Origin of the sequence: Dyella terrae, from assembly GCF_004322705.1 — a bacterium.
Lineage (GTDB): Bacteria > Pseudomonadota > Gammaproteobacteria > Xanthomonadales > Rhodanobacteraceae > Dyella_D > Dyella_D terrae.
The window spans coordinates 2,284,626-2,337,336 of sequence record NZ_SIZZ01000001.1 but is presented as its reverse complement, the minus strand read 5'-3'; the positions used below and the strand labels follow the sequence as shown (position 1 = coordinate 2,337,336).

Annotated in this window: 69 protein-coding genes (2 of these 69 only partly in view); 48 read left to right on the top strand and 21 right to left on the bottom strand. The window is 63.4% G+C overall.

Going from position 1 to position 52,711, the window contains the following annotated elements; translation table 11 throughout:
• The 4 genes from EYV96_RS10565 to EYV96_RS10550 form a co-directional block, all read left to right on the top strand.
• A protein-coding gene (locus EYV96_RS10565; protein WP_240732408.1) for a LysR family transcriptional regulator crosses the window boundary here: on the top strand, positions 1–627 show its 3' portion. The gene continues 255 nt to the left of window position 1, outside the view; only the last 627 of its 882 coding nucleotides appear in the window; its start codon lies off the left edge, out of view; its stop codon occupies positions 625–627.
• A gap of 223 nt (positions 628–850) precedes the next feature.
• Positions 851–1,207: a DUF1428 domain-containing protein gene (locus EYV96_RS10560; RefSeq protein WP_131151369.1), complete on the top strand. Its 357-nt coding sequence runs from the start codon at positions 851–853 to the stop codon at positions 1,205–1,207.
• A gap of 147 nt (positions 1,208–1,354) precedes the next feature.
• Positions 1,355–1,681 (top strand): nucleoside triphosphate pyrophosphohydrolase family protein, encoded by a 327-nt coding sequence (locus EYV96_RS10555; RefSeq protein WP_131151368.1) that lies wholly within the window; start codon positions 1,355–1,357, stop codon positions 1,679–1,681.
• Between the two features lie 83 nt (positions 1,682–1,764).
• Positions 1,765–2,193, top strand: coding sequence for a DUF1801 domain-containing protein (locus tag EYV96_RS10550; protein WP_131151367.1), 429 nt, complete (start codon positions 1,765–1,767; stop codon positions 2,191–2,193).
• A gap of 195 nt (positions 2,194–2,388) precedes the next feature.
• Here EYV96_RS10550 and EYV96_RS10545 read toward each other — a convergent pair whose 3' ends face one another.
• Positions 2,389–2,994: a pentapeptide repeat-containing protein gene (locus tag EYV96_RS10545; protein WP_131151366.1), complete on the bottom strand. Its 606-nt coding sequence runs from the start codon at positions 2,992–2,994 to the stop codon at positions 2,389–2,391.
• A 718-nt stretch (positions 2,995–3,712) separates the two neighbouring features.
• Between EYV96_RS10545 and EYV96_RS10535 the strand changes: the two genes are divergently transcribed.
• The 4 genes from EYV96_RS10535 to EYV96_RS10520 are packed head-to-tail and all read left to right on the top strand — an operon-like array spanning position 3,713 to position 5,739.
• Entirely contained in the window at positions 3,713–4,186 is a 474-nt protein-coding gene (locus EYV96_RS10535) for a hypothetical protein (RefSeq protein WP_131151364.1), read from the top strand.
• A gap of 59 nt (positions 4,187–4,245) precedes the next feature.
• Positions 4,246–4,740, top strand: a complete 495-nt coding sequence (locus tag EYV96_RS10530; RefSeq protein WP_131151363.1) for a DUF4440 domain-containing protein — start codon at positions 4,246–4,248, stop codon at positions 4,738–4,740.
• A 49-nt stretch (positions 4,741–4,789) separates the two neighbouring features.
• Entirely contained in the window at positions 4,790–5,164 is a 375-nt protein-coding gene (locus EYV96_RS10525) for a hypothetical protein (protein ID WP_131151362.1), read from the top strand.
• The gene (locus EYV96_RS10520) at positions 5,161–5,739 is read left to right on the top strand and encodes a sugar O-acetyltransferase (RefSeq protein ID WP_131151361.1); all 579 of its coding nucleotides are present in this window, start codon (positions 5,161–5,163) and stop codon (positions 5,737–5,739) included. Before EYV96_RS10525 ends, EYV96_RS10520 begins: the two co-directional genes overlap by 4 nt.
• Before the next feature lie 8 nt (positions 5,740–5,747).
• On the opposite strand, the gene EYV96_RS10515 is transcribed toward EYV96_RS10520, so the two are convergent.
• Positions 5,748–6,653 carry a LysR substrate-binding domain-containing protein gene (locus EYV96_RS10515; RefSeq protein WP_131151360.1) on the bottom strand — a complete coding sequence of 302 codons (906 nt, stop codon included), beginning with the start codon at positions 6,651–6,653 and terminating at the stop codon, positions 5,748–5,750.
• A 99-nt stretch (positions 6,654–6,752) separates the two neighbouring features.
• Here EYV96_RS10515 and EYV96_RS10510 point away from each other — a divergent pair, with 99 nt between their 5' ends.
• Positions 6,753–7,424, top strand: coding sequence for a DUF4865 family protein (locus EYV96_RS10510; RefSeq protein WP_131151359.1), 672 nt, complete (start codon positions 6,753–6,755; stop codon positions 7,422–7,424).
• Positions 7,340–7,720 carry a tautomerase family protein gene (locus EYV96_RS10505; RefSeq protein ID WP_131151358.1) on the top strand — a complete coding sequence of 127 codons (381 nt, stop codon included), beginning with the start codon at positions 7,340–7,342 and terminating at the stop codon, positions 7,718–7,720. Before EYV96_RS10510 ends, EYV96_RS10505 begins: the two co-directional genes overlap by 85 nt.
• 4 nt (positions 7,721–7,724) lie before the next feature.
• On the opposite strand, the gene EYV96_RS10500 is transcribed toward EYV96_RS10505, so the two are convergent.
• Positions 7,725–8,345: a dihydrofolate reductase family protein gene (locus tag EYV96_RS10500; RefSeq protein ID WP_131151357.1), complete on the bottom strand. Its 621-nt coding sequence runs from the start codon at positions 8,343–8,345 to the stop codon at positions 7,725–7,727.
• A gap of 202 nt (positions 8,346–8,547) precedes the next feature.
• Here EYV96_RS10500 and EYV96_RS19080 point away from each other — a divergent pair, with 202 nt between their 5' ends.
• From EYV96_RS19080 to EYV96_RS10445, 11 genes are all read left to right on the top strand, one after another.
• Positions 8,548–8,856, top strand: coding sequence for a ribonuclease E inhibitor RraB (locus tag EYV96_RS19080; protein ID WP_131151356.1), 309 nt, complete (start codon positions 8,548–8,550; stop codon positions 8,854–8,856).
• A 197-nt stretch (positions 8,857–9,053) separates the two neighbouring features.
• Positions 9,054–9,368 (top strand): hypothetical protein, encoded by a 315-nt coding sequence (locus EYV96_RS10490; protein WP_131151355.1) that lies wholly within the window; start codon positions 9,054–9,056, stop codon positions 9,366–9,368.
• Positions 9,369–9,380: 12 nt separating this feature from the next.
• Positions 9,381–10,154, top strand: coding sequence for a DUF2310 family Zn-ribbon-containing protein (locus tag EYV96_RS10485; protein WP_131151354.1), 774 nt, complete (start codon positions 9,381–9,383; stop codon positions 10,152–10,154).
• 39 nt (positions 10,155–10,193) lie between these two features.
• Positions 10,194–10,727, top strand: a complete 534-nt coding sequence (locus tag EYV96_RS10480) for a hypothetical protein (protein ID WP_131151353.1) — start codon at positions 10,194–10,196, stop codon at positions 10,725–10,727.
• A 72-nt stretch (positions 10,728–10,799) separates the two neighbouring features.
• Positions 10,800–11,492 carry a hypothetical protein gene (locus EYV96_RS10475; protein WP_131151352.1) on the top strand — a complete coding sequence of 231 codons (693 nt, stop codon included), beginning with the start codon at positions 10,800–10,802 and terminating at the stop codon, positions 11,490–11,492.
• Positions 11,493–11,576: 84 nt separating this feature from the next.
• On the top strand, positions 11,577–12,014 hold the full coding sequence (locus EYV96_RS10470; protein ID WP_165488654.1) for a hypothetical protein: 438 nt from the start codon (positions 11,577–11,579) through the stop codon (positions 12,012–12,014).
• Positions 12,015–12,665: 651 nt separating this feature from the next.
• Positions 12,666–12,935, top strand: a complete 270-nt coding sequence (locus EYV96_RS10465; RefSeq protein WP_131151350.1) for a hypothetical protein — start codon at positions 12,666–12,668, stop codon at positions 12,933–12,935.
• Positions 12,932–13,510 (top strand): hypothetical protein, encoded by a 579-nt coding sequence (locus EYV96_RS10460; RefSeq protein WP_131151349.1) that lies wholly within the window; start codon positions 12,932–12,934, stop codon positions 13,508–13,510. The genes EYV96_RS10465 and EYV96_RS10460 overlap by 4 nt, the downstream gene beginning before the upstream one ends.
• A 139-nt stretch (positions 13,511–13,649) precedes the next feature.
• The gene (locus EYV96_RS10455; protein ID WP_131151348.1) at positions 13,650–14,099 is read left to right on the top strand and encodes a hypothetical protein; all 450 of its coding nucleotides are present in this window, start codon (positions 13,650–13,652) and stop codon (positions 14,097–14,099) included.
• 138 nt (positions 14,100–14,237) lie between these two features.
• Positions 14,238–14,723, top strand: coding sequence for a hypothetical protein (locus EYV96_RS10450; protein ID WP_131151347.1), 486 nt, complete (start codon positions 14,238–14,240; stop codon positions 14,721–14,723).
• A 99-nt stretch (positions 14,724–14,822) separates the two neighbouring features.
• The gene (locus tag EYV96_RS10445; RefSeq protein ID WP_131151346.1) at positions 14,823–15,269 is read left to right on the top strand and encodes a hypothetical protein; all 447 of its coding nucleotides are present in this window, start codon (positions 14,823–14,825) and stop codon (positions 15,267–15,269) included.
• A 129-nt stretch (positions 15,270–15,398) separates the two neighbouring features.
• Here the strand turns inward: EYV96_RS10445 and EYV96_RS10440 are convergent, their stop codons facing one another.
• Together EYV96_RS10440 and EYV96_RS10435 are read right to left on the bottom strand one after the other, a co-directional pair.
• A complete protein-coding gene (locus EYV96_RS10440) occupies positions 15,399–17,276 on the bottom strand; it encodes a M3 family metallopeptidase (protein WP_131151345.1) in 1,878 nt (625 codons plus the stop codon).
• A gap of 43 nt (positions 17,277–17,319) precedes the next feature.
• A complete protein-coding gene (locus EYV96_RS10435) occupies positions 17,320–18,078 on the bottom strand; it encodes an AraC family transcriptional regulator (RefSeq protein WP_131151344.1) in 759 nt (252 codons plus the stop codon).
• 203 nt (positions 18,079–18,281) lie between these two features.
• On the opposite strand from EYV96_RS10435, the gene EYV96_RS10430 reads away from it, so the two are divergent.
• The 3 genes from EYV96_RS10430 (at position 18,282) to EYV96_RS10425 (ending at position 20,516) form a co-directional block, all read left to right on the top strand.
• Complete coding sequence (locus tag EYV96_RS10430) at positions 18,282–19,379, top strand: TolB family protein (protein ID WP_240732407.1); 1,098 nt, start codon at positions 18,282–18,284, stop codon at positions 19,377–19,379.
• Between the two features lie 43 nt (positions 19,380–19,422).
• Positions 19,423–19,575 carry a hypothetical protein gene (locus EYV96_RS18780; protein WP_165488653.1) on the top strand — a complete coding sequence of 51 codons (153 nt, stop codon included), beginning with the start codon at positions 19,423–19,425 and terminating at the stop codon, positions 19,573–19,575.
• A gap of 239 nt (positions 19,576–19,814) precedes the next feature.
• Entirely contained in the window at positions 19,815–20,516 is a 702-nt protein-coding gene (locus EYV96_RS10425) for an energy transducer TonB (RefSeq protein ID WP_165488652.1), read from the top strand.
• On the opposite strand, the gene EYV96_RS10420 is transcribed toward EYV96_RS10425, so the two are convergent.
• Entirely contained in the window at positions 20,464–21,789 is a 1,326-nt protein-coding gene (locus tag EYV96_RS10420) for an aspartyl protease family protein (RefSeq protein ID WP_131151341.1), read from the bottom strand. The genes EYV96_RS10425 and EYV96_RS10420 overlap by 53 nt on opposite strands.
• Before the next feature lie 77 nt (positions 21,790–21,866).
• Here EYV96_RS10420 and EYV96_RS10415 point away from each other — a divergent pair, with 77 nt between their 5' ends.
• Both EYV96_RS10415 and EYV96_RS10410 read left to right on the top strand, forming a co-directional pair.
• On the top strand, positions 21,867–22,346 hold the full coding sequence (locus EYV96_RS10415; RefSeq protein ID WP_131151340.1) for a DUF2975 domain-containing protein: 480 nt from the start codon (positions 21,867–21,869) through the stop codon (positions 22,344–22,346).
• A gap of 7 nt (positions 22,347–22,353) precedes the next feature.
• Positions 22,354–22,578: a helix-turn-helix domain-containing protein gene (locus EYV96_RS10410; RefSeq protein WP_131151339.1), complete on the top strand. Its 225-nt coding sequence runs from the start codon at positions 22,354–22,356 to the stop codon at positions 22,576–22,578.
• A 30-nt stretch (positions 22,579–22,608) separates the two neighbouring features.
• Here EYV96_RS10410 and EYV96_RS10405 read toward each other — a convergent pair whose 3' ends face one another.
• Together EYV96_RS10405 and EYV96_RS10400 are read right to left on the bottom strand one after the other, a co-directional pair.
• Entirely contained in the window at positions 22,609–23,799 is a 1,191-nt protein-coding gene (locus tag EYV96_RS10405) for an acyltransferase family protein (RefSeq protein WP_131151338.1), read from the bottom strand.
• A 113-nt stretch (positions 23,800–23,912) separates the two neighbouring features.
• On the bottom strand, positions 23,913–24,806 hold the full coding sequence (locus EYV96_RS10400; RefSeq protein ID WP_131151337.1) for a LysR family transcriptional regulator: 894 nt from the start codon (positions 24,804–24,806) through the stop codon (positions 23,913–23,915).
• Between the two features lie 151 nt (positions 24,807–24,957).
• Between EYV96_RS10400 and EYV96_RS10395 the strand changes: the two genes are divergently transcribed.
• From EYV96_RS10395 to EYV96_RS10385, 3 genes are all read left to right on the top strand, one after another.
• Positions 24,958–25,281, top strand: coding sequence for a carboxymuconolactone decarboxylase family protein (locus tag EYV96_RS10395; protein WP_131151336.1), 324 nt, complete (start codon positions 24,958–24,960; stop codon positions 25,279–25,281).
• A gap of 48 nt (positions 25,282–25,329) precedes the next feature.
• Complete coding sequence (locus EYV96_RS10390) at positions 25,330–26,325, top strand: aldo/keto reductase (RefSeq protein WP_131151335.1); 996 nt, start codon at positions 25,330–25,332, stop codon at positions 26,323–26,325.
• Between the two features lie 137 nt (positions 26,326–26,462).
• Positions 26,463–27,689 (top strand): OprO/OprP family phosphate-selective porin, encoded by a 1,227-nt coding sequence (locus EYV96_RS10385; protein ID WP_131151334.1) that lies wholly within the window; start codon positions 26,463–26,465, stop codon positions 27,687–27,689.
• Positions 27,690–27,692: 3 nt separating this feature from the next.
• On the opposite strand, the gene EYV96_RS10380 is transcribed toward EYV96_RS10385, so the two are convergent.
• The gene (locus tag EYV96_RS10380) at positions 27,693–28,226 is read right to left on the bottom strand and encodes a dihydrofolate reductase family protein (RefSeq protein WP_131151333.1); all 534 of its coding nucleotides are present in this window, start codon (positions 28,224–28,226) and stop codon (positions 27,693–27,695) included.
• 379 nt (positions 28,227–28,605) lie between these two features.
• On the opposite strand from EYV96_RS10380, the gene EYV96_RS18775 reads away from it, so the two are divergent.
• The 3 genes from EYV96_RS18775 (at position 28,606) to EYV96_RS18770 (ending at position 29,524) form a co-directional block, all read left to right on the top strand.
• The gene (locus EYV96_RS18775) at positions 28,606–28,908 is read left to right on the top strand and encodes a hypothetical protein (protein ID WP_131406463.1); all 303 of its coding nucleotides are present in this window, start codon (positions 28,606–28,608) and stop codon (positions 28,906–28,908) included.
• A gap of 70 nt (positions 28,909–28,978) precedes the next feature.
• Positions 28,979–29,314 (top strand): YkgJ family cysteine cluster protein, encoded by a 336-nt coding sequence (locus tag EYV96_RS10370; RefSeq protein WP_131151331.1) that lies wholly within the window; start codon positions 28,979–28,981, stop codon positions 29,312–29,314.
• Between the two features lie 63 nt (positions 29,315–29,377).
• Positions 29,378–29,524, top strand: coding sequence for a hypothetical protein (locus EYV96_RS18770; RefSeq protein ID WP_165488651.1), 147 nt, complete (start codon positions 29,378–29,380; stop codon positions 29,522–29,524).
• A 102-nt stretch (positions 29,525–29,626) separates the two neighbouring features.
• Here the strand turns inward: EYV96_RS18770 and EYV96_RS10365 are convergent, their stop codons facing one another.
• The gene (locus EYV96_RS10365; RefSeq protein ID WP_131151330.1) at positions 29,627–30,073 is read right to left on the bottom strand and encodes a winged helix-turn-helix transcriptional regulator; all 447 of its coding nucleotides are present in this window, start codon (positions 30,071–30,073) and stop codon (positions 29,627–29,629) included.
• 92 nt (positions 30,074–30,165) lie between these two features.
• Between EYV96_RS10365 and EYV96_RS10360 the strand changes: the two genes are divergently transcribed.
• Positions 30,166–31,413 carry an MFS transporter gene (locus tag EYV96_RS10360; RefSeq protein ID WP_131151329.1) on the top strand — a complete coding sequence of 416 codons (1,248 nt, stop codon included), beginning with the start codon at positions 30,166–30,168 and terminating at the stop codon, positions 31,411–31,413.
• Positions 31,414–31,433: 20 nt separating this feature from the next.
• Here the strand turns inward: EYV96_RS10360 and EYV96_RS10355 are convergent, their stop codons facing one another.
• From EYV96_RS10355 to EYV96_RS10345, 3 genes are read right to left on the bottom strand one after another with little or no spacing between them, the layout of a single operon-like run.
• Complete coding sequence (locus EYV96_RS10355; protein ID WP_240732406.1) at positions 31,434–32,738, bottom strand: hypothetical protein; 1,305 nt, start codon at positions 32,736–32,738, stop codon at positions 31,434–31,436.
• A gap of 37 nt (positions 32,739–32,775) precedes the next feature.
• Positions 32,776–33,162: an arsenate reductase ArsC gene (locus tag EYV96_RS10350; RefSeq protein ID WP_131151327.1), complete on the bottom strand. Its 387-nt coding sequence runs from the start codon at positions 33,160–33,162 to the stop codon at positions 32,776–32,778.
• Between the two features lie 49 nt (positions 33,163–33,211).
• Entirely contained in the window at positions 33,212–33,544 is a 333-nt protein-coding gene (locus tag EYV96_RS10345; RefSeq protein WP_240732405.1) for an ArsR/SmtB family transcription factor, read from the bottom strand.
• A 127-nt stretch (positions 33,545–33,671) separates the two neighbouring features.
• On the opposite strand from EYV96_RS10345, the gene EYV96_RS10340 reads away from it, so the two are divergent.
• Positions 33,672–34,094 (top strand): YciI family protein, encoded by a 423-nt coding sequence (locus EYV96_RS10340; RefSeq protein WP_131151326.1) that lies wholly within the window; start codon positions 33,672–33,674, stop codon positions 34,092–34,094.
• Between the two features lie 136 nt (positions 34,095–34,230).
• The gene (locus tag EYV96_RS10335) at positions 34,231–35,490 is read left to right on the top strand and encodes a serine hydrolase domain-containing protein (protein WP_131151325.1); all 1,260 of its coding nucleotides are present in this window, start codon (positions 34,231–34,233) and stop codon (positions 35,488–35,490) included.
• Positions 35,491–35,600: 110 nt separating this feature from the next.
• Here the strand turns inward: EYV96_RS10335 and EYV96_RS10330 are convergent, their stop codons facing one another.
• Entirely contained in the window at positions 35,601–36,323 is a 723-nt protein-coding gene (locus tag EYV96_RS10330) for a DUF6438 domain-containing protein (protein WP_276320314.1), read from the bottom strand.
• Positions 36,324–36,509: 186 nt separating this feature from the next.
• Here EYV96_RS10330 and EYV96_RS10325 point away from each other — a divergent pair, with 186 nt between their 5' ends.
• From EYV96_RS10325 to EYV96_RS10295, 7 genes are all read left to right on the top strand, one after another.
• Complete coding sequence (locus EYV96_RS10325) at positions 36,510–36,800, top strand: hypothetical protein (RefSeq protein WP_165488650.1); 291 nt, start codon at positions 36,510–36,512, stop codon at positions 36,798–36,800.
• A 301-nt stretch (positions 36,801–37,101) separates the two neighbouring features.
• Entirely contained in the window at positions 37,102–37,986 is an 885-nt protein-coding gene (locus tag EYV96_RS10320; RefSeq protein ID WP_205746127.1) for a transporter, read from the top strand.
• Between the two features lie 47 nt (positions 37,987–38,033).
• Entirely contained in the window at positions 38,034–38,546 is a 513-nt protein-coding gene (locus EYV96_RS10315; protein ID WP_131151322.1) for a DUF1697 domain-containing protein, read from the top strand.
• A 125-nt stretch (positions 38,547–38,671) separates the two neighbouring features.
• The gene (locus EYV96_RS10310; protein WP_205746126.1) at positions 38,672–39,925 is read left to right on the top strand and encodes a sensor histidine kinase; all 1,254 of its coding nucleotides are present in this window, start codon (positions 38,672–38,674) and stop codon (positions 39,923–39,925) included.
• Positions 39,922–40,692: a LytR/AlgR family response regulator transcription factor gene (locus EYV96_RS10305; protein ID WP_131151321.1), complete on the top strand. Its 771-nt coding sequence runs from the start codon at positions 39,922–39,924 to the stop codon at positions 40,690–40,692. Before EYV96_RS10310 ends, EYV96_RS10305 begins: the two co-directional genes overlap by 4 nt.
• Positions 40,693–40,718: 26 nt before the next feature.
• The gene (locus EYV96_RS10300) at positions 40,719–41,063 is read left to right on the top strand and encodes a hypothetical protein (protein WP_131151320.1); all 345 of its coding nucleotides are present in this window, start codon (positions 40,719–40,721) and stop codon (positions 41,061–41,063) included.
• 102 nt (positions 41,064–41,165) lie between these two features.
• The gene (locus EYV96_RS10295) at positions 41,166–41,552 is read left to right on the top strand and encodes a YciI family protein (protein WP_131151319.1); all 387 of its coding nucleotides are present in this window, start codon (positions 41,166–41,168) and stop codon (positions 41,550–41,552) included.
• Between the two features lie 132 nt (positions 41,553–41,684).
• Here EYV96_RS10295 and EYV96_RS10290 read toward each other — a convergent pair whose 3' ends face one another.
• On the bottom strand, positions 41,685–42,530 hold the full coding sequence (locus EYV96_RS10290; protein ID WP_131151318.1) for an META and DUF4377 domain-containing protein: 846 nt from the start codon (positions 42,528–42,530) through the stop codon (positions 41,685–41,687).
• A gap of 191 nt (positions 42,531–42,721) precedes the next feature.
• On the opposite strand from EYV96_RS10290, the gene EYV96_RS10285 reads away from it, so the two are divergent.
• A complete protein-coding gene (locus tag EYV96_RS10285) occupies positions 42,722–43,426 on the top strand; it encodes an alpha/beta hydrolase (protein WP_131151317.1) in 705 nt (234 codons plus the stop codon).
• Here EYV96_RS10285 and EYV96_RS10280 read toward each other — a convergent pair.
• Entirely contained in the window at positions 43,407–44,315 is a 909-nt protein-coding gene (locus EYV96_RS10280) for a sulfotransferase family protein (protein ID WP_131151316.1), read from the bottom strand. The two genes, EYV96_RS10285 and EYV96_RS10280, sit on opposite strands and share 20 nt — an antisense overlap.
• Positions 44,316–44,443: 128 nt before the next feature.
• Positions 44,444–45,079 (bottom strand): DUF6348 family protein, encoded by a 636-nt coding sequence (locus tag EYV96_RS10275; RefSeq protein ID WP_131151315.1) that lies wholly within the window; start codon positions 45,077–45,079, stop codon positions 44,444–44,446.
• A 91-nt stretch (positions 45,080–45,170) separates the two neighbouring features.
• Between EYV96_RS10275 and EYV96_RS10270 the strand changes: the two genes are divergently transcribed.
• Complete coding sequence (locus EYV96_RS10270; protein WP_131151314.1) at positions 45,171–45,653, top strand: putative toxin-antitoxin system toxin component, PIN family; 483 nt, start codon at positions 45,171–45,173, stop codon at positions 45,651–45,653.
• Positions 45,654–45,662: 9 nt separating this feature from the next.
• Here the strand turns inward: EYV96_RS10270 and EYV96_RS10265 are convergent, their stop codons facing one another.
• Positions 45,663–46,370 carry a murein L,D-transpeptidase catalytic domain family protein gene (locus EYV96_RS10265; protein WP_131151313.1) on the bottom strand — a complete coding sequence of 236 codons (708 nt, stop codon included), beginning with the start codon at positions 46,368–46,370 and terminating at the stop codon, positions 45,663–45,665.
• 206 nt (positions 46,371–46,576) lie between these two features.
• Between EYV96_RS10265 and EYV96_RS10260 the strand changes: the two genes are divergently transcribed.
• Both EYV96_RS10260 and EYV96_RS10255 read left to right on the top strand, forming a co-directional pair.
• Positions 46,577–48,175, top strand: coding sequence for a L,D-transpeptidase family protein (locus EYV96_RS10260; RefSeq protein ID WP_240732404.1), 1,599 nt, complete (start codon positions 46,577–46,579; stop codon positions 48,173–48,175).
• On the top strand, positions 48,172–48,360 hold the full coding sequence (locus tag EYV96_RS10255) for a CPXCG motif-containing cysteine-rich protein (RefSeq protein ID WP_131151312.1): 189 nt from the start codon (positions 48,172–48,174) through the stop codon (positions 48,358–48,360). The genes EYV96_RS10260 and EYV96_RS10255 overlap by 4 nt, the downstream gene beginning before the upstream one ends.
• Before the next feature lie 158 nt (positions 48,361–48,518).
• Here EYV96_RS10255 and EYV96_RS10250 read toward each other — a convergent pair whose 3' ends face one another.
• Positions 48,519–49,184, bottom strand: a complete 666-nt coding sequence (locus EYV96_RS10250) for a nicotinamidase (protein WP_131151311.1) — start codon at positions 49,182–49,184, stop codon at positions 48,519–48,521.
• Between the two features lie 202 nt (positions 49,185–49,386).
• Here EYV96_RS10250 and EYV96_RS10245 point away from each other — a divergent pair, with 202 nt between their 5' ends.
• Positions 49,387–49,758, top strand: a complete 372-nt coding sequence (locus EYV96_RS10245; RefSeq protein ID WP_131151310.1) for a hypothetical protein — start codon at positions 49,387–49,389, stop codon at positions 49,756–49,758.
• Here the strand turns inward: EYV96_RS10245 and EYV96_RS10240 are convergent, their stop codons facing one another.
• Together EYV96_RS10240 and EYV96_RS10235 are read right to left on the bottom strand one after the other, a co-directional pair.
• Entirely contained in the window at positions 49,759–50,538 is a 780-nt protein-coding gene (locus tag EYV96_RS10240) for a carboxylesterase family protein (RefSeq protein WP_240732403.1), read from the bottom strand.
• Positions 50,539–50,573: 35 nt separating this feature from the next.
• Complete coding sequence (locus tag EYV96_RS10235; protein ID WP_131151309.1) at positions 50,574–51,500, bottom strand: LysR family transcriptional regulator; 927 nt, start codon at positions 51,498–51,500, stop codon at positions 50,574–50,576.
• A gap of 142 nt (positions 51,501–51,642) precedes the next feature.
• Here EYV96_RS10235 and EYV96_RS10230 point away from each other — a divergent pair, with 142 nt between their 5' ends.
• Positions 51,643–52,711: the 5' portion of an MFS transporter gene (locus EYV96_RS10230; RefSeq protein ID WP_131151308.1), read on the top strand. 125 nt of this gene lie beyond the right edge of the window; only the first 1,069 of its 1,194 coding nucleotides appear in the window; it begins with the start codon at positions 51,643–51,645; the stop codon falls past the right edge of the window.

Here is a 52,711-nt window from a genome sequence, read left to right as displayed (position 1 = left end):
GGGAAGCTGCGCGTCACCATGCCCGTCCACTTCGGTCGACACTGCGTGGTGCCGGTCTTGCTGAAACTTGCCCGGCAATGGCCTGCGCTTGAATTCGATCTGTCGCTCAGCGACCGTTTCGCGGATCTCGCGGAGGACGAATACGATCTGGCCATCCGGACGGGCGACCTCGAAAGCAAGACGGACCTTGTCGCGCGTCGGGTCGCGCGTCAGCGCATGGTGGTCTGCGCGTCACCCTCTTACTTGAGGAAGCACGGCAAGCCACGGCAGTACGAGGATCTGACCCAGCACAACGCCGTCGTCTACCGGCGATCGGGGCGCGTTCGTCCGTGGCTGTTTCCGCGTGACGGCCAGCTCCCACAGGAAGTGTTGCCTCGAACCCGCCTCCGGCTTGACGATCTCGATGCCATTGCCGATGCCACGGTTGCGGGCCTGGGACTGGCGTGGCTGCCGTCCTGGCTGGTGCGCGACCGCATTCAATCGGGCGCGCTTGTTCACGTGCTGCCGAAGCAGCCGGAGTTTCTTTACGACGTTCACGCGGTCTGGTTGCAGACACCCAACCTTGCACGGAAGATTCGAGTTGCTGTTGATGCTTTGGCTGAGGCGTTGCCGAGTTTGACTGGCTGAAAGAGATGGACCAGCTCGTTTGCATTCAGGATTTTGGTTTGTCACGTTGTCGTCAGGCAGCCGATACGATCCTCCGAATGGCAGGCTTGCCTACGGCGAGCTAGAGGCTGCACCTGGTGTACACGGACCCGAATCTTGGAGCTCCGTGTCGATCTCGAAGTGGTCGTTCGTCGCCTTTGTGAAGGGGGCCATTTCGGCCACCCATCATGCCAAGGAGCCAACCATGTCCTATGTCGATGGATTCGTGATCGCCGTACCCAACGCCAACCGCGAGAAGTTCATCGCCCACGCGCGCACCTTTGACGCCCTGTTCGTGGAGTTTGGCGCCATCCGGGTGGTGGAGTGCTGGGGCGACGATGTGCCGGACGGAAAGGTCACCGATTTTCGCCGCGCCGTGCAGGCGCAGCAGGATGAGTCGGTGGTGTTTTCCTGGGTGGAATGGCCGGACAAGGCCACGCGTGATGCCGGCATGGCCAAGTTCATGGCTGACCCGCGCATGGAGGCCGCCAGTGATTGTCCGTTCGATGGAAAGCGAATGATCTTTGGCGGATTCAACGCGGTGGTCAGTCTGCCGGGTTAGTCGTGCCCGGCAGGTTTTCCATGCAAGATCCGGGGCGGGGACAGGCATCCGGCCCGCACCCTTCGATCCCGCCAGCGCGAATGGCGGACGAGGGTGTCGGGACGGCATACTTTTCGCAACGAACGACCCGTGCCAGGTGCAAGCAACATGCAATTCAGTGATCTTGAGAAGTCAGCGCTGCAGCTAAACGATCTCTACGAAAAGCTTGAAGTCAAAAGGTGGGGGCGCGCGTGGAGCACGACGGAACTTGCGCTCGGATTTGTGGGCGACGTCGGCGATCTGGCAAAACTGGTCCAGGCACATGCAGGCATCCGTGACATCGATGACTGCCACGCCAAACTTGGCCATGAGCTGTCGGATTGTCTGTGGTCCATCATGGTGCTTGCGGGCAAATGCGGCATCGACCTGGAAGCGGAGTTCCTCAGGAATACCAGGGAGCTTTCGGAATATGTTTCCGGTGAGCTGGATGCTTGAGATCAGCTTGAACGGCGCCGAATGCCGTGCATCTTCGTGAGGCCGGCGCCTCCGTTCGAGCGCTCGGCAGGATGAGGATCCATATGAGCATCGAAAAGCAGATCGAAGCCTATTTCCTCACGCAGCCTGAGCCCAAGCGCTCGGACTTGAAAGAGCTGCACCGCATCATCCTGGATGTGATGCCCCAATGCCGGTTGTGGTTCCTGGATGGCAAAGACGAATCGGGGAAAATCGTTTCCAACCCCAACGTGGGGTACGGTACCCATAAAATGAGGCACGCCAGGGGAGGCGCAAGGGAGTTCTACCAGGTCGGTATCAGCGCCAATACCGCGGGAATCTCGGTTTACATCCTGGGCATCGAGGACAAGAACTACCTGGCGCAGGCGTTTGGCAAGGATTTGGGCAAAGCCAAGGTGACAGGCTATTGCATCAAGTTCAAAACGCTGGGCGATATAAGCGTCGAGACGCTGAAGCACGCCATACAGTGTGGCGTTGAGCAGACGTCAGGATAGCGTCGTCAGTCAACGGGGCGAGATCGTGCATGCCGCTCGCGCTTCAGGTCACTTCGTGAACTGAAGTCGCGTTTCTTCGAATCCCTGAAAGCGAAGGGACGCCTCGGCCCGCCGAGCCTGGAAGATCGGTGGTGCGGGCGTCGCTATAAAACATGGCGACGTGCGCGTTTGCACCGCTGATCTCCGGCGCCGCACCTAATCGAAAAGCTCGAATCCCAGGCCATCCAAAAGCCGAATTGCTTCGTGACGCGTAAATTTTGCCCCGTTGAGCTGATTGTCGCGAATATCGATGCTGTAATTCGTTGCCTCTCTGAAGTCGGCGCCGCTTAGCAGGGTGTTGCCAAACATGCTTTCAGCAAGGTCGGAATAGGTGAAGTTCGCGCGACTGAAATCACCGCCCCGAAAATCGACGGATCGTGCTTTGCACTCCTCCAGTACGAGCTCCGGTAGCTTCATGCCAAAGAACGAAGAATCGCTCAGCACTGACTTCTTGAATGCCATTTGCCCCGGGCCAGCAAATCTCGGCCACTCGGCTTTGTTCCAGTCAACGCCGATAATTTTGCATTCCTCAAAAAGAACCGTCAGAAACTTGCTTGACGTGACATCCAGATTGCTCAGGTCGCAGGACCGAAACGTGCAATCGATGAACTTGCATCGCTCGAAGCGCGCGCCATTGAACGAGCACTGAGTGAAATCACATTCCTCGAACACCTTGGCAGCGACATGGGCGCCCGAGTGCCTGAGTTCCCGAAAATGCTGCTGATAGAAATCGGTTGCATCTTCGCCAAGGATGTCAGTCATGGATGGTCAACTCATGCTGGGGCCAGGAAGGCCGCCGTCGAGTGGATAGCATAGCGGGGCGAGGCCTTCCTCATGATGGGACGCCGGATCGTCAATGGCTTGCATGGACATAAGTCGTTCGTTGTCGCGGTGACGAGGCCAGACCTATCCCATTTCCGAATCTTCCATGCGTACAATCATTCGAGTCGGGGCCGGGGACTTTCTGATTCAGGGCGCTCCATGCCCTGTTGGTGTCAACCTCGACGACGGTGCGGGAAGGCCAGCGTTGCGTCATGCCAAACATCAGGGGAACTGACATGGGATGGGCTTTCTGGGTTAGGCGATTCATGGGGGTGGGGCTCGGTACGCTGGTCATCCTGACGCTCGCGCAGTGCATCAAGGGGCACGACCTCGCTGAATCGCTGATGCACGGGGTGATCTGGGCGCCCATCACGGCGGCGGTCTTCGTGGGCGGGAGGATTTACCAGTCACGTCGAGGCATGCATTGCGCCATTTGCAGGGACACGCCTGAAACGCGGTAGGTCGACGTGCGCATGGCCATGTGTGGACCGGGCTCGGGTGCAGGAGATCCGGTCGCCGCCCCAATGTGTTCAGTTGTCCACCAGAGGCGCGGCCAGATGGGTTTTAGTCATGAAGTCCATCATCCGATCCCAATGACTGGTGGGTATGTTGATGATCTTTGGCCGTGGGTGCACAGGATGGCCTTGGGGTTAGAGCGATGAATCACAAAACATCGAAGTGGATCGTCCTGGCGCTGATAGGAGGGTGCTACCTGGCCTCGCTCGCATTACCTGCGTTCAGTTACATGTCCCACGTTCCACCCGATCACGTGGAGGGAAAAATCGAGATCGTGCCGGGCTGGTTCGCCGTGTGTTTCGGACCGATGGGATTGCTCTCCCTGAGCGCCACGGCGCTTCCCTTTTTCGCGAACTACACCTTCCTGGGCGGCGCTCAACTGTACGCACTTGAGCACTATCGGAAGGCTGCCGTGTTGGCCGTCCTGTCCGCTGGGCTGGGTGCCAGCTTTTTCTGGATGTCCGGATCGCATCCCATGCCCGTCCTTTTCTCTGGGCAAGATGATTACATGAACCATCCAGTACCCATGCTCGGCTTCTACGTCTGGATGGCCTCGTTTGCGCTTCTCCTTCTTGGCGCCTTCTTCGGCAAGCTGATGGCCAGGGCCCGAAACTGACTGGCCCATCGCTCCGGTTTCAAAGCTGGACTCAATGGCAATTAAAAAGGACTTCCTCCATGCGCCAACTCATTCCCGCACTCGCAACGCTCGGCTTGCTCCTCGGCGCCAGTCCGGTCCTGGCACAGGGCAACCCAGGCCCGGTAGCAAGCGCGGTGCTTCCCGATGTGGCGTTGCCGCCCGAGCTTGATCGGGTACTGCGCGACTACGAGCGTGCATGGAATGCGGCCGACGCTTCGGCACTGGCGGCGCTGTTTGCCGACGATGGCATCGTGCTGCAGAGCCAGCACCTGCCGGCGCGCGGGCGCGCGGCCATCACGGCTGCCTATGCCCATCAGGGTGGTGGTGGGCTGCGTCTGCGCGCTTTCGCGTATGCAACCAGTGACACCGTGGGCTTTATTACCGGGGGCTATGGTTTCGGCGACAAGCCTGGGGATGCGGGCAAGTTCACCCTGACGCTGCGGCGGACATCGGGTGGGCGTTGGTTGATTTTCTCGGACATGGACAACCTGAACGCGTCGCCGCGGGTGCTCAATGCGGCGGGAGGGTCGTGATGTCCGGACGACGCGCCGTCAATATCAGGAACAGAAGTCAGTGCCAGTGATGGCACTTCCCAAGTCCGGCCACGCCAACGCGCACGTGTTGACGCATCTCTGTGAGGCCATCGAAGCCGTCCTGACGAGGAAGGTGTGTCTGACGTACGGCGTTCGTGACATCCTTCGGTGGCGGTGGTCGAGCCATGGCCTGGATCGCGAGTTGTTTGATCCCTTCGTGGCCATGGATTCGGAGACGGATGGGTTTCCACTTGGTACGGTGCGCGACCACTGGAGCGAGAGCGCGCTTTCAAAAGCAGATGCCGAGCGGCTTGCGCTTGAGGCGGAGAGGCAGCCGTGGATGGTGTGGCATGCGCAGGCGCTGCTCAGCGCGACGGTCGCTGCCTTGGCTGATGTGACGAACACTGACACGACATGCGAATGACGCACGACGACCAGGCCCAATGGGTGCATGGCCGCACGCCCGAGGCGGCGAAGATGGTGGCCAACGTCAGGCGCGCGGGCCGGCTCACGGCGGCGCTCAATCGCCTGACGTTCGATGACATGGGCGAGGTCCGCGCGCTTTTCAGTGAACTCATCGGACAGCCTCTGGATGAGAGCTTCATCCTGATCCCGCCGTTCTTCACCGCCGGTGGCGATGAAATCCGACTCGGGCGGAACGTTTTCATCAATCAGAATTGCACTTTCTACGATCTGGGCGGGTTGCACATCGGCGACGACGTGATGATCGGGCCGAATGTCACCCTGATGACGACGGGGCATCCGCTGGATCCATCGCAGCGCCGTTCGGTCACCACGGGCAGGCGCATCGTCATCGAACGCAACGTGTGGATTGCGGCCGGCGCAACGATCATCGGCGGCGTGACCGTGGGCGAGAACGCGGTGGTTGCGGCCGGATCGGTGGTGACGAAGGATGTTCCGCCCAACAGTCTTGTGGGCGGCAATCCGGCGAGGTTCATCCGTTCCGTCGTTGATGAGGCCAGCGCATCTTCCGGTTGATGTCCGGTCTACATCTTCAGTGACTTCCCCGCTTGCACCCCAGGACTGTCGAGCAGTGCATCGCGCAGCAAAGTCTCAAGCCTGAGCACCTGCGTCGATGCATCGCTCGCGGGACGTAGCAGCTGCAATCCCAGCGCCGACAGCTTCGGCAACCTTGCATCGCCGGGTGCCAGTGGCCTGACCGACGCAGGCAAGCCAAGCCCCGTACGCACGGTGACGCCCAGGCCCGCCGATACGGCCGCCCAGATTCCCGCGAGGCTTGCGCTCGTATAGGCCACGCGCCAACGGCGGCCCGCGCGGTCCAGTGCATTCGTCGCCGCGGTGCGCATCAGGCACGGCGCTTCCAACATCACGAGCGGCAAAGGTTCGTCCTCGCTCCACGCCATGGCCGTACTGGCGCTGCCGATCCATCGCATGGGTGTCCTTCCCAGCTTCTCCGCATGGGGGGTGGTCGCACCCGCGTCCCAGGCGAGCGCAAGGTCGAGCTGCCCGGTGGCGATCCGGTCCAGCAGCTCGCTGTTGCGGGCGATGCGCACTTCGATCAGGACGTTGGGGTGTGCGCGGGCGAACTGGCCAAGCAGGTGGGGCAACAGGCTCTCGCCAAAATCTTCCTGCAAGCCCAGCCGGATGGTGCCGGCGAGGGCGGCTCCGCGCAGTGCGGTGGCCGCTTCGTCGTTAAGGTCGAGCAGGCGTCGGCCGTAGGCAAGCAGGGTTTCGCCGGCGTCTGTGAGGGTAAGCCCTCGGCCCAGGCGGCGGACCAGGGGCTGGCCGGCCTGCTCTTCGAGGCGCTTGAGCTGGGCGCTCACCGCCGAGGTCGAGCGTGACAGGCGTTCGGAGGCCTTGGCGAAGCTACCGAGTTCGGCGCCCAGGACGAAACTGCGCAGGGCGTCCAGATCGAAGGTGGGTCGCAGCATGGTCAATCCCTCAAGACGGGATATATCGTCCATTAAATCCCGATTTTCAGGAAGGCATTGTCGCGCTAACGTGGAGCTCGTCAAGCACCGGAGCCCGCCATGCTGGCCATGCATTACCGCTACGTCCTGCCCGCCGATTACGACATGGGCATCATCCGGCGTCGGATTCAGGAGCGGGGCGCTCAGCTGGACGATCACCCCGGTTTGGCCTTCAAGGCCTGGCTGAGCGCCGACCGGGGAGCGGGGCGATTGCCGACACCGTGCAACGCCTACGCCCCGTTCTACGTTTGGCAGGAGGCCGACGCGATGAGTCGGTTCCTTACCAGTCCCGCGATCGATGGACTGGCTCGTTCTTTTGGCTGGCCGGCGGTCATGTGGTGGCAGGTGTGGTCGTCGATGTCGGGTGCGCTCGCTGAGTCCGTTTGCGCCAGCGTGGAGCATGTGCCGGTGGCGCCATGGACGGATCTTGGCGGGCTCCGCGAGCAGGAAATCGCCACGGCCGGACGCATGGCCGCGCAAGGTGCACTCGCCAGCATCGTTGCCTTGGACGCATCGCGCTGGTCGCTGGTGCGCATGCAGTTGTGGCCGGAGCTTCGTCCCGATCTCGCCAGCCAGCAACGCCAGCTAATACGACGTCGGCCACGTCTCCATCGGCCGCCCCATCCCTTCTCATTGAGGAAACCACCATGCCACTGGTTCGCATCGCCCTGCGTCGCGGCAAATCCCCCGACTACCTCGCCGCCTTGCGCAACGGCATCTATCGCGCGATGACCGAAGCATTCAGCGTGCCGGAGAACGACCGCTTCATCCTGGTCAGCCAACACGACGCGGAGGAGTTCGACGCCGACCGGACGTACCTTGGCATGGAGCGCAGCGACGACCTGGTGATCGTGCAGATCGCCTGCAACAACACGCGCGGCGTCGAGCAGAAGCAGGCGTTCTATCGACGCTTGTGCGAGCTGCTGGGCGAATCACCGGGCCTGCGGCCCGATGACCTCTTCATCAATCTGCTCGAAACGGGCAAGGAAAACTGGTCCTTCGGGCGTGGGATCGCGCAGTACGTGTGAGGCGTCAGGCTGGCCGGTAGACGTGCGCTGCCGAACCCAGCGGGAACGCCCTGGCGCTGACCAGCGTGAGCGGCCGGCGTGCGGCGAGATCAGAGAAGATCGGCATGCCTTGACCCAGCGCGATGGGGTGCATCATCAGTGCGAATTCATCCACCAGGTTCCGGGCGATGAGGCTGCGCGCGAATCCCGCGCCGCCTAAGGCAATGATGGGCTTCCCCCCTTGTGCCTTGAGCCGGGAGACTTCTTCGGTGAGGTCGCCGTCGATGACCTCGGCCTGGGCCCAGCTTTCCCCGCCAGGCTGCAACGGCCCCGCCTTGGCATGCCCCGCCTGGGCGGCCTTGATGGCTGCCGCCGCCGGTTCCAGTACGGACGCCCCTTGCTTGGAAAACACGGCCTTGGGCGCGCGGTTCATGGGCAGCGCAAAGGGCGAGGCAGCGGTTGGCCAATAGGGCGACATGTCCCGGAACGCGCGGCTCCCCATGATGATGAGGCCGGCGTCTGACAACTGCTCCAGCTTCCACCCGATGGCTTCCTGATCGCCGCTGAACACCCAGCTGGCGTCGCCTTCAGGGGTACAGACAAACGCGTCGAGCGACATGGACATGGTCAAGATCAGCTTTCTCATCGTGATCTCCCTGGATCGGCGTGATATCGGGGCAGCCCTTGTGGGACACGCGAGCCCTTTGTCCGGGCTCTTACGATGACGACGAACGGCATCCCCCCAAATCGACAGGCCGCGCTGACCCGATGACGCATTCGCCACCGGGTCGCGACCGGATGTCGGGTGGTCCACCCGCTGGAACGTTCTTTATTCGTCGCCGAAGGACATGCAGCGCATCCGTCATCGAGGCATGCTGGAGCAACCCTGCGAAGCATGGCGATCGGCCGGGGTGCCACGCATGATCGGCCCTCTGGCATGGTTCGATCGGCAAGGTGCCAACCACGGTTTCGTTCAGTACCTCGGCGCCAAGGGCTACAAGGCGTCTGACGCAGGGCCCCGAGGGGAAGGTCTCCAGGCGGTAGCATTCAGCCGGGTGGACCCGCCAGCCGGGATCGACGACATGACAACCGATCCGGATGCGTCTTCGCGAGCCCATGACGGGGAGTACGACGGCTGGGGTTGTTCTGTCGTTTGAGGGTTGGAAGTCGATGCGTTTTGGTTGCGATGCAGTCCCTGCAGAATCCGTCAACGATGACACCAAGGTAGGGCCATGACTGAAAACCTCTCATGCAACTGATACAGGCTGTAGGGTCGCTCGGCCTGGTGGTGCTGTGCGCACTATCGTCAGCGCATGCTGTCGGCTCGGGCCGGGAGGCTTCGGCATGTCGTCCCGTGCAAAGCTCTGCGGATGCATGGCGTCGCGCGAGGGAACGCGTTCGCCAACTTCCCGAGCTGGCCAGCTGGGGCGGAGAAAAGCTCGTGCTGGACACCGGCAAGCGCGAACGCATCGGTGGCCAGTGCTATGACATGGTTTACGTCTATGCGGTGAATCCTGGCAAGGATCTGGATTTGCTCCAGGTGTTTGCGGTGAACCTTGCTTCGCAAATCATCAGGGTCGAGGACATACCTTCGGCCGAATTCATATCGCTTGAAACATGGCGAAGTCGTCGCGCTTCGGGTGAGAGTACTTCACACACTTCGCATTGATACGAGGTTGCCGTGTACGTCAATCAGATCACCTTTACCCGGACAAGGCCGTGCAAGCCCGACGATGAGGCGGTTACCGATACCATTCAATGGTTGCTCGGAGTTTGGCGAAACAACGGCCAGGTCTGCGGGCGGGAGTGGCCCATGCTTGGCCATGCCGATGTGGTCACGGCGACTGTACTCACTCCTGAGGCGCAGTCGCTCGACGCCGGCTTCCATAGCCAATACGCGCGCGAAGCCCTCGCACGTTGCGAGGCGGAAGGATGGCTCGTGGCGTGTGACGTCTTGGGCAAGGACGTCGACGCCATGGCGACCTGCTCCTGCAAGACGCCGAGTGCCTGGCTGCTGTTCACCACCTACGAGAGCATCGGGACCCCGGTCCGGTGCATGGACTGCTTCAAGCCCTCGGCGCTGTATCGCTTTGAGGCCATGGCCAGTGGAGACTTCTACGAGCTCATGTCGTGGCAAACCGAGTACCAGTGCTTCGACACCCTGCAGATGACGTGCACTGTGCTCGAAAAGGAGGCAACGCGCGAGCTGTCCAAGTTGGGAAGCAGCTTGACGAAGAAGGGCTTGGCGCACTGCAAGACACTTGCGGCTTCCAGCCAGAAACCCTTCTATTACTACCTCTATCGCGGTCATGGACGAAGCCACCAGGCCGAGATGAAGCGGCGGTGTCCTGGTTGTGGGGATGCCTGGGCACTGGAGACGCCCATTCACTCTATCTTCGACTTCAAGTGCGATCGCTGTTGCCTGGTTTCGAACATCGCTTTTGACGTCAAGTGAGTGACTGTGTGGCGAGTCGTGGGTCAGGGGGGGAGGGTGATGTCGGGTCGCTGGATGCAAGGTGGATCGGTATCTATAACGGGGGGATTCATGCCGAAGCGTAAAGGGCCATGGTTGGTCAGCCTGGGTTTGCTTCTGATGGTTGGGCCTGCATTTGCCGGGGCATCCGAGTGCGCGCTATCGAACCTGTCGGGTGAGGGTGACCTGCACTCATTCCTCAGCCGTCGTGCCGTGGAAGTCATCAAGCTGGCGGCGAAAGGCGATCAAAAGCTCTCCGCGCTCATTGATCCATCGGCGAGCTTCGATCTGGGTTCGGGCGACGTGGGGCGGCCGCTGGGTATAGGCGTTGACGGCGCTCGCGCGCTCGCACACGAAATGAATGCGGACACTTACCGTTTTGTTGGCTGGGACGCTATGAGCATGCCTGTCGATCCCTGCTCGCGTCAGAAGGTCGAAGTGGAGTTCATTTACAGTCCGGGCAAGCAAGTGTCGATCGTGGAGTTCACCTTCGAGGCGGGGCGCGTGGTGAGCGCGAAGGGTTGGATGAGGTCGTTTGAAACCGGCGGTCTGTAATGAACGGAACGTTCGTGTCGCTCTGTGCCTGCCCTGTATCTTCGCAACGAAGTGGAACCTGGAATGTCCCACATGAAAGCAAAAGCATGGCGTTCGCTGTTGATGTCGATGATGGGTGGATGGGCGATCGCCAGTACGGTAGTTGCCGGGCCGGGATCGCCGGATCAGGAGACGGGCCAAAGCTTTGTCGACCTCCGTGCATTCGAAGCCGCGTTGACGCACGAGGGGCATCGGATGGGGCCCGTGAGCTCCGGAAACCTGGAAGGGTTTGGCCAGGTGAGTGTTGTCGTGGTCAAAGGTTCCGTTGACTCGCAGGCTCAGCAAATCGTGGTGTTGGCCGAGGAAGCGGGCGGCTTGAGGATCGCCGCGCAGACGCCTTTCGCCGATTCGAGTGACGTGGACACCTCGTTGCGGGTCGAGCGCGGAAGCCTGTTTGTCCAGTTGGAAGGATTGAAAGGTGTATGGGGCACTTACCAGTTCAAGCGGCAGACGGACGGAACATTTCGCCTCATCGGCATTCGCCTGCACCGGGCGGAAGACAGCGGCGAGCCTGATCACGATATCAAGTCCGTCGTCGACACCGATTTCAATGTGGTGACCGGGATGATGCGCTTCAAACGCGTGGGCGACACGCGTCCGCTAACGGCCAGGGTCCATGGAGCCGCGTGCTATTTCCAGCAGTTCGATTTCGATTACTACACGTGCGCCAAAGGCATGAAGACCGACGACGGCAAGGCGGCCGATGTTTTGATGAATGCTCCTTGATGGGGCCGCCTGATCCGTCCGGGTGGGGCATCCGGATGTCTTCGTCACATACGGGGGGAAGTCATGGTTTGGCGAACGCTCGCGATGCTTGTTCTCGGCTACGTTCTGACCACAACAACAGCGCAGGCGTGCAGGCCCTTGCCGCCGGAGTACTGGCTGGATCAGTTCGTGCTGGCCCGGTCGCCGCTGGGACTGGCGTTCAGAGGCAAAGTCACGTCGGTCAGTGAACGTCCTGGTCCGGACGGTACCGTCATCAGGGACACGATGTTCCTTCCCATGGAATGGTGGCGGGGGTTTCGCGCCGGCGAAGTCGACATTCGAACTGTCAGCACAACGCAAGGGCCTTGCCCCGGCCTCTACGACTTTCATCCAGCCGTGGGAGAGGAATGGCTCATTGCAGGGCTGGCGCACAAGAACCTTGTTGAATCGTGGATTCAGCCTGAGGCACAGATGACCTGGACTGAAGCGAGCGCTTCCGGGCACGTCAAGGAAACGATCAGGAAGTTGAAGGCGACTCCGTGAAATCGGCGCTCGCGTCATGTCCATGATGACCGACAGGTCGGGCGGAGTTTGGCAACGTCGCTGACGAGCGGCACCTGCACGTGAGAGTCTCACGCTTCCCCATTTTCCCGGGCGCGTCCTAACAAACACACAGCAGCGTCCTAAAGACACGTCCAATCCAAACTGTTACGTTGGACTCCGCTGCCCGGCCCCGTGTGCGTGGACCGTGTCGGGCAGCGCATCGCTCTTACCATGAGGCGATGGAATCGCAGGCCAGGGGTGCGCTAACACCACCAGGCCCGCTAACCGCAACCAACTTATCCAGGAGTTGATTATGGCTAAGCCGAATTCTACGGCATTCCCTCCCGCGTCGCCTGCCCATGGCGACCTGCCCATCGGCTATCGGAAGCGCGTCCGCACCCACTGCCGACGCGGTTGATGAACTGCGGCTGCTCGCCGCTTCCGTAGCGTGTGCGCCTTATCCCCCTTGCGCGCTGGTCCTTCGTGGTTGAAGTGCCAGTGGCGAGCGGCTGCACCTTTCATCCGATCTGAGCTTCCGGCGCCCGAGACGAGGCGTGCCGGTGGGGCTTCATGGTTCGATCGATGTTTTGGCAACAAGCGCGGCACGTTCGTGCGTGCACGACGTGCCGCGTCCACCAGGAGATGTCTTACATGGATGCATTACCCGCTCCTGACGAGGGCGACGAGATCATTCGGGAAGAACTGGCGTCTTGCCCCAAGAAACTTCTCATCGATGCCGTGGTTTGGCTTATGCGCGCCGGAACCATCGCGACCGAGGCCTGCGAACACGTGCAACACATGGATTGCCCGCACGCCGAGAAATTCAGACATGCCGTAGGCGTCTGGAAGATTCATGCGCACCTGGGTACGGAGACCGTGAAGCGGGCGCTCGAGCGAATGGATGCATCCGCCGCACTATGACCGTTCCGGGCGACTGCATCCACGCTGTCATTCCCTTTCACCACACCGCGCCCTTGGGGTTTCCCACCTTGGGGTCACGCCATTCTCGCCATCGTCATCACGCGTGTTTGCTGACGGTGGTCGCGGGCAGCCTCGTCATCCGCCAGTACCTGAGCACCATGAAAGGAAAACCCGCCTTGCCGCCGTCGCTGTCCGCACAGATGCGCAGCCGCTCGCCCACCGAAATCATCCGGTCCCGGCGCGCGATCTACTTCGAGGAAGAGAACACGCGCTGTCCCATCTACCTGATCGAGATGGAAGACAGGAGGCTGCTGTGTCTCATCGGGCAATACCTTGCTCAGCTGGTCACGCCGGCGCGGCGGCGCTTTCCCTCGACCGAGTTCACGCTGGTCCGCTACGTCACCAGCCCATGGCTGTTTACCGTGCGGCCGGCCGGCGAGATCTACCTGCCAGAGATCATCCGCATCTCCTTCAGGCAACTTGCCCACGCGGGATTGACCTTTCGAGACGGGGAGATCCTGCTGGACTGGACCTATGAGAAGGTCAAGCGTGCACTGGCAACCAAGGCTGCGTGAGGCCTGACCAAGGACGCTGGCACACTTCATTCGCCGGCCCTCCTTGTGGGAAGATCCAGCTGCCGTGACAGGCAATGGGTGGCTCACCGCCAGCCAAGGCCCGACGGCACCGAACACCGCGCTAACTGGGGGGTTGCGCATGTGGGTCATCCTGATCTTCGCTTGCATTGTCCTGTTCGGCTCGATGATTCGCGTCGGCGTCATGGGGGACGTATTCAGTGACTCGGACGACAGGCTGGAGGCATCGTTCATCACCCAGGACGTTGTGCTGGGTGACCGGGTCATCCGCGCGTCGACCATGGATGTGCTGCATCGCTGGCATACGCATGTCCTGGGCAACAACCGTGGTGGCGTGGCTGAAATGGATGCCAACTGGCTTTGCCGAACCAGGGACGGTCAGTACGTGATCGCCATGGCCATCGGTGCCAGCGCCATGTTCCGGGAGCGGGCTACCGTAGATTGGCAAGGCAAGGTGGAGATCCGATGGACGTGGCGCCCCCTCACGGAGGAACGCGCGCGCCAACTGCTGGCGGCAACGCCGTCGGTGTATCGCAAGGTGTTTGGGGAAGCACCGGCGCGTCGCTACTGATCACTCGGTGGGCGCTGGCGCGCTAAACGCAGGACGGGCGGGAAGGGCCCGGGAGAGGGAGCTCGGGAGGCGGCTCGGCAAGCGAGCGCAGCCGACAGGGAGCATGGTTTTGTCATTTGAGAGCACAGGGGAAAATGCGTGAAAAAGTTGCTGGCCATGGGCCTGTTTGGCATGTCTTCGCTTGCCTGCGCGACGGACACGATTTCTGTCGCGCGCGTCACGCCGTATGTCGACGGTGCGGCAAACATCGAAGTGCGTAAGGAGTGCACCTGGAACAAGAAGATCGGCGACAACATTGCGCGCCAATCCAAAGGCCGCGTCGCCGTCACCGATCAGGACCTGAGTCAGGTGAAGGGCCCGGTGCTCATGCTTTCCGTGACCATCGTGCACACGATGGGCGGTGGCCTCTTCACCGGCCCGAAATGGGCTCGCGTCAAAGGCGAGCTGCGCGACGGTGACAAGCTCGTGGGGCTGATCGAGATGCATCGAACCACGACGTTCAGCAGCGTTTCCGGTTGCGGCGCGCTCGACAAGATCGGCAAGGAAATTGCGAGTGATTTCGCCGACTGGCTGGAGCATCCGACGATCGAAACTCCGGAGCCGGACGAAGAGCCAGCGACCTGATAGCAGGCAGGGAAGAAATGGTGCTTTCCACGCCGGATGGCGTGGGAGGCTCGGCCTGCGGCGCAGGTGGCTGCTTCAGGGTTTTCAGGAGAGCAAATCATGAAATGGATACGTCACGCCTTGCCGGTGTCCTGCTGTGCGCTGCTGGCAGGCTGCGCCGGGAGCTTCGGGAGCTCCGGGGTCTACCGGGGCCGAATGACGCAGGAACCGCAATCGATCATTCGGGTCGCCAATACCCATGAGCGAAAAGAGGCCTTTACGTTCAATCCGTTCAAGTTCAACAAAGTCACTGAGATCGTCGCCGTCTCCGACCTCGGGCCGACGCCGCCTGGCATGAAGTCGGCACATGCAACATCGGCCATGGTGCCGCCCGGAAACTATCTTGTCATGGTGTTGTGCACCTACAACTACAATCCACTCATCCAGAGGGGCTTCAACGTGACAGTGAGGACGGAGCCCGGACACGACTACACGGTTGAATGTCTGGGGCGGCCCTCCGGTGGATCGGTGAATGTGGCTGACTGGCCTCAGCAAAACACCGGGTAGGCTGGACAGCGCTGAAGTACGCGAGGCGGCGCTTGGGCCTCAGGTTTACGCGCCGTCGCTGCGCATATGGACGTCTTTTGTCGCGCCGTTGTGCCCCTTTGTCACGCAGTTGATTGGCGGGTCATGACGTCAGTGGCCGGCCGGTGAAGTCTTTCCGCCCAGCGAAGCCTGATCTTCCGCCTGATACAGCCGCGCCAGTTCCGCCACCTTTTTCCGGATCACGTCGATGTCCGCACCGACCAGCTCGCCTGGCGTCAGATCCTTGCCAAAAAAGTGCTTCAGCAACTCCGTTGGCGGCGCATCGAAGCCTTCGGCCATCATCGCGGCGTAGCGTTGCTGGAAGTCCTTCGGATCCTTGATCGCCATGTCGAACATCTTCGTGGCCCACAATCCTGCATAGAGGTAATTGGCCAGGTACAAGGGGTCTTCGAACATCAGTCGCTTGCCAATCCACGCATGTGACAGTTGCGGATCGATGTCGGGCCAGATGTCGAACCGACGGGTCACATCGAGGGTGAGGGCATCAAGATCGGCCGCCTGGCGGATGTTGCCGGCGACCACGCCGTCGTAGATGCGGGCTTCCAGTTGCGCTTCTTCCGCGGAAGTGAATATCTCGAAGGTCATTTCGTCGAGTTGCGCCTGGAGGTAGTGGGCCTTGGCTGCCGGGTTGTCGCTGTGCCGGTAGAGGTATTCATAGAACAGCATTTCATTGAGGATGGCGATGCCTTCGTGCATCCAGCCAGGGCCGTGATTGAAGAGGGGAGATACGCCGCGTTCGTTCATCAGTTCGCTGTGAATGGCGTGTCCGCCCTCGTGCGCGACCTTGCTGGCTTCCTTGACCGTGGGTTTCCAGCGTCCCAGGAACAGGGTCCCCGGCGAACCTGGAGCGGCCAGCGAAAAAGCGTCATCTTCGCGATTGCCCTGGGCTGTTGCGAGGTCGGTCCGGTGGTTGGCCGGGTCCAGCAGCGCACGGAAACGTGCCACATAGTCGCTGCCCAGAGGCGCCAGCGCTGCGGGAATATCGCGCCGCATGCGGGCTTCGTCGAACGCCGGTGGCGTGAATCCGGGCATGGGCATGGCCAGGTCCCAACTGTGCGCCTGTGCGACGCCAAGCCGCTCGGCGAGCCGGGTGGCGCGCAAGCGCTGGTAGGTTTGAAGTACGGACGCCTGGGCTTCGACGGCGCTCGCGGTCGCGTCCACGTCGGCACGGGTGAACAGCCGCGCGAAATAGGTCGCTTCAGGTGCATCGGCAAAGTGCTCGAGTTTCGACGTGCGGTCGTTCAGGCGAACAATGCCGATCAAAGTTGCCGCATACGTCTCTGCCTGCGCCGCCAGCGCATCCTGGCGTTGCTTCCATGCCTGTTCACGTACACGCCGGTCGGGGTCGATGGCGAGCGCATCGGCGTCTTTGCCAGCGTCGAAGTCGCCGCGCGTGGTGTGCACCTTGCCGTAGGCAGCACTACGCCGTGTCTTCTGGTAAATGCTCCAGAGCGATTCGCTGGCCTGGTCTGACAAGGTGGAGAGTATGTTCTGCTCCCCGGGCGGCAGTTCGTGAGGAACGGCGCGCGTGGCGCGTGCCAGGAGCCAGCCATATTTCGCCAGCTCCGGGACGGCGGCGACGTCCCGGGCAAAGCCGGCATCGCCCAAATGGCGCAGGGTTTGCCGGGTGCGGGTGACCACGGTGTCGGCGGCATCGCCCACGGCCGAGCGTGCATCCCTGGAGACGTGGTCATCGATGTCGCGCGCCGTTTGAAGATGGAGCCAGGCGGCATGGCGCTGGTACTGGGCCATCAGCGCCTCGGCCCGTTGGATATAGGTCAGCAGCGCCTGCGCCGTGGGCGCTTCAAGCACGGGGAAGGCCTTGGCGTCCGCCAGGAACCGGGCACGGTCGGAGGCTTCCGCAGGCGCGTCGGGGAACCAGATGGCGGGGTCGATACGCCGATCGTCAGCGTGAGTGGCGCCGGACAGGGCGAAGGCGACGAGGGCAGCAAGCAGGCGGGTTTTCATGGCACCACGCTAACCCGGGTCGCACCGTCCTGCTTTGCACGGATTAGCGCGAGCTGCGCCAGGCTGAAGGCGTGGTGCCGTGCACGGCGCGGAACGAGCGGGAAAACTGCGCCGCACCACCGAAGCCGCACTCCAGCGCAATATCCAGCAGCGGACGCGTGGTGTTGCTAAGCAGGCGCGCCGCACGATCCATGCGAAGGCGGCGTTGGTAGTCGCCCGGCGTGCAGTGATGGAACAGCCTGAAGCCACGGGCGACATGAACGGGATGGCGGCCGGCGACGGCAGCCAGCTCGGCCAGCGACACCATGCGTGCAGGGTCGTCGTGAAGCCGCTCGCGGACGCGCCGCAGCCAGCCAGGCTCCATCAGGCTCAAGTGCGCGACCTCGCGCCCCGTTTCCGCGAGAACGTCCAGCGCCACGGCGTCGGCAATCACGCCTGAGTGTGCGTCGTCGACGGCCAGGGCGCTGACGATGTGCCGGCCCATGCCCCGCAAGGCATGCGAGCGGCGAACAAGCGGGCGGCCGTCAAGTCGTGTTCGATGCTCGCCCAGCCATTGGGCAACCGAGGCGTCGCAGCGAAAAATGACCTTGCGCGCACCATCGCCGCCGAATCGCTGCGCGTGTGAAGCATGGGCGGGGCAGAACAGCAGGTCACCCGGCTCGTGCACATTGCGCATGCCAAGGATGCTCTCTTCGTAACTGCCATCGACGACCAGGCAAAACCATGCCTGGTCATGACGATGCTCCGCGATGGAGCCATCGGGCAGGTACTCCGACACATGCAGATCGACAATACCGCTCATATTCCTTCATCCGGCGTGGCGTCACGGCCAGCAAGCGCGCGCTTAGACGGAAACCTTGCAACGGCTGGAACGCATTCGCAATAGCGAAAAGTCATCGTTCATCGTCTGCTGGCCCGGCATCTCGCCGTGGGTGGTCGCATGGATGACGATGCGAGGTTTGTATCCGGGTCGAGCGTGCGCCGGCGCACCCATGGCGTGACTTCATGCACGTCCTGCGCGCCCTGGCGCAGCGCCAGAATGCGCCGCTGTCTCCGCTGCACGAGCGTTTCCTTCCCCTCTCGACAAGGACGAGCGTCATGAAGCGTTTGCATCGCATGTGTCAGGTTGCTGCAAGTACCGGATGTCTTGTTGCCGCGTTTTCGCTCCATGCCGATGATCGTTCGGTGCCTGGCATTTTCGCTCCCGGCATCGTCTCCGGCGCCGCCAATGAAGATTCCGCCGCATTCTCGCCCGATGGCAATACGGTGTTCTTCGACCGCATCAGCTGGCCCAATGCGGTGATCCTTGAGTCGCACAAGATTCGTGATACCTGGACGGCTCCGCGAATCGCATCGTTTTCGGGCCAGTGGCTGGATCACGATCCGGCGATGGCACCGGACGGCTCCTTCCTCGTGTTTACGTCGAATCGCCCTGATGTCGAAGGTGGCAAAGCGCTGGATGCGGTGCTGGCCAACGGCAAGGTGATGACGGCGTCCGGCGGGCATCTCTGGCGCGTGGATCGCAAGGGCGATAGCTGGGGGCAGCCGTATCGTTTGCCGGATTCGGTCAACAGCAGCACGCGCACATACGCGCCAAGCGTGGCGGCCGACGGCAGCGTGTATTTCCAGCGTCCCGGCGACGATGACGACTTCCGCCTGTTCCGCACGCAGTACCGCGACGGAAAGTATCTGCCGCCGGAGCCGGTCGTGCTTGGCGACCCGTCGGTGCACAAGCTGGACCCGGCGATCGCGCCCGATGAATCATTCATCGTGTTCGATGCCAACTTCCGCGACAAGAAGGCCTCCGACCGTCTGTACATCGCGTTTCGCGAGGGCGACGCCTGGGGCGAGCCGATCGACCTGGGCGATGCGATCAACACCAGCAGTCCCTGGGGCGCGCACCTTGGGCCGGATCGACAGACGCTGTATTTCAGCAGCACCCGTTCGGAAGCGACGCACTATCCGCGCACGGTTGAGCAAGCAGCGAAGGACCTCTCCCGCATGCAAACCTGGGACAACGGCAGCGACAACATCTGGTCGGTGTCGCTTGCGCCGTGGCTTGATGCGCACCGCAAAGCCGTGAAGACGAAGTCCAGCGCATGACCGGCTTTTAATCTACGGAAGAGGGCGTTCGACGTTGCGAAACATGACGAAGCCGCGGTTGGCCCTGTCACTGATTTCCCATGCCGCCGTGCCGGATCGCATCGTGCTGAAGGTGGCGGCGGCCGGGAAATCGAGCCGGGCGTTTCCGGATGCGCCGGGCAAGGTCGTCAAGGTGGTCGATCCCGAAAAGCGCTGACCTGCGCGGTGCCTGGGCTCGACGATGGCGTTCGTCTACGGTCGCCTGCATAAACGCGGGCGTTCGATTTGCCGCGAGGCGATGGCCAGGCGCGATCCCGTACCGCGGCTTCCGCGTCTGAGGCTGGCTGATGCATGCGTGATAGATTAGGTGCGCGTGGCCTGGGGAGGCGGCGCGCCGCATCGTGGCGACACGGGCAGACAGGTAAGTCAGGGGAAATCATGAAGACGAAGACGGCCATGGTGTTGGCGATCGGTTTCGTGTCGCTGCTGTACGGCGGTGCGCATCAGTTTTGGTATCCGGAACAGGATTGGACGCCAATGGATCTGCTGTATGCGCTGATGGTCTCGCTGTTGTTGTTCGTCTGGTATCGCGTGGACTCAAGCGAGCGGAACTTTCGGCGTACATACGGCCTTAACGTTGCGATGGTGGCCTTCAGCTTCATGGCGCTGATCTACTACCTGTTCCGGTCGCGCGGCGGCCGGTCGGGTGCGCGCGCCACTTTCGTGGTGGTATTGGGGTGGCTGGGCTGCGTGGCGCTCATGGGTATCGGCGGCACCGCGGTGTCAGTTGTCCAGTTAGTCGTCCCTGCCCGAAGCGTGACGATGCTGACCATTCCAAGCCCCCGGGACGAGCTCAACGCCGATGTGCCGGATCTCTCGGTACCCTGGCCGAAGAAGACGGATGGCGAGCTGTGTTTCGGCAAAACCACCGTGATGGCGCTGGTCGACACGTCCGGGAACGTCAAGGAGATCAAGGTTGAGTCGAGCTCGGGCTACGGCGCGCTGGATGAGGCTGCCCTTGGTGCCGTGCGCCGCTGGCATTTCACGCCGGTGCAGCGCCATGGCGCGCCTGTTGAATCCTACTTCCGCGTTCCCATCAACATGGTCAGTTCGTCGATGACCGCGTCGAGGTTTCGTGCAGCGCCTCTCCCACAGTGAATTCCATGCGCTGGAAATCCAGCGTCCACTGATCGAAGGCGCGCAGGATGTCGTTGCCAAGGACGTTGGGTTCCTTGACGTTGCCGGCGCTGTCGAGCGCCACTGCCAGTGTCGGGAGCGTCACGTGTTGCACGCCGATGCCCACGTCGACGTTCGACCACGTCGCGACGCGACGCGTGCGCGAACCGCCTGCGCCACCCACCCCTTCCTTGCGGGTGCGCCACCCCTTCACCATCGATGCGTGCTCGGCGGCAAAGCGTGCCGACAGGGACGAGTGCGACGCGCCGCTGTCCAGGTGCATCGCGACGGGCATGTCGCCCAGCTGCACCTTGACATAAAGGTCGCTGCCGACCATGCGCAGGTTGGCATCCTTTTGCGCATCGCCGCTGCTGCGCGCGGGCAACAGCTTGCCGTCGGCGGTGAAGGTCAGTCGCTGTAGCTGTCGCAGGACAGGGAAGCCAAGGATGGCGTCGATCTGATAGCCGCCGGGTACCGGCATCGCCAGTTGCGCATCATCGAGCACGAGGAATGGCACGTCGCTCAGGTCGAGCCCGGCGAAGTGGAGGTGTTCGGCGATACCGATGCGCGAGGCAACCGCTTGCTGGCTGGCGCTGCCGACGTGTGCATCGCCATCGAGCATGCGAAGTCCCAGCGTGTGCGCCGTGGACAGGGACATCACCGACAGATTGGCACCGGTATCGATGACCATGGCCTGGGGCTTGCCATTCACGCGGACGTTGGCGCGGAGCAAACCGACCTTGTCGCGAGTGAGCGCCTCTGCGCGCGGCTCGTAATCATCCACCGTCTGCGGCGCTACGCTGGCGAGAAGATCGGCGAGGCCGGCCATCTGCTGGGCGTCGGTGCGCTCGTCCGCATGGCGTTGGCTGTTCCCCAGTGACCTGGCCCAGGCGTGCGCCGCCTTTGCAGCGGTGACATAGTCGCCGTCGGCAAAACTTGCGTCGGCGGTGATGGCCCATGCGAGCGACCGCTCGCCGGGTTGGGGTGCACTGGCGATGTATTCGTCGACCAGATCGCACGCTGCTTGCGCGTCCAGTTTCGACGCAGCGAGTCGTGCACGTGCCAGCAGGGCCAGGTGAGGGTCGGCGATGCGCGCCTGCTGTTCGTCCAGGCGAAAGACCTCCCCATGGCCTGCATGACGCAGCAATTGCATCACTTCGGCGCGGCTCAGGGGCTTGGTCTGGGTGGCCGTGGCGGGCGAAAGCGCCATGCCAAAGAGCAGGGCGAACAGCAAGGTGCGGCCTGGGCGGCTCATGCTACAGTGTCCGTATGACGAAGAAAAATTATCGTAATACAGAAAACTCTGTGGCCACAACCGGGCGGCTGGCGCGCATGGCCCGCGCGCTGGCCCGGGCGGCCTGGGTGGGGGCTGCGGCGTGTGCGGTCATCACCTTGTGGGGCATGCTGGGCGCGAATGGCGCGGGGCCGGTTGCCGCCACGTTGGCGACGGACGGCCTCCCGCGCGGATGGGCTGCCGCCATCGCCGCAGTCATCGCCCTATGTACCTGCTTCGCCCTGATCGAGCTCGCCCGCGCGCTCGGATGCGTTCGCGAAGACACCTTGTTCTCTGCCACCGTGACGCGACACTTTCGCCGCTTTGCGACGCTCCTGATGGTGGCGGCCCTGGTGCGCCTGTTGCTCCCCGCTGCCGTAACGGTCGGCCTGGCGATGGCCTCCGGGGCGGACGGCGCGCGCCTGCATTTCGATGGCGACGACCTGGTGGCCCTGTTGCCGATCGCAGCCTTTTTCTTCGTGGCGCGCCTGCTCGACCAGGCAGCACGCCTCGAAGAAGATCACCGTTCCATCGTGTGAGGCCGCCATGGCGATCATCGTTCGACTCGACGTCATGCTTGCCCTGAGAAAAGTGCGCTCGCGAGAGCTCGCCGAGTTCGTGGGCATCACCGAATCCAACCTGTCCCTGCTCAAATCCGGCCACGTGCGCGGCGTGCGCTTCGAAACCCTGGGCAAGATCTGTGAGTACCTGCAATGCCAGCCGGGTGATTTGCTGGCGTGGGAACCGGATGAAGCTTCGGCGGAGGATTAGCCGGGCAAGGCCAACCTCCGCCGAGGCCTGTCAGGCGGATTCGCCGGCAAGGCGTGGGGCTTCGACGCGAGTCCTGTTTTGTGCGTCGAGCCCAAACAACGGGCGCAGCCAGCGGGTCCGGCGAATGACGACCTCATGGATCACCGCGCACCCGGCCGCCGTGCCCAACACCATCAGCACCGGCTCCAGCACCGGTCCCAGGTGCATCGGCAACAAACCGTAGGCCAGCCACAGCATCACGCTCTGATGCAGCACGTACCACGGGTAGACCGCCTCACGGGCATAAGGCAGCCAGCGGAAGGGGCGATTGAGATACGCGTGGCCCCAGCCAAGGATCGCGACGATGGCGGTCCAGCAGTACAGGTAACGCAGCGTCTGGATCAGCACATGGCCGATGCAGATCGACGTGGGTGTGAGGCGGTGGTGGATCACCGCACCCGCAAACTTGTCGAGAAACAGGTACAGCGCGAAGCAGGTCAGCGCCGTCACCAGCGAGGCCCGGCGCAGGCGCGCCAGTTCCTTCCACAAGCCCTGATCCGTGCCGATCAGATACCCGTAGAGGAACATCGTGAAGTACAGCGCATGGGCGTACCAGTCGCCGACCAGCGCGTGCGTTTCCGGAAAGCGCTCGTTCAAGGTGCCGGCGAATATCAGGGGCAGCGCGGGCAGCAGCAGGAGCGGGCCGCCTCGCAGCCGTTGCAACCACGCGCGCAGCGTGCGGCCGGGATGGGATTCCATGGCGGGCAACATCGCCAGCAGCACCATGGTGTAGAGCCACAAGTAGGGCAGGTACCACAGGTGGTTCCAGGTCAGGCCATAGGCCTTGTAGCCATGGGCCCAGTAGTAGGGCAGGAAGGCCAGGAAGCCCGGGGTGATGTCACCTTTGCTGACCCCCTCCACGTACGGCTGCACCGGGACGACCACCAGCATGCCGAACACCAGCGGCAGCAGCAGACGCCAGCTCCGCTTCGCCGCCAGCCGACCCAGCGAGACGCGCCCGCGCAGGAAATGCACGGCCAGGCCGGAGATCAGGAACAGCAGTTCCATCCGCCAGCGGTTGAGAAAGAGCATCGGGTAGGTCAGCCACGGGGCGAGGTAGTCGCTTTTCATGTTGAAGCCCCAGTCGGACACGGGGGCCACGTAGACCATCCCGACGTGATAGAGGATCAGCAGGCCAAAGGCGAGTACGCGCAGGGTGTCGATGTCGTGGCGGCGTTCCATGGTGGTTTCCCTCTGAGAAGCGCCCAAGACTGGCCCGGCAAGGCATGGACGTCTCCCGCCCCGTGACGGATCGAGGTTGTCCGGTGACGAACAGCGGGGTGGCAGGGATGGGCTTACGCCCGGTAGCGCAGCGCTTCGACCAGCAAGGCGAATGCAGCCGAGGGTTGCCGACGGCTGGGGTAGTACAGGTGATAGCCAGGGAACAGCGGGCACCAGTCATCGAGCACCTGGCGCAGATGGCCTGCTTCGATCTGTGGACGGACCATGTCCTCGGGCAGGTAGGCCAGGCCGAAGCCGGCGAGCGCGGCGGCAAGGATGCGGTCGAGGCTGTTGAAGGTCAGTCGACCGTCGACGCGCACATTGAGTGCATGGCTGCCCTTCTCGAACTCCCACGCATAAAGGCCGCCGTGGGTGAGAAAGCGAAGGTTGATGCAGTCGTGCCCGGTGAGGTCGCGTGGCGTGACGATCGCCGGATGGGCATCGAGATAGGTGGGCGTGCCGGCCACGACGAGGCGCGTGGGCGGGCCGACGGGCACGGCCACCATGTCGAGGGCGATCTGCTCGCCGAGGCGGATGCCGGCATCGAAGCGCTCGGCCACGATGTCGGTGAGCGTGGCATCGCTGATCACTTCGACACGGATGTCCGGGTAGTTCGGCAGGAAGGTTTGCAACACCGGCCACAGGATGGTCGCGGCGGCGTGCTCGCTGCTGGTGATGCGGATGGTGCCGCTGGGCTTGTCGCGCAGGGAGCTCAGGCCGGCCAGGGCGGCATCGATGTTCTCGAAGCTTGGCGTCAGCGACCGCATCAGCTGCTCGCCGGCTTCCGTGGGCGACACGCTGCGCGTGGTGCGCGTGAGCAGCCGCAGGCCGAGTCGCGCTTCCAGCTCGCGAATCTTGTGGCTCAGCGCCGATTGCGACAGCCCCAGCTGGGCGGCTGCGCGCGTAAAGCTACCCGCCCGGGCCACGGCGAGAAACGCCTGCAGGTCGTTGTAGTTCTCGCCGCTCATGGATCACGCCGACTTGATTGATCGATCTGGATCATAAGTCCATTCGATATTTGCCGTCTTATCCGATAGGCGCGCCAGGCACACACTGGCCGGGTCCTCTCGACCGACCCGCCTCCCTTACCTGTTACCCCCCCCCCATCAGGAACCCGCCATGACTGATTTCACCCGCAAACCCCAGGGCCCGTTCGCCGACGTCGCGCCCGCGCTCGATCAGCTCACGCAGCAGGTGTTGTTTGGCGAGGTGTGGGAGCGGGCGGAGCTGTCCAAGCGCGATCGCAGCTTGATCACGGTGGCCGCGCTGGTCGCGCAATACCGTCTCAACGAGCTCCCGTTTCATTTGAAGTTCGCGGAGCAGAACGGGGTGACACGCGACGAGCTGATCGAGGCGATCACGCATTTGGCTTTCTACGCGGGCTGGCCGGCGGCGAGCACCGCGGTGGGTGTCGCGCGCAAGGTCTTTGCCGAAAGTGCCTGAGTGGCGCTTGCGGTATCCGTCGTTCCACAGAATTCCATGAGGTGACTTATGCAAAAGCGCATGCTTGGCAACAGCGGACTGGCCGTGTCCGCCATCGGTTTTGGCTGCATGGGGCTCAATTTCAGCTACAGCCACGCGCTCTCGGATGACGCATCCATCCGGTTGATTCGTGATGCCTTCGATCGTGGCGTGACCTTGTTCGATACCGCCGAAGTCTATGGTCCGTTTACCAACGAAGCGCTGGTTGGCAAGGCGCTGGCGCCGGTGCGCGACCAGGTGGTGATTGCCACGAAGTTCGGCTTTGACATCGATCCGGCGACGGGGCAGAACAAAGGACTCAACAGTCGCCCCGAGCACATTCGCGCCGTGGCCGAGGCATCGCTCAAGCGCCTGGGCGTCGAGGTGATCGACCTGCTCTATCAGCATCGAGTCGATCCGCAGGTGCCGATCGAAGACGTGGCTGGCGCGGTCAAGGATCTCATCGCCGAAGGCAAGGTGCGTCATTTTGGATTGTCCGAACCGGGTGCCCAGACGGTGCGTCGCGCACACGCGGTGCAACCGGTGAGCGCGCTGCAAAACGAATACTCGCTTTGGACGCGTGGCCCTGAAACCAATGGCATCCTGGGCGCGTGCAAAGAACTTGGCATCGGGCTCGTTGCCTATAGCCCGCTGGGCAAGGGATTTCTCACTGGCGCGATGAACAAGGACACCGCGCTCGGCGACAACGATTTCCGCAAGAACCTCCCGCGCTTCTCCCCCGAAGCCATGGCGGCCAACCAGGCACTGGTCGACCTGCTGAAGGACATCGCTGCCAGTAAGCAGGCGACGCCCGCACAGATCGCGCTGGCGTGGCTGCTCGCGCGCGAACCGTGGATCGTTCCCATCCCCGGCACCACCAAATTGCATCGCCTCGAGGAGAATCTTGGCGCGGTTGACGTCGGGCTAAGTGATTCGGATCTGGCCACCATCGAAAGTGCAGCGGCCAACATCCGCATCGAAGGCGAACGCTATCCGCCCCAGCTCATGGCGACGACCGGCCGCTAGTACCCCCGAGGGCGCCGACATGGCGCCCGCAAACCGGAGTATCGTCCCGCCGTGACCGGTATGTGCATATGCACATTCGTCACTTCACGCTGTCGCAGGCCTTACGCAGCATGGGGCACTCGATCGGAGGTGGGCGCATGAGGAATGGGGCTTCGCGCTTGAGCTGGGGTGGCATAGGGATCGCTGGCGCGCTGACGCTCGCATCGTCGTGCGCTCATGCGGGTGACTACAGCCTTTACGGCGACTGGCCCACGCATGTGACGGCCGCCGATGGCACGGACTTCGGCCTGGCCGTCCTGTATCAGTACGACGTCAACGCGTTCTCCAACGATGCGGGCAAGTTTGAGAACGCGAACACGAATCGGCGCATTCAGATCGGCCTTTACCTGCGCAAGCCGGGCGTCTACGACTCGGTGGTCCAGTACGACTTCCAGAGCAACCAGTGGGCCGATGCCTTCGTACGATTACGCAGCAAAGGCGTTGTCGGCACGGACCTGGGCAACTTCCGTCTGGGCTACTCGAAGACACCGGTGGGTTTCGAAGGAGCGACGAGTTCGTCGGCCACGACCTTTCTGGAAACCGCGTTGCCAACGCAGGCGATCTGGGAAGGCCGGCGCGCCGGCGTGGACTGGTCGTTTGTACGCACGCACTTCGTGCTGAACATCGGCGACTACTTCTGGCGCAAGGATTTCGATGGTCAGAACCCGGGGCAGACCTGGGCGATGCGAGCGGCATGGGTGCCGCTCAACAAGGAAGGTGCCGTACTTCACCTGGGTGTATCGGCGTCGCGCGAATCACTCGATTGGGCCGATGAAGGCGCCGTGCCGCCGCAGGCGCGCTTTCGTGCGCGACCCGAAGCCGGGCTGACGCCGGTGCGCCTGGTCGACTCCGGCACGCTCGCCTACAGCAAGCGCGTGGACCGGGAAGGGATCGAAGCCCTGTGGATCGGCGGTTCGTGGTCGATGCAGGCGGAATACCTGCACGCCAACGTGGTTCGCTACAACGGCAAGCCTGACTACAACGCGCGCGGATTCTATGTGTTCGGCACCTGGACCGTGACGGGCGAAGCGCGCCAGTACAACGACGGCAATGTCGGCGATCGCCGCTACAACAGTCGCAACCAGCAGGACATCAACTCGGAAGGCCAGTGGGGCGCGCTTGAGCTGGCCTTGCGCTACAGCCAGCTCGATCTCAACGACGGTGCCGTGACGGGCGGCAAGGAGCACGACTGGACGCTGGGCGCCAACTGGTACCTAGGGCGGCGCCTCAAGCTGCAAGCCAACTACGTGTGGGCATTCAGTGATCGCGGCAATCTGCAGGTGAATCCGCGCATCGTCGAGATGCGCGCGCAGGTGTCGTTCTGATGATCAGGCAGGCACGTAGGTTAACCTGATCACGTCCTGCGACATCGGTTCATGCGCCACCAGGCGAAGGCGGGAACGGGCCGCCGAAAAGTAGGGCTTGCCGCTGCCCAGCACGACGGGATGAAGATAGAGGCGGTACTCATCGATGAGTCCAAGCCCGGTCAGGCTCTGCGCGAGGCCGGTGCCCGCCACTTCGATCTCACCGGGACATTCGGCTTTCAGTTTTTGCATGGTCGCTTCGAGATCGTTCGCAATCAGCGTAGCGTTCGGTCCGACCGTCGATAACGTGCGCGACACGACCCACTTGCGCTGGTTGCGCCACGCATCGGCATAGTCGCGTTCGTCGGCGTCCCACTCCGGATGCGCGTCGTCCCAGTAGTTCATGACCTGGTACATGCCGCGGCCATACACCATGCCGGACAGCTCGCGCAGGCGATGGGTGAAGTGGCGGAAGAGGTCCCGATCCGGCGGACCGAAATGCTGGTGGTCGATGTAGCCATCGAGGGAGACATTGAGTTCGTAGATGAGCTTTGCCACGGTTGCACTCCTCGCCAGTGGGCCCGGCCCAGGTTGGGCAGCAAGCATCGCTATGTAAAGGCCAGGCCGCGCAGGCGCCGGCGGTGGATCGGCGTGTGAGGGGTCGTGCCCCGCTCCATGGCGCCATGTCACGGGGAAACTAACATTTGCTGTTCCATAACGGCGTATGGTGCTTGTTCGGAGTTCTATCCCAGTGAAGCCTTCCCGTCTGACCGGTCCGGAGGCTTCGTCGCCAGAAGCGTGCATGAGCACCCTTTAGCGCCGTTATGCGAGCTGAAGGCTTTGAGTTCTGTCAAACGCTTCTCTTGTCAGATGCATTTGAATCCAGGATCGATCCGCAGTCGTCTCTGCGCGGCGTTTTGATGACTGTGGAACAAGCGTGCGCAAGGTCATGCGGGTGGGCGGTGTCATGGCCTCGCCGTCAGTTTGGCCGCGTATTCAAAGCAAACGGGCGCATCAAGCGATCCGTCCCTCGATAACCAAGGAGTTTGCGATGGTGCCACCTGCAAAGCCGATTTCACTTTCGGATATCCACGATATCTATCGGGGTGCACAGAAAGACCGTGGCGCTGCCGACGAGGAGCCGGTCTACCGGAAGACCGATCGATTTACGCGCGAGGCGGGACATACCGGCACGGCGCCTCATCGTCCGTTGCCGCCAGCAGGGCGCAGGGCGCGTTAGTGCTCTCTCGCCCATGCGATTCGCGCAGCGTCATGCCCGGGCATGACGCTGCCAACGATGTCCGTTGCCCATGACTAAAGCGGCTGGCACGGAGCGGCATGACGCAACGTGTTCTTCCTGCGAAGCCGTTTGCTGCCGCCTGACAGTCGTGCTGCAACCGGAGGATCGTATACCTGACTACCTGGCGGCGTGCTCGCCGGAGGGCTTGCCGGTCATGAAGCGCGGAAGTGATGGCTGGTGTGTTGCCCTGAACAGGGCGAACATGAACTGTGGCATCTACGAAACCCGGCCTTCCGTGTGCCGGCGCTTCGTCATGAACGGGCCCTACTGCAAAGCGGTTCGCGCCGAGTACAGCGGCGCCGTGAGTCCCGGCGCCCCCCGCAAGCCAGATGCTCTGGCTCCATAAACTGGCAGTGCCTGCCCTATCCCTTCCCCAAACCATCCACATCACCGACTCGGGAACGTTCCATTGGCAAAGACCAACTATTCGTTTGAAAAGCGCCAGCGCGAAATTGCAAAAAAGAAAAAGCAGGATGGCAAGCAAGCCAAGAAAGCCGCTGCGCGCGACGGTGCGCGCACGGAAACGGATTCACGGGAATCGCCCAAGGGCTCCTGAATCCCACCGGCCACCCGGCGTCGACCGAGTGATGCCACGGCCCCAATGTGAGTTCGGTGGAGACAGGGCTCAGCGACTGGGCGGACGCCGGCTGATTTGACCCTAGGGCACCTTCTTCACCTGCGTGTGATCGGACACCAGCAGCCTGCCTTGCCCGGTGCGCGGCGCCATGACCGGCACCGGTTTACCCGTGCGTTTGTCGACCAGCACGGAGTGCGGCTCGCCCGGCTCGAAGAGATGTTGCTCTCCCCACTGACGCAGCGCGACGACGATGGGGAAAAGCCCCTTTCCTGCGGGCGTCAACACGTACTCCTGGTACGCGCTTCCGTCGGAGGCTGGCTGGAGCGCGAGGATGCCGGCCTCGATCAGCCGGCCCAGCCGGTCAGAAAGAATGTTGCGCGCAACGCCCAGGCTGCGCTGGAAGTCGCCAAAGCGCTGCACGCCGTCAAAAGCGTCCCGAATCACCAGCAGGCTCCAGCGATCCCCGATGAGGTCGAGGCTGCGGGCCACGGGGCAGGTGTCGGCGCTGGCGGTCTTGTGGCGGGGCATGGTGAACCTGGGGTGCCGTGTCGGAACGTGGTTGCATTTTAAAACCAGATGCGCACAATGCAAGCCGGTTTCGATTTGCAACTGGATCGCTCATGCGTGCGCCCGACTCCTTGCCTTTCTCCTCCGTCCGTCGCGGCATGACACTGCTGTTCGCCGCTGCAGCGGGCCTCAGCGTGGCCAATGTGTATTACGCCCAACCCTTGCTCGATCAGCTGGCGGCGGACTTCGCCATCAGCCGGGCCGCGGTGGGTGGCGTCATCACGGCCACCCAGCTGGGCTGCGGTCTGGCGCTTGTGTTCGTGGTGCCACTGGGCGATATCGTCCAGCGGCGACGCTTGATGACAGTGCAGTTGGGCGCGTTGGTGGCCGCACTAGGCCTCGTGGCGATGGCGTGGTCCCCCATCATGCTGCTGGCCGGCATGCTCGCCGTCGGGGTGCTCGGCACGGCGATGACACAGGGCCTCATTGCCTATGCGGCCAGCGCGAGCGCGCCGCAGGAGCGTGGGCGCGTCGTCGGTGCGACGCAGAGCGGGGTATTCCTCGGGCTGTTGCTCGCACGCGTTTTTGCCGGCGGCATCAGCGACCTGGTCGGGTGGCGAGGTGTCTACGTCGCGTCGGCCCTGCTGATGCTTCTGTTGGCGCTACCGTTGCGTAACGGTTTGCCCGTCGTGTCGATGCAACGCCATCGACAGGGCTACCTGTCACTGCTTGCCTCGATGTTTCGATTGTTGCGCGAGGAGCGGGTTCTGCGCGTTCGTGGTCTGCTGGCGCTCTTCATGTGGGCGGCTTTCAACATCTTCTGGAGCGCGCTGGTGCTGCCGCTGAGTGCGGCGCCCTTCCATCTGTCGCATACCGCCATCGGCGCCTTTGGTCTTGTCGGTGCCGTGGGTGCGCTGGCGGCGGCTGGGGCCGGGCGCTGGGCGGACCAGGGTCGGGCCGAGCGATCCAGTCTCGTGGCGCTGCTGCTTCTATGGGCGGCGTGGTGGCCGCTGTCGCTCATGACGTGGTCGCTATGGGCGTTGGTGATCGGCATTCTGTTGCTGGATATGGGCGGCCAGATGCTGCACGTCACCAACCAGAGCATGATCCTGGGCGCGCGGCCGGATGCGCACAGTCGGTTGATCGGTCTCTACATGCTCTTTTACGCGGCAGGGAGCGGACTGGGTGCGATCGGCACGACGGCCGTGTATGCCTTTGCCGGGTGGCGTGGCGTGTGCTTGTTGGGGGCGGGAGTGAGCTTGCTGGCGCTGGTGTTCTGGGTGGCAACGCGCGGTGTGAAGGAAGATCGGTCTCACCTGTGCAAGGCAGCCGTGTCGGTCGGACCGTGCACGAGCGGGTGACCAGACGCCGTGACCGGGGTCTATACCTTTGACGTGAGCACGGGTGCGAAGCCGCCGCCCGGTGTCCTGAAGTTGGTCGTCTGTCCCTGATAAAGGCGTGCCGCGTACAGAAACACCTCGCCGCGATAGGCGTAGGCGCGGATATCCGATTTCAGCGGCGCGTCGTCACGGTGTGTGTGTCGGCGATCAGGTGGCACCAGCGCCTGAGCGATGTAGGTGCTGGTGCGAATCTCGTCCCATACGCGGCGGGTCAGTTTGTCGCCGCGATAGCTGGCCTTGCTGCCGAAACCGGAAGCCGGCTTGAAGAACATATCGCGACGGCGACTCCACAAATCGTCGCGATTATGGTCGGTGACCAGCATCGTTGTGGGTACGGCGGCGGCGAGTGTTGCGATGGTGCTTTCGGTCGCGCCGGATGTCCGCAGGAACTCAGCATCTCCGAGCAGCGCAAGATTGCGCTTGTCGGCGTACAAAGCGTGCGCCCTCGGATGCGGCGTGACGACCGTTTCGCCGGCGAGATAGCTGGCACGCATCGCGGCATGCGCCCGTTCACTCAGCGAAAAATCCGTCAGCCGGTTATAGATCAGGTCGACGGGCTGGCCGTGCAGCCACAGTCGACCGTCCTGATGGATGAGTTCCGACGGGTCGCAGATCGCGGCATCGATGCCATGGCGGATGAAGAGTTCGCGGAACAACAGGAACTCCGGATACAGATACTGCTGCGTTGGGTCCTCATCCACGATGGCGATCGAGGTGAGCGGGCGCTCTCCGGCCTGGCTGTGCCACTCCTGGCGCATGATCTGCAGAACGCGCTGTTCAACACCGGACATGTCGGTGGGTATGGCCAGGGTGTCAGGCACGCATACGCGCAGCGCCTGACCGACCAGTGCGTTGAGCAGTGCGCCGCCCGGGTTGGTGTTGATCTCGATGAGGCGTGGGCCGTCCGGCGTGATATGGAAATCCAGTCCCAGCATGCCGCCTGCCGCGCCGGGGTCGAAACCCGCGATCGGTGGCGCCCAGGACAGCGCCATGGCCCGGTAAGCAGGTTGGCTGACGGCCGACTCGATGTCCCCCACCACGCGTGCCATGGCGTCGAGATGCTGGCGCGACAAAAACACCGGCAGCGATGCAAACAGGTTCGGATGGGTTTGCGCGATGGCTTGTGGCAATCCATGCGCGCCCATGGCCGACGCGAGGGCGGTATGCATCGACTCGGCGGGCACAGCGACGCAATGGCAGTCGCGGTTCAGATCGTCCATGGAAGCAGGCTGTGCGCAAAGCGCATCGCAACCATGGGTGAGGGTGGGTCGCGAATCGTTGGTCATGGCGCTCATGCGGGATAAGGCAGGCAGGTGTGACGATTCACGAGATGTCCGACAGCAAGGTTCTGACACGCGATGCGATGTCGTCCCGCACTGCGCGATAGGCGTCATCGTCCATGTGCCGGGGATCGGGGAGCTGCCAGTCTTCGCGTCGCCGGGCGGGAATGGAAGGACAGCTGTCGCCGCAACCCATGGTGACGACCGCATCGAAGTCACCGTGGATGTCGTCCAGCGATTTGGACGCATGCGACGTCAGGTCGTAGCCGAGCTCGGCCATGAAGCGCACGGCTTTGGGGTTGATGGCGCCGGAGGGTCGGGAGCCTGCGCTTACGGCCTCGATCTCCTCACCGCCGTAGATGCGCGCGAACGCTTCCGCCATCTGGCTGCGATTGGCGTTTTCGACGCATACGAAGAGGAGGCGTTTCATGGGGGCGTGCGGTTCGATGGCATGGAGATCGTTTATCGCGAGGCCTGAATCAGGCGCGTTTGCCCGCGGCTCGTCGCTGACGTGATTCAGGCGGGCAGCACGTCGATTCGGCGCAGCAGTTTTCGGTGAGGTAGCCCATCAGGGCATCCATCCGTGCGAAATCGGCGCTGACCCGGATCACCCGGCCCTCGCGCCGATCCTGCACCAGATGCGCTGCGCGAAGCGCGTTCAGGTGCGCAGTGAGCGTAGCGGGCGGGATGTCGAGTGCCGTGCGCAATTCGCCCACAGTCAGGCCATCGGGGCCGGCTTTGACCAGTCGACGGAAGGCCGTCAGACGAGTTTCGTGGCTAAGGGCGCCGAGGGCGGCCAGTGCGGCAGTCATTTCCATAATTCCAGAATGAAGGAAATGGAGGTGCCTGTCAAGGCGAACCAACGATCGTCGATTTCCGGCACTTCCGTTCGTCGTTGATGCAGGGGCTGGATGGTCCGGTCCGTCGAGGGAGACCGACATGCGCGTCATGGTGATGGTGAAAGCGACCGAAGTGACCGAACGAGGAGGGCCCATCGATCCCGCGGGGCTCGAGGCGATGAGCCGGTTCAACGAAGAGCTGGCCCAGGCGGGCAAACTCGTGGCGCTGGGTGGCCTGACGCCGACCTCAAACGGCAAGCGCGTTGCGGTGGACGGTGAGCGACGCATCGTGACGGACGGGCCGTTCACCGAGACCAAGGAACTGGTCGCGGGCTTCATGATCCTCGAGGTGGAGAGCATGGAGGAAGCGATGGATTGGGTACTGCGAGCTCCCAACTGTTCGCCCGTCCGGACCGAGATCGAGGTTCGGCCGCTGATGGGCATGGCGGAGTTCGAGGCAGTGCAGAACGCGCAGACCAAGGTGATTCGCGAGCGGATGCGCGAGAGGCTCAACGGTTCCTGATCCCCCATATAGCGATGCAAGTCCGTGCAACATGTGCGATCGGCAGACAACTTTTGCGATGGATGACTTCTGATAGGTGCGGTGAATGCCTTTCGGCGCCTACGCTCGGCTGGACATCCATGCTTAGGGAGAAGCGATGAAAGTTATTGCGCATCCGTCAACGACACGGGCCATCGCCTGCCTTCGCAGCAAAGTCCTGTTATCGGCCGCTTTGCTAAGCGTGCTTCCCTTATCGCCTGTTCTGGCCGCGCCGCTGCCTGCATCGCAGCAAGCTGCGCTGAAGCAATTGCTCGATCGTGGCGCGCCGACGCGCAGCGACGCCATCGTCGTATGGCAAGACGGCCGTGAGCTCGGTCACTACTACGCCGGTGGCAAGGCTCCGGGCCCGATCGAGCTGATGTCCGTGACCAAGTCGGTGGTAGCGCTGGCCATCGGGCAGCTGGTGGCTGACGGACGCATCAAGTCGCTGGATCAACCCGTTGCCGATTTTTATCCGGAGTGGCGGCAGGGCAAGAAGCGCGATATCACGATCCGGATGCTGATGAACCACACGTCGGGCATCCAGAATGTCGTGCGCGCCGACGTGGAGATCTATCCGGCACCTGACGCGATTCAGCTCGCGCTCGCGGCCGAGCTGACGGGCAAGCCCGGTGAACCGGGTGGTTACAACAACAAGGCGGTCAATCTGCTCGGCGGCATCATCGAGAAGGCCGCTGGCAAGCCGATGGATATCTTTCTGCGCGACGGCCTTTTCAAGGCGATGGATATCCATCCGGGCACCTGGGAGAAGGATCGCGCCGGCCATCCGTATGCGATGGCCGGCCTTCCGCTGACGGCCGCCGATCTCGGCAAGCTGGGCGAGCTGGTTTTGAACAAGGGTGCGTGGCACGGCAAACAGCTGCTCCCCGCCGATTACATCGCATCGCTCATGCAGCCGCAGGCCGAAGCCAGCATGGGCCTGCTTTGGTGGCTGGCTCCCGCATACCGACGCTTCGATACGGATCCTGCCGCGTTCGACATGCTGCGAAAGCGGGGCGTGACGGAACCGACCGTCGCCGCGTTGCAGAAGGGCCTGGCTGGCGCGCATTTCGATGACCAGGCGTCCATGATGGAAGGCATCAAGAAGGCGCTGGGAGCGAACTGGCGCGACACTTACATGACGGATCTGATCAGCCGAGGCATCGGCCCGTACCGATTGTTCAAAGTCACGCAGGGACCCACGGCGGCGTGGTTTGGCAACGGCGATGGGGGGCAGTATCTGGTGGTGGTGCCGTCAGCGAAGATCGTCGCCGTGCGGCAGATCGATGCCGAAGGGGATGACGAGAAAGACGGCGAAGGCTTCGAGGATTTCGTGGAGCGTGTGCTTGCCGTGGCGGGTGGTTCTTCACATCCCTGATCGGCGACGGGATCGTGGATGCATCGTTCGGTGGTTTGCCCGTGACGTTCCGGGGAATTCGCATGGCGACGCATCCACACCCGCAGCGGGCCTGTCCGCGGCGCGCCGTTTCAATGCTCCTCAGTCGAACCGGCGTCACCTGAGATGCCTCGCTCGTGCAAGGCGGCCACGATGCGTGTCCTTCCGTGCTTTCTCGCAAGGTCCATCATGCCTGCGTTAAGCGGCACACCCAGCGCCATGAGATCCAGCATGGCCTGTTCGTCTGAATCGCGGATGCTGGCGATGGCGCGTTCCAGCAGTTCGGTTCCCTCTCGTGACTGGAACGCAAAGCCATCAACGCGCAACTGTTCAACGATGCGCGGCGTAAGGGCGATCCACTCATCGGCATGTACTACCGCCATGACTTCCTGCTCGAAGCGCCGGATAGCCATGGGTACGTCTGGCTGTTCCTCGTCGTGCGTGATGCGATGTTGTCTTGTGCCCATGGCAAGGGTGAGGAAGGTGGCCTGACCATCGATGGGCGGAGGACCGTACGATGTAGCGGTCAACCAGAGGTTCTTGCTGCGGATGCTGTCTTCCAGTGCGGCCAGTCCGGCGCTGGAGACGCGAAAGTGATGCTCACCTCTGACGTCGGTGAATGCCTTGCCCGTGAAGATGGCGGTTCCATCGCCGTGGATGGCGATGCTGTAGGAAGGGCACATGCCATCGCACCCGCTGCGTTCAAGCGTGATGCTGATCGGGTCAAGCGGGACGTCGGGTGTTTGGGTCTGTGAAGCCGATGCGCCGCACGGAGCGGCCAGCGTTCCAAGGACGATCCATTTTCCTGTCCGCATGTTCCTTGCCCCGTATCCTCGTGCGCGCATTGTGCATGCGGGGTCGCACGGCCGGCAGGGGCTGAACCGGCCACTTGTACATCGATCCCTGAGCGAGCCTAATGCCGGGATTCGCCCATGGGATGGAACACTATGCGCGCGCCATATTCGGCACTTCTGGCCCTATGCCTCCTTGCAGTTTTGCCCATGCCCATGACGGCGAAGGGTCATCCCCCGATGCACGGCAAGGTGCTCGCCGTTTCCCAACGACCCCGTGCGGACGCCGCCGCATCGGTATGGGTGCGAATCACCCTGGCTATCGGGCGCGACAGCATTGATTTGTTCATGCCGTACGCGACGCAGAACGAAACCTATCCGAGCGTCGGTCAGTCCTGCGATGCTGACGTCGAAGTGGGTGATGTGCGCGGTGAACTGGATGGGGTGGCTTCGTTTGAGCGCAACGGCGTGTTGATCGTGCGCGGATTGCGTTGTGCCTGAGTGGTCGAAGGCGGTGGGTCGCCTTGCGCATGGCGTTTCCAATCAGGACAGATCCTGACCTGAATATCCCCCAAGCTTGGCAAGAATCGGAGAGCGGTTGACCGGGTCATCGCTGACGATGCCGGTGCCGCGCCTTCCGGCACATGCGTCGCTACCCGGCGACACGCCCTAATCTGCGCCGGAACGAGGCGGTCCGGCGCTCCTGGAGACTTTTCGCGTGCGCGCTTCCCGATTTATGTGTTTGTGCCTGTGTCTTGTCGCCCTGTGTGCCGGCAGGGCGGGTCATGCCCAGGAGGCGAGCGTGGCCCCCGACGTCGTGCGTCAGCCACTGGGCGACGCCTGGTGGACCGGCCCGATGCTCGCCAACTCGGCGGCAACCTTGCCGCAGGGCCATTTCCTGCTCGAACCCTATCTCTACGACGTCACGTCGACGCACGGCGATAGCTACGGCTCGCTGACCTACATGCAGTACGGCCTGACCGATCGCCTCACCGTCGGGCTGGTGCCAACGTTTGGCTACAACCGTGTCGATAACGGGCCCAACAGCTCAGGCGTGGGCTGGGGCGACAGCAGCGTGCAGGCGCAATACCGCTTGCATCAGTTCCAGGAAGGCAGCTGGGTGCCGACGATGTCGGTGATGCTGCAGGAGACGTTCCCGACGGGTAAGTACGACCGGCTCGGGGACCGGCCGGCCGATGGATTCGGCAGCGGCGCGGCAAGCACTACCTTGCAGCTCAACACGCAGACGTATTTCTGGATGCCCAACGGACGCATCCTGCGCATGCGTTTCAACGTCGGCCAGACCTGGTCGCGCTCGGCGACGCTGCATGACGTGAGCGTCTATGGCACGCCTGAAGGATTTCGCGGGCACGCCAAGCCGGGCGACTCGCTGCTGGTGAATGCCGCGTGGGAGTACAACATGAACCGGCATTGGGTGCTGGCGCTCGATCTGACCTGGCGGCATACCAACGGCACGCCGGTCGACGGCGTGGTCATGCATGGCGACGGGACTGTGGAGGATTACCACGCGCGGGCCGGTTCAAGCGTCACCTGGGGCATCGCGCCGGCGATCGAGTACAACGTCAGCGGTAATCTCGGATTTCTTTTTGGCGTTCGCGTGCTGACGGGCGGATTCCGCACGACCACCAGCATCACGCCCGCGATCGCGCTCAACTACGTGCACTGAAGCGATGCTCGCGCGATGATGCGCGAGTCGCCCTTGGGAGTCGTGCCGTGACCCAGTACGTAGCCTTGCTTCGCGCCGTGAACGTAGGTGGCACGGGCAAGTTGCCGATGACGGAGCTCAAGGCCATGTGCGAGGCGGCCGGCTTTGAAGGGGTGCGCACGTACATCGCCAGCGGCAACGTGGTGTTCCGCAGCCGCAAGGCGGAGGCGGCGGTGAAGAAGGCGTTGGAAGCGGCGCTGGCCGACTACGCCGGCAAGCCGGTGGGCGTCATGGTGCGTACGGCCGACGAGATGGCCGCCGTGGCGGCGGCGAATCCCTTCGCCGATCAGCCTGGCAACCGCGTCGTGGCGATCTTCCTGGACGCCGTGCCGCCCAGGGACGCGCTGGAAGCGGCGACCGGCATCAAGGGCGAGCGCATGCATCTGGGGGCCCGGGAGATCTACGTGCACTACGGCGATGGGATGGCCGATTCGAAGCTGAAGATTCCCGCCGCGAAGACCGGCACGGCGCGCAACATCAATACCGTCACCAAGCTGGCGGCGCTTGCCGCGGCCCTTTAGAGGCGCGTTTCGCGCCATCGGGGACCGGTTTCGTCGCCTTACGGTCGCCTTCGTCGCCCGCCCACTTCCCACCGGGCCGGGCGCGGCTATGCTCCCGTTCCATCGCATAGGGAAGGGGAAGGATCGTGATCACAAGCATCGTGTTTGTCCTGCGTCTGGCGGTGGCGTGGTTCCTGGCGTTCATGCTGGGCGTCATCGTTTTCACCGGGATCAATGACGGTCACTACTACGGGCCCGTCTGGCCTTTTGTGGTGGCGGCGTTGGCGATGGTGGTCATGGTGATCACCGGTGCCTTCTCGCATCTGCGGCGCGTGCGCCTGATTGCGGGACGCATCGATGCCAGCACCCTGTCCAACCGCCAGCGCCGCCAGATCGAGGTGCCACTTGAAGCGGGCGAAGCCTTCGACCTTCTCGATGCCGCCATCCGCGAGCTGCCGCGCACCGAAGACATCGAGAGTGCACGCGACAGCCTGCAGGTGCGCGCCAAGGTGCGCCGGCTCGATCCGTATGGCCATCAGCGGCCCAGTCGCCGTAATCCCTTCGAGTGGTTTGGCCGCAAGGACAACCAGATCCTCGCCACGGTGCTGCCGGGCGAAAGCACGGGCAGCGTCACGCTGATCTGCGAGCCGTGCAGCGGCGCCTGGAGCGACTGGTTCCGCGTCGACGACGGCACCAATCTGGAAAACGCCGAAGCCATCACTCGCGCCATCACCCGACGCATCGCCGAGCGTCGTCGCAGCGAACAGGCGGCTGCCGTGCAGACGGCGACCGAAAAGGAGCTGACGGTTGCCAGGCTGAGCCTCCTGCATGCCCAGGTCGAGCCGCATTTCCTTTACAACACGCTGGCCAGCGCGCAGTACCTGACGCGGACGGATCCGTTGCGCGCTGACGAAATGCTTGGCCATCTCATCGTCTATCTGCGCCACTCGCTGCCGCGCACCGATGAAGCGCTGTCCACGTTGGGAGATGAGCTGGATCGGTCGCGGGCCTACCTGGAAATTCTGCGTATCCGCATGGGCGAACGACTGCAGGTGCAGGTCGATGTGGCGCGCGAACTGCTGTCCACGCCGCTGCCGCCGATGATGTTGCAGACGCTGGTGGAGAATGCCGTCAAGCATGGCCTCGAACCCAAGCCGGGCGGTGGCACGATCTGGTTGCTCGGTCGCATGCAGGGCAACAGCGTGGCGATCACGGTGGCGGATGACGGGCGCGGCTTCAGTGATGCGAGCAGTGGCACGGGGATCGGCCTGAAAAACGTGCGCGAACGCCTTCGCCTGGTGTATGGCACGGCCGCATCGCTGAGCATCGTCGCCAACTTTCCCAACGGCGTGGCCGCCACGCTGAATGTCCCGCCGGCGACGGCAGGAGTCCCGTCATGAACACGTGTGTCATTGCCGAAGACGAAGCGCTGTTGCGCGAAGCCTTGCTTGAACAGCTGGCACAGGCATGGCCGGATCTGGACGTCGTGGCGTGTTGCGAGGACGGCGCCAGTGCGCTGGAGGCCATCGCGGAGCATGCGCCTGACGTGGCCTTCCTCGACATCCGCATGCCAGGGCTGACCGGGCTAGAGGTGGCAGCGGGCGCGGCCCAAGCCAGTCCGCGTACGCAGATCGTGTTCGTGACCGCCTACGATCACTACGCCGTCGATGCCTTCGAGCGCGGTGCGATCGACTATCTGCTGAAGCCGATCCAGCCGGATCGCCTGGCGGCCACGGTGGAGCGCGTCAAAGCCCGGCTGGGCGGCCGGGCCATGGATGCCGCCTCGGTGGAGGAGCTGTTGCGCCAGCTGGGCGGTCAGCTGCGGCCGGCGGGCGATCAGCCAACGCTCACCTGGATTACCGCCAGCGCGGGACGCGAGACGCGACTGATCATGATCGACGATGTTGTCTATTTTCGCGCCGACAACAAATACACCACGGTGGTGACGGCCGACGGCGAAGCACTGCTGCGCAAGCCGATTCGCGAACTGCTCGACGTGCTCGATACGTCGACCTTCAAGCAGATCCATCGATCGACCATCGTGAACCTCAAGGCCATTGCCTCGGTCGTCCGCGACGACAGCGGCAAGGGCACGCTCAAGCTGCGAAACCGCCCTGAGACCCTGGTGGTCAGCCAACCCTTCATGACCCTGTTCCGCGCGATGTGAGCGCGGGGATGGGCAAGGAGCCAGTCATGCGCACGTTGTTGTTCGTTGTCTATTACGCCCTCGCACTCATGGGGTGCAGTTCGCCACGTACCGTCACCGAGCTGCATTCGGATATCGATGGCAAGGTGTTCCATGGTCGCGTGGTTGCGCGCGATGGCATCAGCAAGTTCGAATGCCTCGACAGCGCTACGGGCAAGTGCCGCTTTTTCGTGCATGCGGGCGATTGCTCCACGGCGGCCAAGGGCGCCACGCCATGCACGCCGCCGCCGGTCGACCCCGTTGAGGTGGCAAGCGGACAGATGCGTGAAGTCGCCAACCTGCCGCGCAATATCCGTATCTGCCTGGCTGTGGATTCGACCGGACGCTGCTGATAGCTGCCAAGGCAGGCTTGGCGATCCCTTTGGGGCGTCTTACGCGCTGCGACTGACCCTGTACTACCATCGGCGGACCCCCACTCATCGTGAAGTCTGCTCATGAAATACCTGGTCATGATCTATTGCGACGATGCGCTGCTGAGTGCCCTGCCCGAGGGCGAATTCGACACCATGATGCGCGGCTGTTTCGCCAAGGCCGACGCCATGAAGGCCGAAGGCACGCTCAAGGATTCACAGCAACTGGAACACCCCGAACAGTCCCGCACGATTCGCGTGCGCCAGGGTCGCACGAGCATCGTCGACGGCCCCTTCGCCGAAACCAAGGAATACCTCGGCGGCTTCAACCTGATTGAAGCTGATTCGATGGACGAAGCCATCCAGATCGCATCGGCCTTTCCCTGGGCCTCCATCGGCAGCATCGAGATTCGCCCGGTGCGCGAGATGGCGAAAGTCCGCGAGAGGGTGGGGGCGGCTGAAGCCGCGTGAATCCGGCAGCTTCGCTGCCTGTAAACGGTAAACGGTAAACGGTAAAAGCAGCGACACCCTGCCTCTGCTCTTACTGTTCACCGTTTACAGCTCGCGCAGCGAGCGAATTCACAGGCGGCGTAGCCGCCGGCCTCACTTCTTCACCGTCTCCGACTCGACCACCATATCGAGCACATACGCCTTGTTCGGCGCATCCGCGGGCGGATTGCGCACGTCGTAGCGCTTGAGGCGCAGCACGTTTCGCACGCCCGGCTCATGCGTGTAGCCCTCGATGCTCTGATAGAGCGGCTGCCACTCGCCCGGCGTGCCGGTGGCCACGCCTTGTGCGTCATAGGTGCGTTCGCGCACCTGCAGGCATTCCGCGTTGGGCATGAGGGGATGGCTGCACGGCTTGGTGTCGGCAGCGACTTCCAGGAACACGGTTTCACCTTGGCTGCCGTAGCGGGTTTCGGCGGTGGGTTCGCCGTTGAAGACCAGCGTGTCGTTGCTGGCGGTCACCAGTCGCAGTTGCGGTGTGTGGCCGCTGGTCTGCAGGCTCATCTTGCTGCTGCCCTGCAGGCGCTGCGAAATGGCACCGTCCAGCGCTGACAGGGCCGGGTCCGGGCAGGCCATCATGGTTGCCGCCATCGGATTGACGTGCAGCTGCTCGCTTTCGACGGTATAGCCGCCGCCAAGGCGGTTGCAGGCGTTGCTGACGTTGATGCGCTGGTCGGTGAAGTCCAGCTGCAGGGGCTTGTCCGGGCGTGCGAACAACGCATCGATGCGCTTGCCGCCGCTGTCCATCGCTTCGCTCAGCAGCCAGTGGTACTTACCCAGATCATCCGTCTTGACCGACACCGTGGCCGGCACCGCGTCGCCGGCCGGGGCCGCTGCGGTGGTGGCGTGTCCCGGGGTGGCGGTGCGCTCCTCGGGATTGGACGGCTGTGAGCATGCGGTGAGCGCGATGGTCAGGCCAAGGGCGAGGGGCAGGCATTTCATGAGCAATTCTCCAGGGTGTTCGATGACATCGGTACATCCGTACCGACCGCTTATCACACACCCTGCGTGGGGCTTTTGTCATGACGTGGCATTCACGCCGGCTACCCCTTATTCATGCATCGTCCAGCGTAGCGTCCGTCCGAAGCCGAACGCGGGTCCCTGCCTACGTCCCTCAAGCAAAGGAGCATGCCGTGACAAGCAAACCCAGCATCGTCCTCGTCCATGGTGCATGGGGCGACGGTTCGCACTGGTGCAAGGTGATTCCGGTGCTGCACGGCAAAGGCTATCGCGTGAGCGCGGTGCAGAATCCGCTGACATCACTGGACGACGATATCGAGCGCACGCGTCGCCTGATCGAAGCACAGGACGGACCGGTGATCCTGGTGGGTCATTCGTACGGCGGCGCCGTCATTTCCGGTGCGGGACACCACGACAAGGTCATAGGCTTGGTGTATATCGCGGCCTTTGCGCCGGATGAAGGCGAGAGCCTCGGCAGTATCTTCGCGCGCCGCGATCCGCCGGCCGGTGCGGCGAGCATTCGCCCGGATGCCTATGGGTTCCTTTGGCTGGATCGCGCCACGCACAAGGAGAGTTTCTGCCAGGAACTGGGTGACGATGCGGCCCTGATCCTTGCCGCCACGCAGAAGCCGATTGCCGCGCGCTGCTTCGACGACAAAGCCGGCGCACCCGCGTGGCGCGACAAGCCGAGCTGGTACCAGGTGTCGCTGGAGGACCGCATGATTCCGCCAGAAACCGAACAGTGGATGGCGGAACGGATGCAGGCACGGAAAATCGTCCAGCTCGCCGCCAGCCACGCGTCGCTTGCGGCGTATCCACACGAGATCGTGGCGCTGATCGACGAGGCGGCGCTGGACCTCAGTCCGCCATCGCGGTGAGCGCTTCAGGGCGCGACGGCGCGCTCATGCCACGGCGTTGGTACAAATCGTCACGCAGGGCATCGTAGGCACCGAGGGCGGCGTGAAGCCAGCGCTGCATGGCAGGGCTCAACAGTGCCTCGATGCGATGGCGGGGCAAATGGCGGAAACCCAGCATCCAGGACTCGTGCGCGTCGATCGACGGTAAAGCGGCGTCATCGCCCATGCGATCGAGCAGCGGCTGCGCGTCGATGTCGAGGAACGCGCACAGCCGTTGCCACTCGGCTTGCGGCTGTACAAAAAGGTCATCGATGAAAAGCATGTGGTGCTGCGCGTGCGATGCGTGCGCCTGGTGAATCTGCATCGCGCGCGTCCAGCGACGCGCCCAGCGCATCACGCCGCCGCCAAGGCCGTGGCGATCCTCCAGCAACAGGCAGGCGTCAAGCAGGGACGCGAGTACGTCGGTGCCGCGGCGGATGACGTGGACATACCGCGCATCGGGGGCGAGGCGATCGATCTCTCGCAGGTACAGCAGGTGACCGGGCGACGACTCCAGCCACATCGACCGGTTGCGGTGGACGGCCATGGCATCGAGCAGCTCGATGAACTGGCGTTTGAACGTTGTCATGCGCAGCGAAGGGCGCAGGGAGGCGGACGGCAGGGTCGGGAGCCAGGCCTGGAGCATGTCCAGCGATTCGCGGTGCTGCTTGCGCGTAAAGCCAAGGTGCTGGCGCCAGGGGCGGCGCTCGCGACCGGCGTCCAGGTCGCCCCAGCGATGCGCGGCGTCGCCGTGAAGGTGTTCGAGGAGACTGGTCTCCGGCGGCGTCAGCAAGGCAGGGTGATGCGCGAGCGCGGCGCGCACCATGGTGGTCCCGGAGCGCGGGCATCCAACGATGAAGGTTCGCCTCATGGCGGGCCGTTTCCCCTGTGCCGGGCCACGAAGATCATGACCATCGACCACAGCAAACGCAGGATCACACGACGCGTTGACCGCCTGATGGGGACGCCCTGAGCCATGACCCGGAGCGTCCCTGGCCGTCAGTAGTCGCGTACGTCGAGGAGGGTCAGCCAGCGTGCGGCGCCCGTCTGCGCGGGCCAGGCAACCGACGTCAGGGCGGCGGTGCCTTCGGCCCACGGCGCGTTGTCGAGGGTGGCCTCGGCGTTGACGCTGCCGTCGTCGGCGCGGACATAGAACACGCGCACCCAATGCAGCTGGGGCGTGAGGGACTGACGGCGAATGGCGTCTGCCAGGGCGCGGCGCGCGTCATCCGGCACGTCGAATTGCCCGCGCGAGCCCGTGCGGCCGTGGAAGACGTCCCAGGTGCGAATGCCGATGTCCCAGCTGTCGATCTGCATCTGCCGATCGTCGGTGACGTACCAGCAGGCGGCCAGGAGCGGGTGCAGCGCCTGCTCCTCGAAGGCGCCCAGCGCCTGGCGGGCGGCTGCGTCACCCTCGCCGTAACCGGCGAAGCTTTCCTCGATGTGGCGGTCCTCGTCGAGCACCACGTCGATGTCCAGGCGACCCGGCTGACCGGCGCTGCCGGGGTGCCAGCTGGCGCGAACCGCGGGGAAATCGCCGTCGGTCATCAGCCAGCCGTCTTCGTCCGGCTCCAGTTCCACGTCATGGTCGGCGAAGAGGCGGCGGAGATACTGCTGGAGGGCTGAGTCGTTCATGGGTATGGGCGCATGGGTCAATGCGCCATTGTGGCGCTTTGAAGGGATGGGGGGTTAGGGCGTGGTGAAAAGCCGGCACTAAAATGGGTGCATGCCTAAGATTCCCAACCGCATCGTCCTGGATACCAACGTCTGCCTGGATCTGTTCGTTTTCCACGACGTCGTGGTGGTGGAGCTGCATGCGCTGCTGCGATCCGAGGCGTGGCAGGCCGTCACCAACCCGGCTTGTCGCGATGAATGGGTGCGCGTGCTCGGCTACCCTCAGCTGGCGCTTGAGGTGTCGCAACAGGCCGCAGCGCTGCAAGCGTTTGATGAAGTCGTGCAGATGGTGCCGGAACGGCCCAGTGCGTCGGATGACGTGCGCCTGCCGCGCTGCGCCGACCCGGACGATCAGAAATTCCTGGAGCTGGCGTGGGCCAGTGGCGCCGGCTGGCTGCTCAGCAAGGACAACGAAGTGTTGCAGCTGGCAAAGCGTGCGGCGCGCGACGCGCTTTTTCGCATCGCCACGCCGGCGGAATGGCAGGCGGCGTGGCTGTCATCGACTTCGTCCGGGAATTCTCCCAAAGACAGGTAGGGGGATGGCTTACGGTGCGGCCCTGGCGGCCGACGCCATGCGGGCGTTGCTGCACTTGAGGTAGGGCGACGACGCCAGCCATTGCTGATCGGGGTAGTAAGAGAAGACGTACTGGCCGTTCTTCATCGTGTCGATCAACTGTTTGGCGATCGCCTTGCGCACGGCGGGGCAACCCCAGCTGCGACCGATGCGACCGAGCTTGCCGGCGGTGCCGGAGTCCACGTAGCTGGCCCCATGGATGACGATGGCGCGTTCGAGCGCTTTGTCGTTGGTGCCCGGCTCCAGGCCGTTCATGCGCAGCGAATAGCCGTTGTGGCCGTCGTAGGACTGCATCGTGCGGAACAGGCCGAGGCTGGATTCCAGGCTCTCAGGCTTGTTGGAGAATCGGGTGGCGAGGTTGTCGCCAGAATTCTTGCCGTGGGCGACGAGCTCCTGGAACAACAGCTTGCGCTGGGTCAGGTCGAACACCCACAGGCGAGGTTCGGTCGACGGACGGGAATAGTCGATCACCGCCAGGCGCTCGGACGGCGGCATGCCATTGGCAGCGGCGCAATCGGTCGCCTTCAGGGCGAGGTCGATGACCTGCGGGTTAGCGTTCGGCGCGAGCTTCTGCAGCGCGGCGGCGAGCGACGTCTCGGTCGCGTGTGCAGCGGGTGCCAGGCACACGGCGAGGATCGGCGCCGCTGCGAGGGCGGCGTAGCGTAAAACTTGCATCATGGAAGAGTGTGTATGGCGTGAAGCTGCCGGGCATGCTAGCAGACCATTGTTAAGTGTCTGTTCGTTCAGCTTATTTCGTTCATTTACGGAGTCCGCGCGCGGCCTGTGATAAGAGGGTCTCCACAGGATCGAAGGAGCCGACCGTGCCTCTGCCGCGCCCCGTTTTTGCTGTTCGTTGGCTATTTATCTGCTTGATTTGTCTTGGTTTGACCGCTGTCTCAGCCTGGGCTCAGACCCAGGACCCGGTGTCCGACGCGATCCGCGATCGCATCGAGCAATTGAGCGATGCGGGCGCCACCAAGCCTGAACTGGCTCAAGCATTGGCCGACTTCTACGAGGACCGCGCCTACGCGCCCGCGTGGACGCGGCAGGAGAACATCGACGCGCTGCTGAGAGCCCTGGCCGACACCCGCCTGGATGGCCTCGATCCCGAGGATTACCACGTGTCCCAGTTGCAGCGGCTGGCCGCCACGTTGCGTGCGGCCACGCCGGCGCAACGAGCCGAATTCGACCTGCTGGCGACGGATGGCTACCTGGCCGCGTTGGTGCATCTGTATCGCGGCAAGGTCGATCCCTCGACGCTCGATCCGCACTGGAATTTCGATCCGCGTCAGCTCGATCCGGGGCAAGGTCTGATGACGGCGGAAGAGGCCGTGCAGAGCGGTGACATCGCCGGGATTTTCGAGCGGGCCCGACCGCAACATCCGCAATACGATCGTCTGCGTAAGGGACTGGCGGCGCTGCGTGACATCGCAAGTCGCGGCGGCTGGCCGATGATTGCCGACGGCCCGACACTGAAACCCGGCATGACCGATCCGCGCATCCCTGCCTTGCGTCAGCGGCTGGCCATCGGTGGCTACCTGGCCGCCGATGCAGCGCAGGATCACCGCTACGACGAAACCCTGCAGAACGCCGTCAGGCAGTTCCAGCAGGAGCAGTACATCGACGCCGACGGAAACCTGGGCAAGGGCACGCTGGCCGCGCTCAATGTACCGGTGGAGCAGCGCATCGATCAGGCGCGCGTGAATCTGGAGCGCGCGCGCTGGTTGCTGCATCAGGTCACGGGTGATTTCGTGGTGGTGGATATCGCCGGCTACAAGATTGCCTATGTGAAGAACGGCGAGCCGGTATGGACGGCGCGCGTGCAGGTGGGCAAGCCCTATCGCAGCACGCCGGTGTTCAAGTCGCAGATCACCTACATGACGCTCAATCCCACCTGGACGGTGCCACCGACGATCCTGCGCCAGGACATCCTGCCGAAGGTGCGCGCCAACCAGGGTTATCTCGCGGCGAATCGCATCAAGGTATTCAACACGGAGGGCAAGCAACTGTCGCCGGCCAGCGTGAACTGGGCCCATCCGAAGGGCATCGTGTTGCGCCAGGACGCCGGACCGGGCAATTCGCTGGGACGCCTGGTGATTCGTTTTCCCAACGAGTACGCCGTCTACCTGCACGACACGCCGCATACGGAATACTTCGAGTCCGACCAGCGGGCGCGCAGTTCCGGCTGCATTCGCGTGGAGCGTCCGCGTGAGCTGGCCGAACTGTTGTTGAACGATCCGGTGAAATGGAATCGCGCGGCGATTGATGCCGCGATCGATACCAACAAGACGCAGACGGTGAATCTGGCTCAGCCAGTCACCTTGCTGCTGGCGTACTGGACGGCGGAATGGCACGAAGGCGATCGCCTGAGTTTCCGCCAGGATATTTATGAGCGCGACGACAAGGTCAAGCGCGCGCTGGACCGTCGTCGCACCTCGGTACTCAATGCATCGATCACGGCCAGGCCGCAGGCATCACCATGAACGACACCGTCGCCGTTTCGTGCCCTTACTGTGGGGAGCGCATCGATCTGATCGTCGACGTGTCAGCCGGCGAGCAGGAATACATCGAGGACTGCCAGGTGTGTTGTCGGCCGATGGTTGTTACGGCGTGGGTGGATGAGAAGGGCGATGCCAGGGCACTGGTGAACGCCGAGGACGATAGTTAGTGAGCGCTTCGCTTCAGTGAAGTCGCGCCTGCGGCGCTGTGAACGGTAAAAGGAAAACGGAGCAAAGCAGAGCTCACGGCCACTGTGGCCTGCTGTTCCCTGTTTACCGTTTACAGCCCGCGCCGCGGGCGACCTCCTCGCTCACGAAGCGCCAGCTTTCAGGCGGCGTGACTCGTTTTCAGCAGGTCTTCGGATGCCACCACGCCAATAAGCGCCTGATCGAGGCGCGCGCGCGTGGTGATGTCCGATTCCGGAGTCACCGGGCGGGTAAGGTCCCACAGCACGTGGGTGACGAAGCCGGCGTCGGCGGCATCCTGCGCGGTCCATAGCACGCAAACATCGCGGGCGAGGCCAGCGACATAGACCGTATCGACCTGGCGGCCGCGCAGCCAATCCGCCAGCTCGGTGCTCGGGCGAGTGCCTCGAGGCCCATAGTTCTCGCGAAAGCCGCTGTAGGAATCCACCTGGGGATCGCAGCCCTTGCGTACGACATGGTCCACCACGGACCAGTCAATGCCCGGATACAGCTCCGCCCCGGTAGAGCCCTGGACGCAATGGTCGGGCCACAGGGTCTGCGCGTGCCCATACAACGGAATGCGATCGAACGGCTGTTTGCCAGGGTGGCTGGTGGCAAAGGAAATATGGCCGGCGGGATGCCAGTCCTGGGTGGCTACGACGTGCCGGAACAGCCGTGCCTGGAGCAGGGCCCGGATGCCGGGCACGATGGCGTCGCCCTCGTGGCAGGCGAGGCTGCCGCCGGGCATGAAGTCCGGCTGTACGTCAACAAGTATGAGAGCGGCACGTTCTGAAATCGGGTGGCGCATGGCGTGATAGTCACGTCGGGTGGAATGGGGAGTCTAGCGTCCGGCAAGTCCCTCACAGTGTGACGGGGTCTGCGACTGGCACGTACGCTTACCGCCGGTTTTGGGTAGGAAAAGGATTACGTTGAACCTGCCGCGTTAGCCATTTCACCCAGCGCTCACAGGCATAATGGACGGTCATGCAACGTGGCTCCCGGGAAGGCTGATGCATTACGACCAATCGTGGATGGGTTTTGGGCTGGTCGGAGGCTTGCAGGCGGGCGCGATTGCGACGGTTGTGGGCCTGCTGGCCTACCTGATGTTCAACTGGATCGGCGGGCGCAGCGACTGGGGCCAAGGCGCGCGGATCGGCTGGTCCTATCTGCTGGGCCTGATGATCTCCGGCAGCGGCGACATGTGGGACATGTTCTATTTCAACTATGCCCGCCTGCAGTCCCTGCAGCTGCTTAAAGCCAAGCTGGCCCAGGTCCATGATCCGGACGGCATCGGCACGCGCGTCTTCTTCGAGCTGATGGGCGTGGCGCTGGGCATTTACATTGGCTGGGTGATCGCGGGGCGACGCCGCAGCAAGGCGTAGTTATTGCGCTTTGACGTGGCCGAATACCCACGGCCAAAGGCCGGGCGTGGCATAGGCGTTTTCCCACACGCCATGGCCCATGCCAGGGTATTCGGTGTAACGCACTTCCTTCTTGCGGGCCTCGAGTGCGTGGTGCATGCCGCGCGATCCTTCGACGGAGACCACGGGATCGTCGCTGCCGTGGAAGAGCCACACCGGCAAGGTCCCGATGTTGGAGGCCACCCATGCGTAGGGGTCGACGCCGTCCGGGACGCCGTCCACGTGCGAGGGCGATTCGAGGCGCGGCGGATGCTCGATGCCGCCGCAGATGATGACTGCCGCGGCGAACAGATCCGGATGATCCTTCGCGATCTGCCATGAGCCGAACCCGCCCATCGACAGGCCTGTCAGGTACAGCCGCTGGCGATCGCCGTGAAACTCATCAATGCTCGCTTCGAGTGCCTTGATGGCGGCCTCTTCGTACTTGCCGCTCCAGTAAGCGCCACTGGCCACCTGGGGAATAACGACGACTGCCGGAAAGTCTTTCCCATGCGTCCGCAACCACGGCGGCAGGCCCTGGCTCAGCGTCTTGGCATTGTCGCTGCCGCGTTCACCCGAGCCATGCAGGAACAGCACGACGGGCCACGTTCGTTTGGACGTCCATCCGTCAGGCACGAAGACGCGGTAGTGAAGGGTTTCGCCCTGCACGGTCACGTCGCGTTCGAGGAAGCGTGCGTCGTCAGCGGTGGCGTTGAACGTCATGAGTGTAAGCAGCAGCAGGAAGGCGAAACGCATGGCCATGGGGCATGGGTGCTCCGGGTGGTGTCCCGATCACCCTACACCTTCATTCCCAGCAAGCCCAATACGGTGCCTTCGCGCTCGCGCATGCGCTCGAGCAGGAAATCGACGAACAGCCGAATGCGCGCGGGCAGAAAATCGCGGCTGGGATAGATGGCGTAAATGTGCGCTTCCTGGATCGCCGACTGCGTGAGCAAGGGCACGAGGCGGCCGGCCTCGACATCGGTGGCGATATCCCAGATCGACTTGAAGGCGATGCCATGTCCGGCCACGGCAAGTTCGCGCATGAGGTCGCCGCTGTCGGTGGTGATGATGGCATCCAGCCGCATCGGCTTCGGACCTTCCGCGGTTTGCAGCATCCACGGAAGGATGCCGCGCCCGGGGCGGTGCAGCATCAGGCAGGCATGGTGCTCGAGTTCGTCCGTGCTCGCGGGCGTGCCGCGGCGGCGAAGGTAGCCGGGTGACGCGCACAGCACACGATAATTGAGCGCCAGGCGGCGCGAGACCAGCCGTGAATCGGCCATGGCACCGCTGCGGACCGCGACATCCACGCCGTGTTCGAAGACATCGAGCATCGCGTCCGAGGTGCTCACGCGCATGCGCAGTTCCGGATGCTGCTCGGTGAACTGGGCGGCCAGCGGGCCGATGTACTGGCGGCCCAGGTCCAGCGATGCCGAGACATGCAACGCGCCGCGAACCTCCATCTGCCCACGCCCGACCATGGCATTGGCTTCGTCCACGTCGGCCAGGATGCTGACGCAGCGCTCGTAGTAGCAGGCCCCTTCGCTAGTCAGCGAAAGCCGACGGGAACTGCGCTGAAGCAGCCGCACCCCGAGGGCTTGCTCAAGGCGGGTGAGACGCTTGCTGGCCACGGCCGGCGACAGGCCAAGCTCCCGTCCGGCGGCCGAAAGGCTGCCATCGGTGACGGCCCGTACGAAAAGTCGCATGTCGTCGAGATCGATCATCTTCAACTTTCTGGAAAAGATGCTTGCCTAGTTTGGGCAATTCTCATCCTTTCCGGCAAGTAGCAAAGTGCGGCCCTTCGATTCGGATAGGAACGATCATGTCTGCCCACTTTTTCCGCGCCTGGCGGGCCGGAGCCCGGTCATGAGTCAGAACAGCTCGCGCGCCGCCTTGCTGGCGCTGGCCGTGGCGGCCTTTGCCATCGGCACGACTGAGTTCGTCATCATGGGCCTGTTGCCTGAGGTGGCGGCTGACCTCCATGTGAGCATTCCCTCCGCCGGCATGCTGGTATCCGGCTACGCGCTGGGCGTTGCCGTCGGTGCCCCCCTCCTGGCGGCACTGACCGCACGGCTGGAGCGCCGCACCGCCTTGCTCACCCTCCTGGGACTTTTCATCCTTGGCAACGCATTGTGTGCGGTGGCACCCAACTACAGCGTGCTGATGATGGCGCGCGTGGTCGCTGCGTTCTGTCATGGCTCCTTCTTCGGCATCGGCGCCGTGGTGGCCTCGCACGTCGTTCCGCGCGGGCAGGGCGCACGCGCCATCGCGCTGATGTTTGCCGGCCTGACCCTGGCCAACGTGCTGGGCGTGCCCTTCGGTACCTTCCTTGGCCAGTGGGCGGGTTGGCGCTCCACCTTCGCCGCCGTGACCGTGCTCGGCGTGATTGCCGCGCTGGGCGTGTGGCGACTGGTGCCGTCGCTGCCTGAGCTGCATTCGCCGGACATGCGCAAGGAGATGGCCGTGCTGCGCCAGCCGCAGGTGTTGCTGGCGCTGTTGATGACGGTGCTCGGCTTTGGCGGTGTCTTCACCGTGTTCACTTACATCGCGCCCATCCTGCAGACGCAGTCGCATATCAGCGTCGGCGCCACCGGCTGGGTACTCGTGTTGTTTGGCGTGGGCACGACCCTGGGCAATCTCCTGGGTGGTCGCCTGGCTGACTGGCGCCTGATGCCGTCGCTGATCGCCATCCTGCTGGTCCTGATGGTGGTGATGTTTGCCTTCACCTGGACCATGCGCGATCCCGTGGCCGCTGTGATCACGGTGTTCGTCTGGGGCGTGGCCGCGTTCGCGACCGTGCCGCCCTTGCAGATGCGCGTGGTGCAGCAGGCCGTGGACGGCCCGCATCTCGCGTCGACGCTCAACATCGCTGCGTTCAACCTGGGCAATGCCATCGGTGCGTTCGTAGGCGGTGCAGTGATCGAGGGCGGGTTGG

Coding starts and splice junctions, on each gene's coding strand:
- EYV96_RS10545 (WP_131151366.1), bottom strand. CDS start 2,994: ATGACTGACATCCTTGGCGAAGATGCAACCGATTTCTATCAGCAGCAT.
- EYV96_RS10500 (WP_131151357.1), bottom strand. CDS start 8,345: ATGAGAAAGCTGATCTTGACCATGTCCATGTCGCTCGACGCGTTTGTC.
- EYV96_RS10295 (WP_131151319.1), top strand. CDS start 41,166: ATGAAATACCTGGTCATGATCTATTGCGACGATGCGCTGCTGAGTGCC.
- EYV96_RS10410 (WP_131151339.1), top strand. CDS start 22,354: ATGGCGATCATCGTTCGACTCGACGTCATGCTTGCCCTGAGAAAAGTG.
- EYV96_RS10305 (WP_131151321.1), top strand. CDS start 39,922: ATGAACACGTGTGTCATTGCCGAAGACGAAGCGCTGTTGCGCGAAGCC.
- EYV96_RS10560 (WP_131151369.1), top strand. CDS start 851: ATGTCCTATGTCGATGGATTCGTGATCGCCGTACCCAACGCCAACCGC.
- EYV96_RS10475 (WP_131151352.1), top strand. CDS start 10,800: ATGAAAGCAAAAGCATGGCGTTCGCTGTTGATGTCGATGATGGGTGGA.
- EYV96_RS10370 (WP_131151331.1), top strand. CDS start 28,979: ATGACTAAAGCGGCTGGCACGGAGCGGCATGACGCAACGTGTTCTTCC.
- EYV96_RS10400 (WP_131151337.1), bottom strand. CDS start 24,806: ATGAGCGGCGAGAACTACAACGACCTGCAGGCGTTTCTCGCCGTGGCC.
- EYV96_RS10425 (WP_165488652.1), top strand. CDS start 19,815: ATGGTGTTGGCGATCGGTTTCGTGTCGCTGCTGTACGGCGGTGCGCAT.
- EYV96_RS10360 (WP_131151329.1), top strand. CDS start 30,166: ATGCGTGCGCCCGACTCCTTGCCTTTCTCCTCCGTCCGTCGCGGCATG.
- EYV96_RS10250 (WP_131151311.1), bottom strand. CDS start 49,184: ATGCGCCACCCGATTTCAGAACGTGCCGCTCTCATACTTGTTGACGTA.
- EYV96_RS10480 (WP_131151353.1), top strand. CDS start 10,194: ATGTCGGGTCGCTGGATGCAAGGTGGATCGGTATCTATAACGGGGGGA.
- EYV96_RS10530 (WP_131151363.1), top strand. CDS start 4,246: ATGCGCCAACTCATTCCCGCACTCGCAACGCTCGGCTTGCTCCTCGGC.
- EYV96_RS10345 (WP_240732405.1), bottom strand. CDS start 33,544: ATGACTGCCGCACTGGCCGCCCTCGGCGCCCTTAGCCACGAAACTCGT.
- EYV96_RS10265 (WP_131151313.1), bottom strand. CDS start 46,370: ATGATGCAAGTTTTACGCTACGCCGCCCTCGCAGCGGCGCCGATCCTC.
- EYV96_RS10510 (WP_131151359.1), top strand. CDS start 6,753: ATGCTGGCCATGCATTACCGCTACGTCCTGCCCGCCGATTACGACATG.
- EYV96_RS10550 (WP_131151367.1), top strand. CDS start 1,765: ATGAGCATCGAAAAGCAGATCGAAGCCTATTTCCTCACGCAGCCTGAG.
- EYV96_RS10415 (WP_131151340.1), top strand. CDS start 21,867: ATGGCCCGCGCGCTGGCCCGGGCGGCCTGGGTGGGGGCTGCGGCGTGT.
- EYV96_RS10290 (WP_131151318.1), bottom strand. CDS start 42,530: ATGAAATGCCTGCCCCTCGCCCTTGGCCTGACCATCGCGCTCACCGCA.
- EYV96_RS10275 (WP_131151315.1), bottom strand. CDS start 45,079: ATGAACGACTCAGCCCTCCAGCAGTATCTCCGCCGCCTCTTCGCCGAC.
- EYV96_RS10350 (WP_131151327.1), bottom strand. CDS start 33,162: ATGAAACGCCTCCTCTTCGTATGCGTCGAAAACGCCAATCGCAGCCAG.
- EYV96_RS10325 (WP_165488650.1), top strand. CDS start 36,510: ATGCCCATGACGGCGAAGGGTCATCCCCCGATGCACGGCAAGGTGCTC.
- EYV96_RS10470 (WP_165488654.1), top strand. CDS start 11,577: ATGCTTGTTCTCGGCTACGTTCTGACCACAACAACAGCGCAGGCGTGC.
- EYV96_RS10525 (WP_131151362.1), top strand. CDS start 4,790: ATGGCACTTCCCAAGTCCGGCCACGCCAACGCGCACGTGTTGACGCAT.
- EYV96_RS10455 (WP_131151348.1), top strand. CDS start 13,650: ATGTGGGTCATCCTGATCTTCGCTTGCATTGTCCTGTTCGGCTCGATG.
- EYV96_RS10435 (WP_131151344.1), bottom strand. CDS start 18,078: ATGAGCGGTATTGTCGATCTGCATGTGTCGGAGTACCTGCCCGATGGC.
- EYV96_RS10365 (WP_131151330.1), bottom strand. CDS start 30,073: ATGCCCCGCCACAAGACCGCCAGCGCCGACACCTGCCCCGTGGCCCGC.
- EYV96_RS10235 (WP_131151309.1), bottom strand. CDS start 51,500: ATGATCGATCTCGACGACATGCGACTTTTCGTACGGGCCGTCACCGAT.
- EYV96_RS10520 (WP_131151361.1), top strand. CDS start 5,161: ATGACGCACGACGACCAGGCCCAATGGGTGCATGGCCGCACGCCCGAG.
- EYV96_RS10240 (WP_240732403.1), bottom strand. CDS start 50,538: ATGGCCATGCGTTTCGCCTTCCTGCTGCTGCTTACACTCATGACGTTC.
- EYV96_RS10405 (WP_131151338.1), bottom strand. CDS start 23,799: ATGGAACGCCGCCACGACATCGACACCCTGCGCGTACTCGCCTTTGGC.
- EYV96_RS10390 (WP_131151335.1), top strand. CDS start 25,330: ATGCAAAAGCGCATGCTTGGCAACAGCGGACTGGCCGTGTCCGCCATC.
- EYV96_RS10270 (WP_131151314.1), top strand. CDS start 45,171: ATGCCTAAGATTCCCAACCGCATCGTCCTGGATACCAACGTCTGCCTG.
- EYV96_RS19080 (WP_131151356.1), top strand. CDS start 8,548: ATGCAGCGCATCCGTCATCGAGGCATGCTGGAGCAACCCTGCGAAGCA.
- EYV96_RS10340 (WP_131151326.1), top strand. CDS start 33,672: ATGCGCGTCATGGTGATGGTGAAAGCGACCGAAGTGACCGAACGAGGA.
- EYV96_RS10335 (WP_131151325.1), top strand. CDS start 34,231: ATGAAAGTTATTGCGCATCCGTCAACGACACGGGCCATCGCCTGCCTT.
- EYV96_RS10420 (WP_131151341.1), bottom strand. CDS start 21,789: ATGAGCCGCCCAGGCCGCACCTTGCTGTTCGCCCTGCTCTTTGGCATG.
- EYV96_RS10430 (WP_240732407.1), top strand. CDS start 18,282: ATGCACGTCCTGCGCGCCCTGGCGCAGCGCCAGAATGCGCCGCTGTCT.
- EYV96_RS10555 (WP_131151368.1), top strand. CDS start 1,355: ATGCAATTCAGTGATCTTGAGAAGTCAGCGCTGCAGCTAAACGATCTC.
- EYV96_RS10330 (WP_276320314.1), bottom strand. CDS start 36,323: ATGCGGACAGGAAAATGGATCGTCCTTGGAACGCTGGCCGCTCCGTGC.
- EYV96_RS10515 (WP_131151360.1), bottom strand. CDS start 6,653: ATGCTGCGACCCACCTTCGATCTGGACGCCCTGCGCAGTTTCGTCCTG.
- EYV96_RS10465 (WP_131151350.1), top strand. CDS start 12,666: ATGGATGCATTACCCGCTCCTGACGAGGGCGACGAGATCATTCGGGAA.
- EYV96_RS10440 (WP_131151345.1), bottom strand. CDS start 17,276: ATGAAAACCCGCCTGCTTGCTGCCCTCGTCGCCTTCGCCCTGTCCGGC.
- EYV96_RS10355 (WP_240732406.1), bottom strand. CDS start 32,738: ATGACCAACGATTCGCGACCCACCCTCACCCATGGTTGCGATGCGCTT.
- EYV96_RS10385 (WP_131151334.1), top strand. CDS start 26,463: ATGAGGAATGGGGCTTCGCGCTTGAGCTGGGGTGGCATAGGGATCGCT.
- EYV96_RS10245 (WP_131151310.1), top strand. CDS start 49,387: ATGCATTACGACCAATCGTGGATGGGTTTTGGGCTGGTCGGAGGCTTG.
- EYV96_RS10395 (WP_131151336.1), top strand. CDS start 24,958: ATGACTGATTTCACCCGCAAACCCCAGGGCCCGTTCGCCGACGTCGCG.
- EYV96_RS10300 (WP_131151320.1), top strand. CDS start 40,719: ATGCGCACGTTGTTGTTCGTTGTCTATTACGCCCTCGCACTCATGGGG.
- EYV96_RS10445 (WP_131151346.1), top strand. CDS start 14,823: ATGAAATGGATACGTCACGCCTTGCCGGTGTCCTGCTGTGCGCTGCTG.
- EYV96_RS10255 (WP_131151312.1), top strand. CDS start 48,172: ATGAACGACACCGTCGCCGTTTCGTGCCCTTACTGTGGGGAGCGCATC.
- EYV96_RS18780 (WP_165488653.1), top strand. CDS start 19,423: ATGACGAAGCCGCGGTTGGCCCTGTCACTGATTTCCCATGCCGCCGTG.
- EYV96_RS10535 (WP_131151364.1), top strand. CDS start 3,713: ATGAATCACAAAACATCGAAGTGGATCGTCCTGGCGCTGATAGGAGGG.
- EYV96_RS10280 (WP_131151316.1), bottom strand. CDS start 44,315: ATGAGGCGAACCTTCATCGTTGGATGCCCGCGCTCCGGGACCACCATG.
- EYV96_RS10505 (WP_131151358.1), top strand. CDS start 7,340: ATGCCACTGGTTCGCATCGCCCTGCGTCGCGGCAAATCCCCCGACTAC.
- EYV96_RS10460 (WP_131151349.1), top strand. CDS start 12,932: ATGACCGTTCCGGGCGACTGCATCCACGCTGTCATTCCCTTTCACCAC.